54 protein-coding genes, 1 pseudogene and 2 riboswitches (2 of these 57 only partly in view) are annotated in these 57,509 nt (G+C 58.0%); of the genes and pseudogenes, 26 read left to right on the top strand and 29 right to left on the bottom strand.

The window, feature by feature from the left end:
* Together sdaAB and F1381_RS15080 are read right to left on the bottom strand one after the other, a co-directional pair.
* Positions 1–114, bottom strand: the start of a protein-coding gene (gene sdaAB, locus F1381_RS15085; protein WP_151735674.1) for an L-serine ammonia-lyase, iron-sulfur-dependent subunit beta. 597 nt of this gene lie to the left of the window's left edge; only the first 114 of its 711 coding nucleotides appear in the window; its start codon is at positions 112–114; its stop codon lies off the left edge, out of view.
* A gap of 87 nt (positions 115–201) precedes the next feature.
* Positions 202–807 carry a DUF4269 domain-containing protein gene (locus tag F1381_RS15080; RefSeq protein WP_246188044.1) on the bottom strand — a complete coding sequence of 202 codons (606 nt, stop codon included), beginning with the start codon at positions 805–807 and terminating at the stop codon, positions 202–204.
* 169 nt (positions 808–976) lie between these two features.
* Between F1381_RS15080 and F1381_RS15075 the strand changes: the two genes are divergently transcribed.
* Together F1381_RS15075 and F1381_RS15070 are read left to right on the top strand one after the other, a co-directional pair.
* Positions 977–1,882, top strand: coding sequence for an SDR family oxidoreductase (locus F1381_RS15075; RefSeq protein WP_151735672.1), 906 nt, complete (start codon positions 977–979; stop codon positions 1,880–1,882).
* Positions 1,883–1,906: 24 nt separating this feature from the next.
* Positions 1,907–2,362 carry a hypothetical protein gene (locus tag F1381_RS15070; RefSeq protein WP_151735671.1) on the top strand — a complete coding sequence of 152 codons (456 nt, stop codon included), beginning with the start codon at positions 1,907–1,909 and terminating at the stop codon, positions 2,360–2,362.
* Position 2,363: 1 nt separating this feature from the next.
* On the opposite strand, the gene F1381_RS15065 is transcribed toward F1381_RS15070, so the two are convergent.
* From F1381_RS15065 to F1381_RS15055, 3 genes are all read right to left on the bottom strand, one after another.
* Positions 2,364–4,097 carry an NAD(P)H-hydrate dehydratase gene (locus F1381_RS15065; protein WP_151735670.1) on the bottom strand — a complete coding sequence of 578 codons (1,734 nt, stop codon included), beginning with the start codon at positions 4,095–4,097 and terminating at the stop codon, positions 2,364–2,366.
* Between the two features lie 111 nt (positions 4,098–4,208).
* A complete protein-coding gene (locus tag F1381_RS15060; protein ID WP_151735669.1) occupies positions 4,209–4,841 on the bottom strand; it encodes an NAD(P)-dependent oxidoreductase in 633 nt (210 codons plus the stop codon).
* A 210-nt stretch (positions 4,842–5,051) separates the two neighbouring features.
* Entirely contained in the window at positions 5,052–5,465 is a 414-nt protein-coding gene (locus tag F1381_RS15055; protein WP_151735668.1) for a GNAT family N-acetyltransferase, read from the bottom strand.
* A gap of 305 nt (positions 5,466–5,770) precedes the next feature.
* Between F1381_RS15055 and F1381_RS15050 the strand changes: the two genes are divergently transcribed.
* Complete coding sequence (locus F1381_RS15050) at positions 5,771–6,025, top strand: hypothetical protein (protein WP_246188043.1); 255 nt, start codon at positions 5,771–5,773, stop codon at positions 6,023–6,025.
* Between the two features lie 89 nt (positions 6,026–6,114).
* Here the strand turns inward: F1381_RS15050 and F1381_RS15045 are convergent, their stop codons facing one another.
* From F1381_RS15045 to F1381_RS15030, 4 genes are all read right to left on the bottom strand, one after another.
* Positions 6,115–6,339 (bottom strand): YezD family protein, encoded by a 225-nt coding sequence (locus tag F1381_RS15045; protein ID WP_151735666.1) that lies wholly within the window; start codon positions 6,337–6,339, stop codon positions 6,115–6,117.
* Positions 6,340–6,439: 100 nt separating this feature from the next.
* Entirely contained in the window at positions 6,440–7,303 is an 864-nt protein-coding gene (gene cysW, locus F1381_RS15040) for a sulfate ABC transporter permease subunit CysW (RefSeq protein ID WP_151735665.1), read from the bottom strand.
* 39 nt (positions 7,304–7,342) lie between these two features.
* Complete coding sequence (gene cysT, locus F1381_RS15035) at positions 7,343–8,188, bottom strand: sulfate ABC transporter permease subunit CysT (protein ID WP_151735664.1); 846 nt, start codon at positions 8,186–8,188, stop codon at positions 7,343–7,345.
* Positions 8,189–8,306: 118 nt separating this feature from the next.
* A complete protein-coding gene (locus F1381_RS15030; RefSeq protein ID WP_151735663.1) occupies positions 8,307–9,422 on the bottom strand; it encodes a sulfate ABC transporter substrate-binding protein in 1,116 nt (371 codons plus the stop codon).
* Between the two features lie 426 nt (positions 9,423–9,848).
* On the opposite strand from F1381_RS15030, the gene F1381_RS15025 reads away from it, so the two are divergent.
* Positions 9,849–12,173 (top strand): alpha/beta hydrolase, encoded by a 2,325-nt coding sequence (locus F1381_RS15025; RefSeq protein ID WP_151735662.1) that lies wholly within the window; start codon positions 9,849–9,851, stop codon positions 12,171–12,173.
* Between the two features lie 101 nt (positions 12,174–12,274).
* Here F1381_RS15025 and F1381_RS15020 read toward each other — a convergent pair whose 3' ends face one another.
* Complete coding sequence (locus F1381_RS15020) at positions 12,275–13,324, bottom strand: lactonase family protein (protein ID WP_151735661.1); 1,050 nt, start codon at positions 13,322–13,324, stop codon at positions 12,275–12,277.
* A gap of 237 nt (positions 13,325–13,561) precedes the next feature.
* Here F1381_RS15020 and F1381_RS15015 point away from each other — a divergent pair, with 237 nt between their 5' ends.
* The 3 genes from F1381_RS15015 to F1381_RS15005 all read left to right on the top strand — a co-directional run bounded on the left by F1381_RS15015 (position 13,562) and on the right by F1381_RS15005 (position 15,742).
* Positions 13,562–13,822, top strand: a complete 261-nt coding sequence (locus tag F1381_RS15015; RefSeq protein ID WP_151735660.1) for a GlsB/YeaQ/YmgE family stress response membrane protein — start codon at positions 13,562–13,564, stop codon at positions 13,820–13,822.
* A 212-nt stretch (positions 13,823–14,034) separates the two neighbouring features.
* Entirely contained in the window at positions 14,035–14,541 is a 507-nt protein-coding gene (locus tag F1381_RS15010; RefSeq protein ID WP_151735659.1) for a CcdC family protein, read from the top strand.
* A gap of 250 nt (positions 14,542–14,791) precedes the next feature.
* Positions 14,792–15,742, top strand: a complete 951-nt coding sequence (locus F1381_RS15005) for an L-lactate dehydrogenase (RefSeq protein WP_151735658.1) — start codon at positions 14,792–14,794, stop codon at positions 15,740–15,742.
* Positions 15,743–15,825: 83 nt separating this feature from the next.
* Here the strand turns inward: F1381_RS15005 and F1381_RS15000 are convergent, their stop codons facing one another.
* A complete protein-coding gene (locus F1381_RS15000; RefSeq protein ID WP_246188042.1) occupies positions 15,826–17,877 on the bottom strand; it encodes a methyl-accepting chemotaxis protein in 2,052 nt (683 codons plus the stop codon).
* Positions 17,878–18,078: 201 nt separating this feature from the next.
* The gene (locus F1381_RS14995; protein ID WP_151735657.1) at positions 18,079–20,394 is read right to left on the bottom strand and encodes a heavy metal translocating P-type ATPase; all 2,316 of its coding nucleotides are present in this window, start codon (positions 20,392–20,394) and stop codon (positions 18,079–18,081) included.
* Between the two features lie 353 nt (positions 20,395–20,747).
* Here F1381_RS14995 and F1381_RS14990 point away from each other — a divergent pair, with 353 nt between their 5' ends.
* The gene (locus F1381_RS14990) at positions 20,748–21,680 is read left to right on the top strand and encodes a cation diffusion facilitator family transporter (protein WP_151735656.1); all 933 of its coding nucleotides are present in this window, start codon (positions 20,748–20,750) and stop codon (positions 21,678–21,680) included.
* A 124-nt stretch (positions 21,681–21,804) separates the two neighbouring features.
* On the opposite strand, the gene F1381_RS14985 is transcribed toward F1381_RS14990, so the two are convergent.
* The 7 genes from F1381_RS14985 to F1381_RS14955 all read right to left on the bottom strand — a co-directional run bounded on the left by F1381_RS14985 (position 21,805) and on the right by F1381_RS14955 (position 27,500).
* The gene (locus F1381_RS14985; protein WP_151735655.1) at positions 21,805–22,167 is read right to left on the bottom strand and encodes an ArsR/SmtB family transcription factor; all 363 of its coding nucleotides are present in this window, start codon (positions 22,165–22,167) and stop codon (positions 21,805–21,807) included.
* 136 nt (positions 22,168–22,303) lie between these two features.
* Positions 22,304–23,056, bottom strand: coding sequence for an ABC transporter permease (locus F1381_RS14980; protein WP_151735654.1), 753 nt, complete (start codon positions 23,054–23,056; stop codon positions 22,304–22,306).
* A gap of 1 nt (position 23,057) precedes the next feature.
* Entirely contained in the window at positions 23,058–23,774 is a 717-nt protein-coding gene (locus F1381_RS14975; RefSeq protein ID WP_151735653.1) for an ABC transporter permease, read from the bottom strand.
* Entirely contained in the window at positions 23,771–24,682 is a 912-nt protein-coding gene (locus F1381_RS14970) for an ABC transporter ATP-binding protein (RefSeq protein ID WP_151735652.1), read from the bottom strand. Before F1381_RS14970 ends, F1381_RS14975 begins: the two co-directional genes overlap by 4 nt.
* Positions 24,683–24,786: 104 nt before the next feature.
* Positions 24,787–26,193, bottom strand: coding sequence for a sensor histidine kinase (locus F1381_RS14965; RefSeq protein WP_151735651.1), 1,407 nt, complete (start codon positions 26,191–26,193; stop codon positions 24,787–24,789).
* Positions 26,190–26,861 (bottom strand): response regulator transcription factor, encoded by a 672-nt coding sequence (locus F1381_RS14960; RefSeq protein ID WP_151735650.1) that lies wholly within the window; start codon positions 26,859–26,861, stop codon positions 26,190–26,192. Before F1381_RS14960 ends, F1381_RS14965 begins: the two co-directional genes overlap by 4 nt.
* Positions 26,862–27,068: 207 nt before the next feature.
* Complete coding sequence (locus F1381_RS14955; protein ID WP_151735649.1) at positions 27,069–27,500, bottom strand: pyridoxamine 5'-phosphate oxidase family protein; 432 nt, start codon at positions 27,498–27,500, stop codon at positions 27,069–27,071.
* A 173-nt stretch (positions 27,501–27,673) separates the two neighbouring features.
* Here F1381_RS14955 and F1381_RS14950 point away from each other — a divergent pair, with 173 nt between their 5' ends.
* The 6 genes from F1381_RS14950 (at position 27,674) to F1381_RS14925 (ending at position 32,999) form a co-directional block, all read left to right on the top strand.
* A complete protein-coding gene (locus F1381_RS14950; protein ID WP_151735648.1) occupies positions 27,674–29,134 on the top strand; it encodes a hypothetical protein in 1,461 nt (486 codons plus the stop codon).
* A gap of 69 nt (positions 29,135–29,203) precedes the next feature.
* Positions 29,204–29,317: riboswitch (TPP riboswitch) on the top strand.
* A 132-nt stretch (positions 29,318–29,449) separates the two neighbouring features.
* A complete protein-coding gene (locus F1381_RS14945; protein WP_151735647.1) occupies positions 29,450–30,514 on the top strand; it encodes an ABC transporter substrate-binding protein in 1,065 nt (354 codons plus the stop codon).
* Positions 30,515–30,597: 83 nt separating this feature from the next.
* The gene (locus F1381_RS14940; RefSeq protein ID WP_151735646.1) at positions 30,598–30,891 is read left to right on the top strand and encodes a thiamine-binding protein; all 294 of its coding nucleotides are present in this window, start codon (positions 30,598–30,600) and stop codon (positions 30,889–30,891) included.
* Positions 30,888–31,649, top strand: a complete 762-nt coding sequence (locus tag F1381_RS14935) for an ABC transporter permease (RefSeq protein ID WP_151735645.1) — start codon at positions 30,888–30,890, stop codon at positions 31,647–31,649. Before F1381_RS14940 ends, F1381_RS14935 begins: the two co-directional genes overlap by 4 nt.
* 15 nt (positions 31,650–31,664) lie before the next feature.
* Positions 31,665–32,552, top strand: a complete 888-nt coding sequence (locus F1381_RS14930; protein ID WP_151735644.1) for an ABC transporter ATP-binding protein — start codon at positions 31,665–31,667, stop codon at positions 32,550–32,552.
* Positions 32,553–32,771: 219 nt separating this feature from the next.
* Positions 32,772–32,999 (top strand): hypothetical protein, encoded by a 228-nt coding sequence (locus tag F1381_RS14925; protein WP_151735643.1) that lies wholly within the window; start codon positions 32,772–32,774, stop codon positions 32,997–32,999.
* A 7-nt stretch (positions 33,000–33,006) separates the two neighbouring features.
* Here F1381_RS14925 and F1381_RS14920 read toward each other — a convergent pair.
* The 5 genes and pseudogenes from F1381_RS14920 to F1381_RS14900 all read right to left on the bottom strand — a co-directional run.
* Positions 33,007–33,274: pseudogene (locus F1381_RS14920) on the bottom strand (response regulator transcription factor); the annotation flags it as partial.
* 82 nt (positions 33,275–33,356) lie between these two features.
* The gene (gene nfsA / locus F1381_RS14915) at positions 33,357–34,127 is read right to left on the bottom strand and encodes an oxygen-insensitive NADPH nitroreductase (protein WP_151735642.1); all 771 of its coding nucleotides are present in this window, start codon (positions 34,125–34,127) and stop codon (positions 33,357–33,359) included.
* Positions 34,128–34,162: 35 nt separating this feature from the next.
* Positions 34,163–36,616, bottom strand: coding sequence for a heavy metal translocating P-type ATPase (locus tag F1381_RS14910; RefSeq protein ID WP_425495278.1), 2,454 nt, complete (start codon positions 36,614–36,616; stop codon positions 34,163–34,165).
* Between the two features lie 115 nt (positions 36,617–36,731).
* The gene (locus F1381_RS14905; RefSeq protein WP_151735640.1) at positions 36,732–36,935 is read right to left on the bottom strand and encodes a copper ion binding protein; all 204 of its coding nucleotides are present in this window, start codon (positions 36,933–36,935) and stop codon (positions 36,732–36,734) included.
* 34 nt (positions 36,936–36,969) lie between these two features.
* Positions 36,970–37,317: a metal-sensitive transcriptional regulator gene (locus F1381_RS14900; RefSeq protein WP_151735639.1), complete on the bottom strand. Its 348-nt coding sequence runs from the start codon at positions 37,315–37,317 to the stop codon at positions 36,970–36,972.
* 193 nt (positions 37,318–37,510) lie between these two features.
* Between F1381_RS14900 and F1381_RS14895 the strand changes: the two genes are divergently transcribed.
* The 9 genes from F1381_RS14895 (at position 37,511) to F1381_RS14855 (ending at position 46,412) form a co-directional block, all read left to right on the top strand.
* Entirely contained in the window at positions 37,511–39,358 is a 1,848-nt protein-coding gene (locus tag F1381_RS14895; protein ID WP_343043412.1) for a diguanylate cyclase domain-containing protein, read from the top strand.
* A 193-nt stretch (positions 39,359–39,551) separates the two neighbouring features.
* Entirely contained in the window at positions 39,552–41,075 is a 1,524-nt protein-coding gene (locus tag F1381_RS14890; protein WP_151735637.1) for an MDR family MFS transporter, read from the top strand.
* 3 nt (positions 41,076–41,078) lie between these two features.
* Positions 41,079–41,645, top strand: coding sequence for a PadR family transcriptional regulator (locus F1381_RS14885; protein ID WP_151735636.1), 567 nt, complete (start codon positions 41,079–41,081; stop codon positions 41,643–41,645).
* A 191-nt stretch (positions 41,646–41,836) separates the two neighbouring features.
* Positions 41,837–42,052, top strand: coding sequence for a hypothetical protein (locus tag F1381_RS14880; RefSeq protein ID WP_151735635.1), 216 nt, complete (start codon positions 41,837–41,839; stop codon positions 42,050–42,052).
* Between the two features lie 53 nt (positions 42,053–42,105).
* Positions 42,106–43,083, top strand: a complete 978-nt coding sequence (locus F1381_RS14875; RefSeq protein WP_246188041.1) for an aldo/keto reductase — start codon at positions 42,106–42,108, stop codon at positions 43,081–43,083.
* Between the two features lie 354 nt (positions 43,084–43,437).
* On the top strand, positions 43,438–44,583 hold the full coding sequence (locus F1381_RS14870) for a hypothetical protein (protein ID WP_151735634.1): 1,146 nt from the start codon (positions 43,438–43,440) through the stop codon (positions 44,581–44,583).
* A 21-nt stretch (positions 44,584–44,604) separates the two neighbouring features.
* The gene (gene sipW, locus F1381_RS14865) at positions 44,605–45,192 is read left to right on the top strand and encodes a signal peptidase I SipW (protein WP_151735633.1); all 588 of its coding nucleotides are present in this window, start codon (positions 44,605–44,607) and stop codon (positions 45,190–45,192) included.
* Between the two features lie 90 nt (positions 45,193–45,282).
* Positions 45,283–45,891, top strand: coding sequence for a TasA family protein (locus F1381_RS14860; protein ID WP_151735632.1), 609 nt, complete (start codon positions 45,283–45,285; stop codon positions 45,889–45,891).
* A 188-nt stretch (positions 45,892–46,079) separates the two neighbouring features.
* Positions 46,080–46,412 (top strand): helix-turn-helix domain-containing protein, encoded by a 333-nt coding sequence (locus F1381_RS14855; RefSeq protein WP_246188040.1) that lies wholly within the window; start codon positions 46,080–46,082, stop codon positions 46,410–46,412.
* Positions 46,413–46,517: 105 nt separating this feature from the next.
* On the opposite strand, the gene F1381_RS14850 is transcribed toward F1381_RS14855, so the two are convergent.
* Positions 46,518–46,670, bottom strand: a complete 153-nt coding sequence (locus F1381_RS14850) for an anti-repressor SinI family protein (protein WP_246188039.1) — start codon at positions 46,668–46,670, stop codon at positions 46,518–46,520.
* 28 nt (positions 46,671–46,698) lie between these two features.
* Positions 46,699–46,783: riboswitch (cyclic di-GMP riboswitch) on the bottom strand.
* A 518-nt stretch (positions 46,784–47,301) separates the two neighbouring features.
* Between F1381_RS14850 and F1381_RS14845 the strand changes: the two genes are divergently transcribed.
* Both F1381_RS14845 and odhB read left to right on the top strand, forming a co-directional pair.
* Positions 47,302–50,169 (top strand): 2-oxoglutarate dehydrogenase E1 component, encoded by a 2,868-nt coding sequence (locus F1381_RS14845; RefSeq protein WP_151735630.1) that lies wholly within the window; start codon positions 47,302–47,304, stop codon positions 50,167–50,169.
* A 53-nt stretch (positions 50,170–50,222) separates the two neighbouring features.
* Complete coding sequence (gene odhB, locus F1381_RS14840) at positions 50,223–51,599, top strand: 2-oxoglutarate dehydrogenase complex dihydrolipoyllysine-residue succinyltransferase (RefSeq protein WP_151735629.1); 1,377 nt, start codon at positions 50,223–50,225, stop codon at positions 51,597–51,599.
* A gap of 1,369 nt (positions 51,600–52,968) precedes the next feature.
* On the opposite strand, the gene F1381_RS29085 is transcribed toward odhB, so the two are convergent.
* From F1381_RS29085 to F1381_RS14825, 4 genes are all read right to left on the bottom strand, one after another.
* The gene (locus F1381_RS29085; RefSeq protein ID WP_281349919.1) at positions 52,969–53,094 is read right to left on the bottom strand and encodes a hypothetical protein; all 126 of its coding nucleotides are present in this window, start codon (positions 53,092–53,094) and stop codon (positions 52,969–52,971) included.
* Between the two features lie 242 nt (positions 53,095–53,336).
* Positions 53,337–54,578, bottom strand: a complete 1,242-nt coding sequence (locus F1381_RS14835; RefSeq protein ID WP_151735628.1) for an L-lactate MFS transporter — start codon at positions 54,576–54,578, stop codon at positions 53,337–53,339.
* A gap of 121 nt (positions 54,579–54,699) precedes the next feature.
* On the bottom strand, positions 54,700–55,425 hold the full coding sequence (locus F1381_RS14830; protein ID WP_151735627.1) for a LytR/AlgR family response regulator transcription factor: 726 nt from the start codon (positions 55,423–55,425) through the stop codon (positions 54,700–54,702).
* Positions 55,422–57,086 (bottom strand): sensor histidine kinase, encoded by a 1,665-nt coding sequence (locus tag F1381_RS14825; protein ID WP_187355367.1) that lies wholly within the window; start codon positions 57,084–57,086, stop codon positions 55,422–55,424. Before F1381_RS14825 ends, F1381_RS14830 begins: the two co-directional genes overlap by 4 nt.
* A gap of 275 nt (positions 57,087–57,361) precedes the next feature.
* Between F1381_RS14825 and F1381_RS14820 the strand changes: the two genes are divergently transcribed.
* Positions 57,362–57,509: the 5' portion of a nucleotidyltransferase family protein gene (locus F1381_RS14820; RefSeq protein WP_246188051.1), read on the top strand. Its footprint extends 392 nt past the window's final position; only the first 148 of its 540 coding nucleotides appear in the window; the start codon lies at positions 57,362–57,364; its stop codon lies beyond the right edge, outside the window.

The following is a 57,509-nucleotide window of genomic DNA, read 5'->3' as shown; positions in this document are numbered from 1 at the left end:
TTCACCGAGCACCTGCCTGGCCGCCCGGCCAATCCGCGCAGCCCCTGCGGTATGTGAGCTGGAAGGCCCGACCATGGCCGGACCGATAATTGAAAAAACATCCTTAAAGCGCATATATTCAATCTCCCGCTTTCAAAATTCGACAAAAAACTTTGCTGCCTATCCATTATACTGCACGAAAGCGGAAGCTTCATTATCACATCACATGTCATACTTTTCCGGTCTGTCCGCTGCTCTGTGCGGAAAGGCCTGTGTACAGAGCTTCTCGAACTCTGCCTGAGACAACTTCCCCAAGGCCAGTACCGCTTCGTAGGGATCGCCCGGCAGCTGCAGCTGACGGGCAAACGCCGGCTCCGTCTTCAGGCCGCCCCCTTTAAGTCTAATCACTGCCTCGCGGAAATCTCCACCCAGTAGGTGCAATATCCTCCACTCCACCAGCATATGCCGGAAGCCGTTCTGCTGCGCGGCCGGCAGCGGCTGTCCGAACAGCTCCACCGGCCAGCCGCCGGCTTCAAAGTTAATCTTGGCGCGCACAAGGCCGTCTACCGTTCGTGTCACGGCATTGAAGCCGGAAAATGTCCCGAAGGCCTGCCGGGCCTCATCCATAAACTGCTCGGGATCATACACCTCGCACAGGATGTCGAGGTCACTCCCCGGCAACTGAAGGTCCAGCGGCACGGTTCCCGCCAGTAGCGGGCGGTAGCCTGCCAGCACCTCCATCACCTGCAGCTCCCGCAGGACAGCGAAGGCTTCCCGTTGCCGGGGACTCCCCTCAGCCAAATAGGATATGTTCAGCCAATTCTCCAATTCCTTCGCTCCCCGCTGATTGATCTGAGACATAAATGATACCTTGACCTAAAATCCCGCTCAAAAGACCGGTTCAGCTAAACGTCCGCCGCAGCCAGCACAGCCGCACCCATTTCTGGGCGAATGCATAGACATATACCGAACCTACAGTGAGGCAAGGAGGAATAACGTGCATAGGAATCCGATTTACCCCTACTACGGGGAACAGACCGTCTGCAGCCGGCAGCCCATCGCTTTTCCACCGCAGCATCAGCCCCGCCAGCCGGGACTGGAGAGCCTGATGAACCCGCGCCCGATCAGCGAGAATCCGCAGCTCCGCGGCAGCGGCAAGCTGGAGGGCAGGGTTGCGCTCATTACCGGCGGGGACAGCGGCATCGGGAAGGCGGCGGCGATCGCTTTTGCCAAGGAAGGCGCGGATGTCGCTATTGCCTACTTATACGAAGTGAGCGATGCCGAAGTCACCGCAGCACGCATCGAAGCGCTGGGACGCCGCTGCCTGCAGATCAGGACGGATTTGCGCCACAAAGCCAATTGCTTCCGGGCTGTAGAAGAAACGCTCCGCACCTTTGGCCGGCTCGATATTCTTGTGAACAACCACGGCGTCCAATACCCGCAGAAGAGCATTCTGGATATTTCGGAAGAACAGCTGTACCAGACGTTTCATACGAATATTATCCCGTTCTTTTTCCTGACGCAGGCTGCCCTGCCGCATTTGCCAAGAGGCGCTTCCATCATCAATACCGCCTCCATCACCGCATATCAGGGCAACAAAGAGCTGATCGATTATTCCTCGACCAAAGGCGCCATCGTTACCTTCACCCGCTCCCTGGCCTTGTCGCTTGCCGACCAGGGCATCCGGGTCAACAGTGTCGCTCCCGGTCCGGTCTGGACACCGCTCATCCCCTCCAGCTACTCTGCCGCCGAGGTCAGCGTGTTCGGTACGGACACTCCGCTGAAGCGCGCAGCCCAGCCTTATGAGCTGGCCGGGGCTTACGTGTATCTGGCGGGTCCCGACTCCACTTATGTCACCGGCGCCACCATACATGTCAATGGAGGGGACATGGTGACCAGTTAATTCCAGCTGAAAGGATTAAGACCCATGACGAAATTCAAAGAGTACGACCATCCCTCCGTCCGGCTAAGCGCAGGCCTCTATGCCTTAGCCAAGCTCTCCGCCGCCGGTCTGACCTTCATGCTCCTGACCCTGGCCGTGCTGTGGCTTCCCGTCCAGGACGGCATACCCGAGGGCTGGCCGGTATCCGTGGCCTATGCCGTATATGCCTATGCCCTGCCGGCAGCGCTGCTGGCCGATGCGCTGCTGCATCTGCTACGCCTACCCGCCCTGCTGCCTGCACTCGTGGTCCATGCGGCCGCCGGATTCGGCGCCGGCCTGTGGCTGGCCGCAGAGCAGGGCGCGCCCTGGCTGGAAAGCAGTCTCGCCGGCATAGCTGCGCTCCTGGCGTTTCGCCTGGCCGAACTGGCGGGTGAGCGCTATCCGCTCCTGCTGCCCGTCTTCGCCCTCTTCGTCCCGCTGCTGTGCCTGATGCTGCTGTAGGCTACAGCGCCTCGATAATATCTCCGGCGATCAGCGCCGCCGGATGGTCCCGCTTCCCGGCCGCCCGTTCTCCGGCGAGCCCGTGCAAATACACGCCGAAGGCCGCCGCCTGTACGGCTTCCAGACCCTGGGCGAGCAGGCCGGCGATGATGCCTGTCAACACATCGCCCGCGCCGCCGGTGCCCATTCCCGGATGGCCGGTGGTGTTTACATAAGCCTGCCCGTCCGGAGAAGCAATGACGGTGTGGGCCCCTTTCAGCACAAGCACCACACCGCTGCGCTGCGCATATTCCAGCGCCAGTCCGATCCGGTCCCGCTGCACCTCAGCTGTGGAGACACCGGCCAGCCGGGCCATTTCGCCGGGATGAGGCGTCAGAATCACCGGATGCCGGCGCGGCTTCCAGGAGCCGTAATCGGCTTCGGCCAGGATGTTCAGGGCATCGGCATCCAGCAGAAGCGGTGTCTCCAGCCCTTCCCACAGCATCCGCAGCCAAGCCGTATCCTCCGCGAAGCGTCCGAGCCCCGGGCCTGCGGCCGTAACGTCACGCGACGCCGAGAGGCGCAGCACCTCCGCCGCCGTGCCCGCGTTCCAGCCGCCGTGCTCGGGGCCGCTGGCCGGCGCAAGCATGACCTCCGGCGCTGCGCCTATTACATGCGGCTGCAGCGCGCCGGGCAGCGCCCAGGTCACCAGCCCGCAGCCGGCGCGCAGTGCGGCCCGCGCGGATAACAACCCGGCGCCGCTCATGTTCAGGCTGCCCGCCGCAAGCAGGACGTGGCCATAAGTCCCCTTATGGCCTTCCGGCGAGCGGCGGCGCGACACGTCAACGCCCAGACGTGTCCGCAGCGTCTCCGGCGTCAGCAGCGCAGCCTGCACGCCGTGCTCCCGCGCCAGAGCGGCGGGGATGCCGATGGAGCGGACGACCACCTGCCCGGCGGCGCCTGCGCCGGGATATTGCGTCAACCCGCGCTTCAAGAGCGCCAGGCACACGGTCACCTCTGCACGGATGCACGGCTCATGCAGCTCACCCGTATCCGCGTTCAGCCCGCTCGGGATGTCCGCGGATACAATCGGCTTGCCGCTGGCGTTCGCGGCGGCAATCAGCTCCGCGTAGGCGCCGCGTGGCGCGCCTGCGCTGCCCGTGCCCAGCAGGGCATCGAGGATGCCGCTGCAGGCGGCAAAGTCCACGCGGTCCCGCCCGTACACGAGGGCGGGCAGCCCCAGCGCAGCGGCGGCGTCCCGCTGCCGCGCGGCTTCCCCGGCCAGCGTCTCCGGCGCGGCCGCATACACCAGCGTGACGGCGATGCCCGCCTCACGCAGGTGCCGGGCGGCGGCGAGGCCGTCGCCGCCGTTGTTACCCTTGCCGGCGAGGATGAGCCAGTGCTCATCGCCGGCCTGCTCCAGGGTCAGCGCGCGGTCGCCGCTGACCCTGAACCCCGGCGGCTGCGCAGCAGGGCCGCCGTCCGCACCGGCGGCTGCGCGCCCGCCGGAATCCCTTGCGGCGCTCCGGAACGCCGCTGCCTCCCGCGCGCCGCGCCAATCCGCTGGCGCCTGTACCGCGCCGCCTGCCCGTGCGCCGTCGCCCGGCATGATCCCGCGCCGCCTCCGGCACAGCGCGATGATCTCCTCGGCGATCGCCCGGCCCGCATTCTCCATCAGCGCAATCGCCGGAATGCCGAGCCGGTTGATCGTAACCTCGTCAAGCTTGCGCATTTCCTCTGCCGTCACCAGATCCATGTTCCGCTCCCCTTTCACTTTCGCAGATTTCCCCGTCATACCGCCGGAGGATGGGTCATGCACGGCTCGGTATTCAACCAATGGCCTGTCCCATCCACCGTCTAATTCGTCTCAATAAGCGACCGCAAACCGCTCCCGGATGAAGTTATCCTCCTCAAGCTCATCAAGGACGGCCACGGCCAGATCCTCCGCACTGATTGCGCTCTCGCCGTTCTCGTCCACCACCAGCCGGTCCAGTCCGATGCGGAACATGCCTGTCCGGCGGCCCGGAACGATGGAAGCTGCCGGACTGATGTAAGTGTAGTCCAGCTCCGAACCGGCGTAGACGGCATAGGCTTCGCTGTGGGCCTCAGCCAGCGGACGCAATTCCTGCGGGTAATTCACGCTGTCCATCAGCCGCTCGCCGGAATCCGTCTTCAGCGTTCCGGCATCCCCGACGATAACAAGCCGCACGACACCAGCCTGCTGCAGCCCCTCCAGCAGCGAACGTGCCGCTGCCGGCAGCTCCTCTGCGTTCTCCAGCCCGGGTGCGAAGGCGCTGACGGCAACCTCGTGGCCGTGTGCTGCAGCTGCCACTGATGCAGAACTCAGCAGATCACCGGCGGCAATCTGCAGGCGCTCATGAGTAAGAGGCAGCTCCTCCGGATGCCGGAAGACTGCCGTCACCTCATGTTTTCTTCGTAAAGCCTCTTCTATAATTTGCCGGCCAATCGTACCGGAGTCTCCAAATACAACCAATTTCATATATACTCCTCGCTTTCCTGCCCTTAGGGCGCTTACCACTAATTTATCCCAAGCCGGCCATCTGAAACCGCCCGGCAGAACTTCCCGGGTGCCGGAATCGATCCACCGCGAAAAGCCCCAGCGGCGCGGGGCGGTAGTTATGCCGGTATTGAATTATCATCCGGATGCCGATGTCTCCATGCAACATTCCCGGATATGGTGTACTGCAGCCTACCGCTTCAGAAACATCCCCTGCGACATCGGCATCACCGGCGCAAAACCATACTGCGCATACAGCCGCGCCGCCTCGCCATCGGCAATCAGGCTGACATAGGTCTCAGACGGCAGCGTATCCAGGTAGCCTTTAATCTCCCGCATAATCGTCTTGCCAAGCCCCCGCCCCTGGCAGGAAGGCTTAACCGCGATATCGGTAACCTGAAAGAAACAGCCGCCGTCCCCGACGACCCGCCCCATCCCTACAAGGTCCCCGTCCTCAACCAGCGTAACCGCAAAGCAGGAGCGCGGCAGCCCGGTTTCTGCACCCGCTGCACTCATTGGACTCAGCCCGGCTTCTCGCCGCAGGCTCAAATATTGTTCAACAGACGGACATTCATGGCGGATTTCCAGTCTGGACGTTGTCTCCATTTATTTTCCCCGTTTCTTATCGAGAATCAGCGCCGCAACCAGGCGCCTCATACGTTTCAACTATATACGACGCGCCCGTCCGGGGGCAAGCCTGCTGCGGCAGACGCGGAGAAGATGAAACATAATAACCCCCGCCGCGTATAGCAGTATATATCCACAGGCAAACCCGCAATTCATTCCCAGCTAAATGGCCGGATAACGAGCAATCATAAACAAAACTACACATGTACGGAAAGGATGGGTGGACTACTATGTCTTCACTCGGCAAACTGTTAAAATGGGTTACTTTTCTGGGAGAGGCTTTCATGGCACTGCCGATCATCGGCGGAACCTTCATCATCTCCTTTGGCTGGACACCGCTGGTACTCGCATTCATTGTGCATACCGTGGCCGTCATCGTGCTGTATAGAGAGCGCGGCCCTATTGCCGGCAATCTGCTCGGCATCCTCACTTCAATAGTGGGGTGGATCCCGTTCGTCGGCTGGTTCATGCATGCCGTCACCGCAGTCGTGCTGCTGTTCGAAGGGATTTCCCGGTCCCGCCGGACACCGCGCTACTAATATAAGCATGGCAAAAAGACCTTCAGCGATGAAGGTCTTTGTCATTTTCAGCCTGCTGTACAGGATAGGATGTATAATGGCCGGGGTTGTTACCCTCTTCCCACCGAACGGTTGCTGGCACGCCGGGTTCCGGCTTCGCTGCCACTTGGACGCGCATTCGCGGCGTTGTTCTCAAACCGCTTGCGTTCCGTACGCTCCATTTGTACGATCTGCCCTTCATGCACCACAATATGCAGGGAACCGAATTCCATGTCATCCAGAAGTCCGGCAATCCGTGCAAGCCATACCTCATCCACTTTCAGTGGTTTAGCCATTTTCCAGCCTCCCTTTCCCCGGATAGGTCATCCGCGCTCTAATCCCGTCATTACCAACTTGTATACTGTGGATTTAACTTAGCATGAACTTTTCTGGCTGTCAATGCGCATTTTTACGCAGCAGCCAGCCCTTAATCAGCATGGTCGCAAGCGCAAGCAGGAGCAGTAACGACGCAACGGCGAACGACGCCGAGAATTGGTATTCGTTGTATAAAATCTCGACATGCAGCGGCAAAGTATTGGTTTTTCCGCGAATATGCCCGGAGACGACCGATACCGCCCCGAACTCGCCCATCGCCCGCGCATTACACAAAATAATTCCGTACAGCAGACCCCACTTAATATTGGGCAGCGTGACTCTGAAGAAGATCTGCCAGCCGCGCGCACCAAGCGTAATCGCCGCCTCTTCCTCCTGCGTGCCCTGATCCTCCATCAGCGGAATCAGCTCACGGGCGACAAAGGGAAACGTGATGAACAGCGTCGCCAGGACAATCCCCGGCAGAGCGAATATAATCTTGATGTCATGCTCGCTGAGCCAAGGCCCGAACCAGCCGTGCGAGCCGAATACCAGCACAAAGATCAGCCCGCCGATGACCGGCGAGACTGCAAAGGGCAGATCAATCAGGGTCACCAGGAAGCCTTTGCCGCGGAAGCGGAACTTCGTCACGGCCCAGGCGGCAACCACACCGAACACGGTGTTCAGCGGTACGGTAATCGCCGCCACCAGCAAGGTAAGCCGCAGCGCCGCAGCGGCGTCAGGGTCGCTCAAGGCTGCCCAGTACACCTCCCAGCCCCGCTTCAGCGCTTCCGTCAGCACGACGATCAGCGGCAGGGCGATCAGCCACAGCAGCACCAGCCCGGCAGCGCATATCAGCACCCATTTCACCGCCGGCGATTCATTCGTTGCCGGCGAGGAGGCTGTTGTCTTCGGCCCGGAAGCATACATCGGGACAGTACCGGCCATTATTATTCCTCCTTCACGTATACTCGTGGCGAACCCAGCTTATTTCGCTGATTTATGGACCCAACGCTGCAGCGTATTGATCACCAGCAGCATCAGGAAGGAGAGCAGCAGCAGCAGCAATGCCACAGCCGTAGCTCCCGCGTAGTCATACTGCTCCAGCTTGGACATGATGAGCAGCGGCGCAATCTCCGTGCGCATCGGCATATTGCCGGAGATGAATACGACAGAGCCGTATTCGCCGATTCCACGCGCAAAGGCGAGGGCGAAGCCGGTCAGGAGCGGCGGGAACAGCTCCGGCAGCACAACTGTACGGAACGCCCGCCAGCGGCCGGCGCCCAGTGTGGCTGCAGCCTCCTCCATATCCCGGTCCAAATCCTCCAGCACCGGCTGGACGGTCCGGACGACAAAGGGAATCCCGATAAACATCAGCGCCAGCGTGATGCCCAGCGGCGTAAACGCCACCTTCAGGCCAAGCGGCTCCAGCAGCGAACCGATCCAGCCGTTCTGGGAATAGAGCGCCGTCAGCGAGACGCCGGCCACTGCAGTCGGCAGCGCAAACGGCAGATCGATCAAGGCGTCGAACAATCTTTTGCCCGGGAAGTCATAACGCACCAGAACCCAGGCCAGAAGCAGGCCCAGGAAACTGTCGACAAGGGCGGCCGCAGCGGCAGTGCCCAGACTGACACGGTAAGAGGCCAGGACACGCGGGTCTGTGGCCACACTCCAGAATTTGTCCCAGCTGAGCCCTGTCGAGTTGAACAGCAGAGCCGAGAGCGGTAGCAGCACAACCAGGCTCAAGTAAAGCACGCTGTAGCCCATGGTCAGCCCAAAGCCGGGCAGTACCCTGCGCCGGGACACGCGCGCAGCCGTAGTGGGAGCACTCATTTGCCAAATCTCCTTTCCTGCCTTCGGCTTATGCGCCGATCAGCGCCTTGCATGACAACCGTACCCGGCCGCCGGACCCTGAAATCCTCCGGTCCGGCGGCCGCAGTCTTAGGCAGGATCAGCTGCCTGGAACGTAAATCTGATCGAAGATGCCGCCGTCATTAAAATGCTTCTCCTGGGTTTCTTTCCAGGTGCCGAATTTATCGGCCAGCGTGAACAGCTTGATCTCCGGGAACTGGTCCTTAAACTGCTCTTTCACGCTTTCGAGTGTAGGGCGGTAATAGTTCTCGGCGGCGATCTTCTGGCCTTCCTCACTGTACAGATAGTTCAGATAGGCTTCAGCCACTTCCCGGGTATCGCGTTTGTCGACCGTCTTATCGACTACGGCTACCGGCGGTTCGGCCAGAATGCTCTCTGAAGGATTGATGATTTCGAATTTATCCGGGCCAAGCTCCTTGATGGAGAGGTACGCTTCATTCTCCCAGGCCAGCAGCACATCGCCGATTCCGCGCTCCACAAAGGTCGTTGTAGCGCCGCGGGCACCGGTATCCAGCACCGGAACATGCTTGAACAGCTCCTGGACGAATTCCTGCGCTTTGGCTTCGTCGTTGTTGTTATGGTCCAGGGCATAACCCCAGGCCGCCAGATAGTTCCAGCGCGCCCCGCCCGATGTCTTCGGATTCGGCGTAATGACTTCAACGCCTTCCTTGAGCAAATCCGGCCAGTCCTTGATCCCCTTCGGGTTGCCCTTGCGGACCAGGAACACGATGGTCGAGGTGTACGGCGAGCTGTTGAGGTCAAACTTACTTGCCCAGCCTTCGTTAATAAGGCCTTTCTCCTGCAGGGCGTCGATGTCATAGCCAAGCGCCAGCGTCACCACATCCGCCTCAAGGCCGTCCAGCACGGCGCGGCTTTGCGCACCCGAACCGCCGTGCGACTGCTTGATGGTCACTTCCTGGCCGGTCTCCTGCTTCCAGTAGGCCGAAAAGGCCTTGTTATAGCTCTCATACAGCTCGCGCGTCGGGTCATAGGATACATTAAGCAACTCTACCGGGTCCTTCGCCGCCGCCTTTGTCGGCTCCGCTGTAGCCGCTGCAGCATTGCCGCTTGCAGGAGTATTGGTAGCCCCACTTGCGTTGTTGCCCGCGTTATTACTATTGCCGCAAGCCGTAAGCCCTGCTGTCAAAATTAATGTCAGACCGGCAACAAGCCCCTTCTTGATCCCCTTCTTCATGTCCGCCACTCCCCCTGTTTTCTTTTAATTAGTTTGTAGTCTTCTGATAAATCGGAGAATCCCCTCGTTTAAATCTCTCGTTTTGAGCAAAAAAAGAACGGAGGAAGCCCACTTGTGGCAGGTCAAACCGGTCCCATTGACACGTGTCTGCGAGCCTGAAGCAGGCGTTCCTCCGTCTGTACGGTAAGAACAACTTATTCGATTATTCCTACCGACTTAGTAGGTTATGCAATCATAATACTGAACGCTTCCGCTCATGTCAAACCTTTTTTTTCAAGGAAACGGTAATTCCCTTCCGGCCCGGCTTCCGGCAGCAAGTGGAGCCTGTTCCTCCAAGAACCACTTGTTCTCCCTGTGATAAAGTAATATTATTGCTACATCTAATAGACTAATAGAAATTCTTAATTAGCAGGGTGACAATCAACTATGGGGATGGATTTAGAGCTGATACCCGAGCCGCGGCGTCCGCGGCTTCATATCCGTATATTTCACGGCGCGGTGAAGCGCCTCCTGGAAACATACCGGTACGATACACTGCTCTGGCGGACAGCGCTGGCCGGGCCGTGGATCATCTGCTTCCTCGCGTTCGCGGCCGCCGTTCTCGGCATTCCGACAGGGCTCGGCACCGCAGCCGATCTGCTGCTGGCCACTACAGCCGGAACACTGGTGCTGGCGCTCTCCGGCAATATCATCGCTCTGCTGCTGGCCCTAACCGGGCTGCGCATTCCGCGGCTGTTCACGGGCGCACTGCTGAGCGTATTCGGCTTTGTTACGCTCATTTTGTATTTTGCTGATTTCGAGCTGGAAGCGGCGGTTGCCGTCGCCGCCCTCACGGCGCTGCTCGGCGGACTCGGCGGGCTGGCCCTGGGGCTGCTCCGCACCGGGCGGTATGCCAGCGGGGTGCTGCTCGCGGCCGCCGCCCTGCTCATTCCGCTGGTCATCCCCGGCAGCGGACACAGCGGTGCCGCTCCGGCGCCGGTGCAGGCCTCGGCGGAGGAAGTCCCGCCTGTTGCCGCCGGCAGCCCCGCCGAGCCGGGAAGCTACAGCTATCATGATTTCACCTATGCCAGCGGCAAGGATTTGCACCGCAAGGAATATGGCGGGGACGCGGACCTGATCTCCCGGTCCGTCGACGCTTCCGGTTATATCTCGAACTGGCCCAAGCTCCGCACGCTGTTCTGGGGCTTCGACGCCGGCTCGCTGCCGCTGAATGCCCGCGTCTGGATGCCGGACGGCGAAGGCCCCTACCCGCTTGTGCTTATGGTCCACGGCAATCACATGATGGAGGATTACTCCGACGCCGGCTATGCGTACCTCGGTGAGCTGCTCGCCAGCCGCGGGTTCATTGCCGTTTCGCTCGATGAGAACTTCCTGAATTACTCAGCCTGGTCGGGAATTCCGGACAGTGATTTCGAGGTGCGCACCTGGATGATTCTGCAGCATCTGCAGCAGATCGCATCCTTTGCCGAGGAGCCGGGGACACCGTTCTATAACAAGGTTGATTACACGCGCACCGCACTGCTCGGGCACAGCCGGGGCGGCCAGGCCGTGGCGATGGCGGCCGATGCCGCACGCTGGTTCAAGGATGATCCTGTATTAGCGGCAGTGCAGCGCTTCAAGATCACCTCGGTCCTTGCGCTGGCTCCGACCGACAAGGTGATCGGCGAGCAGCAGGCCCGGCTGAAGGATGTCAATTATTTGACGCTGCAGGGCGCGCGCGACGGCGATGTGCACGACTTCTACGGAGACCGGCAATATATCCGCTCGTCCTATTCAGAAGAGTCGGATGCTTTCAAGAGCTCGCTGTATATCGCGGGCGCCAATCACAGCCAGTTCAACACCGACTGGGGCTTGTACGACCAGTCGCTGCCTGCCGGGCTGTTTCTCAGCCGGTCGCAGATTATGGACGGTGCTGAACAGCGGCAAATTGCCAAGGTATATGTGTCCGCATTCCTGGAGACGACACTGCACGGCCGCGAAGAATACCGCGAGCTGTTCCGCGATTACCGCAGCGGTGCACAGTGGCTGCCGGATACCGCCTATTATAGCCGTTACCAGAGCGGGTCCTTCATTCCGGTTGCAGCCTATGACGAAGACCGCACACGCAGCACCGTACCGGGCGGAAGTGCCGATGCGGCAGGCGTGACCTGGGTCGAGCAGACCGCCAAAGACCGGGAAGCCAAGAGCAAGGCGACCTACGGCATCCTGCTGGAGCGCACCGCTGCGCAAGGACAGGAGGCCTCCTACAGCATTGAGCTCAATGAACGGGTTACCGGCGAGATTGCGGAGCTGAATGCGGAAGGTCTGGCCTTCTCCATGGCCAACCACAATATAATTTCGGCAGATGATTCGCAGGCCGATCCGGGGCCACCCACGGAGGATGGCGCAGAGGGCGCTGCGGACGAAGATACGGAGATATCGCCTGCGCCGGAGATTGAGGTGGAATTGACCGATGCAGACAACCGATCCGCACGCCTGCCGCTGGAGGAAGTGATGGAGGTCCTGCCGCTCCCCAAGACCCGGTTCACAGTCCATCCGTGGCTGGAGGAGCGGATTGGCGGCGGCAAATACGGGGATCTTTCGGAGGCGGTCTTCCAGACCTATGAGCTGCCGTTTGAGCTCTTCCTTGAAGAGGAGCCGGAGCTCGACCCTGCCGAAATACGCGAGGTTTCCTTCTACCTGGAGGGAACCGGCGATAAAATCATGCTGGATGACATCGGCTTCTACCATGATGGCTTTGTCACAGATTGAGCGGATCATTCATACACTACCGAAAGGCCTTTCCCATAAGCTGCAGCAGCTACGGGAAAGGCCTCTTTTGTTCAGCACGGCACAGCCGCGGTTCGCTTATCTTAAAGCGCCGTCAAGCAGACCGGCGTGGATACCGCCAGCTCATTGCCGGTCGGAATCAGACGGCCGCTCTCGCCGTCAATGCGGAAGGAGACGACATTGCCGCTGTTCTGGTTCGCGGCGAGCAGCATGCCGCCGATGATGGCGAAATTACGCGGTGTGCGGCCGCCGGAAATTACCCAGTCCGCAGGCTCAATCAGGCCGCTCTTACTGTCAATATGGAACAGCCCGATACTGTCATGCCCGCGGTTGGAGACATAGAGGAACCGTCCGCAGGGGGAGACATGGATATCGGCCGCCGTATCGTCGCTGCCAGCGGCGTAATGGTCCGGCAAGGAGCTAACCGTCTGCAGGATCCGCAGGTCGCCCTGCTGTTCATCATTCGCGAAGACAGTCACCGTGCTGTTCAGCTCATTGATCAGATAGAGCCATTGGCCCGAAGGGTGGGGCGCCAAATGGCGCGGTCCCGAGCCCGGCGGCAAATTCACCTCGCGGTGGGTGACCAGCTTGCCGTCCTCTACCCGGTAAAGGATGACCTGGTCCAGGCCAAGGTCACATACCAGAACCCGGCTGCCGCTGCTGTCCGGCATGACCGAATGGGTATGCGGCGCTTCCTGGCGGTCTTCCCGGAAGCCGGTGCCCTCATGGCGGATTTGCGCCGACATTTCACCGATTGACCCATCCGGGAGGAGCGGGAAGGCATTGACGTTTCCTCCCATATAGTTGGCGACGAAGAGGAAGTCTCCCTGCGGGCTGACAGATACGTAACAGGGCGCTCCTCCGTCCGTACCTCTTGCGCCGAGCGGCTGCAGCGCCTTGCTTGAAGCATCGACGGCAAAGGCGTGAACCTCGCCTTCGTCCTGTTCGCTGACCGCATAGAGTATGCTCCCCGAAGGGCTCAGGGCCAGATAAGAAGGAGCTTCAATGCCGCGGGTACCGTCCAGCACCCTCATCTCCCCGGTGTCCTTGTTCAGGGCACCCAGCAGAATGGCTTCCTCCTCTTTACCGTTGTAAGTTCCAATATAGAATAATACTTCATTAGGCTGTTTCATGGCAGCGGCTCCTTTTCGCAAATTAGCGGCATTCTCAACCCTAAGCATTACATTGTTACCACTATAACATGATTATTTACCCGGCACAGCAGAAGCATTAAACAGCACAGGTAAGGGCAAACTTAGGGGGCGGATAAAGCATACAGCGGCAAAATTTTACACATGGTTTAAACGTTCAGCATGAGGTTAATAGTAACCATCGAAGTTAACTACTCACTAAAAAGGAGCTGAAGAAACATGAGTTTTCTGTGGATGTTGATTGTCGGCGGTGTCATTGGCTGGTTGGCAGGACTGATTATGGGCAGAGATATTCCGGGAGGAGTTATCGGTAACATTATCGCCGGTATTCTCGGCTCGTGGCTCGGCGGCCTGCTGCTGGGCGAGTGGGGACCTAGAATCAGTGACTACTATGTATTCCCGTCTCTGATCGGTGCCGTTGTGCTGATCTTTATCGTAAGCCTGATTCTCCGTTCCGTCGGCGGACGCAGCCGTTCTTAACCGGCTATGCACTTGAACGAACCGGATGGAGCAAGGCTTGTATATTCGCACCGACCCGCCAGGGTGGCCTGGCGGGTTTATTATGTGCAATAATGGCATACGCTAAAAGGCAGATACATACCTAATCGTCAAACTCCGTTCAATATATTGCCAATCCTTTTCTGATATAATGAAGGAATAAGTGATCTAAATCACAGAAAGGAACGTGAATTATGGGCAGCATTAACCCTTCATTTCTGCATATCGGTTCCACGCTGGGAGCTGTGTTCATGGCGCTGATGGTGATTTTTATCCGCATGAAAGCCAGTCACCGGCCGGTAACCCTCCGCAAAATCTGGATTCCCCCGCTGGGCATGGCCACAGGGTTCGCCATGTTCGTCGTGCCTGAAGTCCGTTTTCCCTGGTGGTGGGCGGTGCTGGCCTTTCTGGCCGGCTGGTTCATCTTTGCCTATCCCCTGATGCGCAGCACAGTATTTGAAGCCCGGGAGGGGGAGATTTATGCCAAGCGCTCCAAGAGCTTTGCCTTTATTCTGCTGGGACTGCTGCTGGTCCGCACCGTGCTGCATGAATTTATCAACCGGTATGTGTCCATTCCGCAATCCGGGGGATTGTTCTTCATTCTGGCCTTTGGCATGATTCTGCACTGGAGAGTGTTCATGTACAAGCGTTATACACTGATGGTTCCGCCGGAGGCGCATATTCCGCAGCCCCGGGGCTAAAATTGGCGCTACCCGGATTTCTATACTGCCGAAAGAGCATTTTCTGCGCCGTTTGGCGCATGGAATGCTCTTTGCTGTGCCGGCAAAATTCATAAGCGCCCAGCCCGCTCCGCGCATAGCATATTGTGTGGATATAACCTTATATAACCTGCAGCCGCAGCTGTTTTTATCCGATGTAAGGTAAGTTGCCGCAGGATCAGGTAAAATAGAAGCATCGTTTGTATCGCTAAAGAGAGTGAGGACTGGGCAATTGAAAACAAAATCAAGAAAAGTGGCGATCGTCGGTTCGGGAATGGTCGGCTCCAGCTGCGCCTATTCCATGGTCAATCAGGCCGTATGCGATGAGATTATGATGGTGGACCGGACCTACGACCGTGCTATGGCACAAGCGCTGGACCTTTCGCATTGCATGGATTTCACCGGCACACGTACCAAGGTCTATGCCGGAACCACCGCCGATTGCGGCGGCATGGACGTTGTTATCCTGACGGCGGGTGCCAATCCGAAGCCCGGGCAGACGAGACTGGATGTTCTGGACGCCGCCGCAGAGATTACGAAGCAGATTACAACGGAAATCATGGCCGGGGGCTTTGACGGAATCTTCGTGATCGCCGCCAATCCGGTCGATATCGTGACTTATATGGTATGGAAAATTTCCGGATTGCCCCGCCACCGCATCATCGGGACCGGTACCTCCATTGACTCCTCGCGGCTCAAGACGCTGCTGTCGGAGGTATTCTCGATTGATCCGCGCAGCGTGAACGGCTATGCCCTGGGCGAGCACGGCGAATCACAGTTTGTCGCCTGGTCCCATGTGACTATCGGCGGCAAACCGCTGGCACAGATTCTGCAGCAGCACCGCGAGCGGTTCAAGGACCTGGATCTGGAGGATATCGCCCGCAAGACCAAGGACGCAGGCTGGGAAATCTTTACCCGCAAGGGATCAACCCATTTCGGCATCGGCAGTGCACTGGCCTACATCACCCGTTCCATTCTGAATGATGAGCATAAGATTATCGCCGTCTCGGCGATACTGGACGGTGAATACGGCCAGCGGGAGGTGTGCTCCGGGGTACCGGCCATCATCAGCGGCAGCGGTATTCAAGAGCTGCTGGAACTGAATTTGAATGAGGAGGAGACCGCCAAATTTGAAGCTTCCTGCGGCATTATCCGCAGAGGCATCGAAGGTCTTCAGCTCTAATCTAACCCCAAACACCCCTTGCGTCTGATGTGCCGGCCGGCACGTTCGCAAGGGGTGTTTGCCTAAGCCGGGTTCCCGGTATATTAACGGAAACGCTCGACCTCGCTCTTCAGTTCATTCATCATCAGCGTCAACGATTTCGCCGAATCGACAACCTTGGACATCAATCCGGACTGTTCTGTGGAGGCTTCGGCCACCGCCTGGGCATTGACCGATGAGCTCTTGGCAATGGTCAGCATATCCGAGACGGAGGCGGTAATCTCCTCGGTTCCTGCGGACATCTGCTGATTGACAGCGGACACGTCCTGAATCTGCATGGACACTTCACGCATGGAGGAGCGGATATGCTCGAAGGCATCGCCGACATGCTTCATCCGGCCCATGCCTTCACCGATTTCCGCGATGCTCTTCTCCATAGACACCGCCGCATTGGCGGTCGAGGCCTGAATCTGCCGGACCAGCTCTACGATATGCACAATCGATTCATTCGTGCGCTCCGCCAGCTTCTTCACCTCACCGGCCACGACACCGAAGCCCCGGCCGTGCTCGCCGGCTCTGGCCGCTTCAATGGAAGCATTCAGGGAGAGAAGGCCGGTCTGATTGGAGATGTCGGAGATGACATCGACGATCTGGCCGATTTGCTCCGCCTGCCCGGTCAGCGTGTTGACCAGCTCCGCCGTTTGGGCCGCCGAGCTGCTGATTACGCTCATTTGCTCCAGTGTCGATTGGATCTCGACATAACCGCTCTCCACTTCGCCGCTGACACTTTCCGTCTGGTCGGATACCTGGGCCGAGGATTCGGCGATTTTTTGCAGACCGATTGCCATCTCTTCCGTCGCCCGCGCGGACTGCTCCGAGCCCCGGAATTGCTCCTCCATACCCTGCGCAACTTCCCGTACCACTTCGGTAATCTCAAAGGATGTATAGGAAGATTGGGTGGCATAATTGAGCAGATCGTCCGCAGAGACGGCAACCTCGGCCACCGTAGATTCTATTTTACCGACAATCATGGCCAGGGAAGCGATCATCTCATTGATGCTCTCGCCCATCTGTCCGATTTCATCGCTGCTGTTAACGGCTACACGTTCGCTCAGGCGGCCTTCGGCCACTTTTTTCATGACAACCGAAACAGCCTTGATCGGCTTCACCAGCATCTTCGTCAAATAGAGGGACAGGAGCACCACCAGCAGAACGACCACGATGATAAATATCGTAGCCAGTTGCTGCGCGGAATTCATTTTGGCGTAAATCTCACTCTGCGGAACGTCGACGACCAGCTTCCAGTCGGTGCCGGGAACAGTCTTGTAATACGATTGGATAACCGTCCCGCTCTCGCCCTTATACGTCTCCGTACCGCTTTCCCGGCTCAGCATTCTTTCGAGCGACTTCTTCATTTCCGGCCCGGCAGCGAAGTCAGTGATATTCTTCCCGATCCGCTCCATATCGGTGTAAGCGTAATAATCACCTTTGCCTGAAATCACGTAGCCGTACCCGGTTTTCCCTACCTGTATGCCCTTGGCCATCTCCAGCAGTACATCCGGCGTTACCGAGAAGGCGATAGCGCCGGCGAATTGACGTTCCTGGTCTGTAACGGGTACCAGTACCGTGATTATGTATTTGTTGAGCACTTCCAGAAATGACATATCGGCCACAACCGGAGCAAGCGTCTCCTTGGCCTCCAGGAAATAATCAGCCGTCGAGGAATCCGCCGTCATCCCCAGCATATTGGTCAGCAGGCCATCCTTATTAATGACGCTGTAGCCTTCAGAATCCTTGTCGCTGTCCTCCAATACTTTGATCGCCGGAAAGATTGTATCCGGATCAGCGGGGTTGAATTCGGGATGCTGAGCGATCAGATCCTGTACGTACATGGTCCGCGTCTTCAGCCATTCCTCAATTCGTGTCGAGTTCATATTCAGAATATTCTCGGTCAGCTCTTCACTGTCGGTTTTGGTGACATTACCGAAATACTGCATGAAAAAGACCATTACACCCAGCAACGGCACAATCGTCACCGCTAAAATGACCAGCGACCACTTGCGCTGCAGCGATCCGCGTATCCACGTTCTTCCGCCCTTTTTGGAGCCTGTTAAACTTTCAATCTTTGCTTTCATTTTCAATTTTGGTTGCTTCACATCGTTTTCCTCCAACTTAAGTCCCTCCAGCGTTGCAAAAATCAATTCCATATGCTGTAAACCCAACTGTTATATCGGCAAGAACAGACAATTCAGATTAGTTTTGGCACAAAAAATAAGCCTGTGGACCCATAAGCTGGAACCTGTCAGGCTTATTTTTTCGCATTTCTTTCACTAGATTGACTGTTTACTAATTAAAATTCACTTGGATTGTGGTACCTGCAATGCCCGGATGCTGTTCAGCACCGCAAGCACGGTGACGCCGACGTCGGAGAATACCGCCTCCCACATTGTCGCAATGCCAAACGCGCCTAGCAGCAGAAATAGAGCTTTAACGCCCAGTGCAAAAATGATGTTCTGCCATACGATCCGGCGCGTACGCCCTGCAATGGAGATGGCCGCAGCAAGCTTGGCGGGCTCATCGGTCATAATGACGATATCCGCCGCTTCGATGGCTGCATCCGAGCCCAAGCCGCCCATCGCGACCCCGACATCCGCTCTGGCCAGCACCGGCGTGTCGTTGATGCCGTCGCCGACAAATACAATTTTCTCCCGCCGTCCCTTCTCCTTCTCCAAAGCGGCGATGGCTTCGACTTTATGCTCGGGGAGAAGCCCGGCGCGGACTTCGTCAATCCCCAGCCGCCGTCCGACCTCCTGCGCCACGGCCTCCGAATCTCCGGTCAGCATTACCGTCTTGCGGATGCCGAGCGCCCTAAGCGCCTGCACAGCCTGCAGGGAATCAGGCTTAATCTCGTCGGCAATGATCAGATGCCCTGCATATGTCCTGCCGACGGCAACGTGCACGATCGTTCCGGCAGTCTCGGGAGAGGGCACGGCAATACCCTCGCGTTCCATCAGCCGGGCATTGCCGGCGAGCACTGCCCGGCCCCCGGCCACAGCGGATATTCCATGGCCGGAGATTTCATTGTAATCCGACACCGTCCCGGCGGGAATCTCCTGTCCGTAGGCTGCGCGGATCGATTCCGCAATCGGATGGCCGGAGTGACTCTCCGCATACGCCGCCATGCGCAGCAGCTCCGCTTCGGAGGTCCCCCCTGCAGGATAAATGCCGGTTACCTTAAACTCCCCTTTGGTCAATGTACCCGTCTTATCGAAAACAGCGATTCTCGCATCATTAAGCGCCTCCAGATAATTACTGCCCTTAACCAGTATGCCGCTGCGCGAGGCTGCACCGATTCCGCCGAAGAAGCCGAGCGGAATGGAGACCACCAGCGCGCAGGGACAGGAAATGACCAGGAATACCAGTGCCCGGTAAATCCAGTCCGAGAATTCGGCCCCCTCGAGCAGAAGGGGCGGCAGAACAGCCAGCAGCAGCGCTGCAATAACTACCGCAGGTGTATATTTCCGGGCAAACCGGGTAATGAAGGTCTCCGTCTTGGCCTTCTGGCTCGAGGCATTCTGCACCAGCTCCAGTATCCGCGATACGGCCGATTCGCCGAACACCTTGGTCACCCGGACGGTAAGGACGCCGTTGCGGTTAATGAACCCGCTCAGCACCCCGCTGCCGGGTCCGGCGGAACGCGGCACCGATTCGCCGGTCAGAGCGGAGGTATCCACCATGGCGGTTCCCTCCACGACCGTCCCGTCAAGCGGAACCTTCTCGCCCGGCTTTACAATAATCAGGTCGTCTACCCCCACCTCTTCCGGGGATACCCGTCTCGGTCCGTCCCCGTCCTTAAGCCAGGCGTATTCCGGACGGATATCCATCAGCGCCGTAATGGAGCGCCGCGAGCGGTTGACGGCCATTCCCTGGAACAGCTCGCCGACCTGGTAGAAGAGCATGACGGCGACGCCTTCAGGATATTCGCCGATCGCAAAGGCGCCGAGTGTCGCCAGCGCCATCAGAAAGTTCTCGTCGAAGATCTGGCCGCGGACGATATTGCGGCCTGCCGTAAGCAGCACATCGCTGCCGGCGGCCAGGTAAGCGGCGATGTAGAGCAGCAGCTCCGGCCAGCCGTCCAGCGGCAGGAGCAGCGCTGCAGCACCCAGCACTGCGCCGATGGCAAGGCGCAGCACAGTGCCGCGCATATTCTCCCCGCCATGGCTGTGGTCATGGGCGTAATCATGCGCGTGGCCGGAAGAATCAGCATGGCTGTGGCCATGTGCGTGAGCGTGGCCGTGTGCGTGAGCGTGGCCCTGTGCATGAGCGTGGCTGAGCGTGTGGCCTTCTGGCGGATTCCCGGCAGAAGAAGCTTCCGCAGCGGCCCCCTCCCGGGCGGCAGCCGGCTTAGCTTTAGACCTTTGGCCTCCGTTGCCAACTTCCTTAAGCTGGACATGAGGCTCCAGCGCATGCACGGTCTTCTGCGCTTCGGCTGCGGCATGCTCCGAATCAGCCACAGTGGTCTCCAGTGTCAATGTCTTCAGGGCAAAGTTAACGGAGCATGCCGAGACGCCTTCGATCCGCTTCACCCGGTCTTCAATCTTCATGGCGCAATTGGCGCAATGCAGCCCTTCCAGCAGCCATTGCCGTCTGATCTTCCCCTCCACCGCGTTCATTCTGGCTCATCTCCCCGGGATATTTATATATGAGTAAATGTTCATATGTTGAGTTACACATATTATATGCCCCTTAAACAGGCAGCGTCAATGCGCGGAGCGTATATTTCATTGCTGGATAGGCATGCTATACAATCATGAATTCCTCTTGTTTCTCCAGTCTTCCGGATGTATTATTAACATATGAGCAACTATTCATATGTTAATTTGTAAAGGGGCTGGAACCGATGATACTACGGAAGCCGAAAAACAAACAGAATACAAACACCGGACATGAACACCAAGCTAGTCATGAGCACGGAGACGAATTTGGGCAGGAAAATGAACGTGGGTATGGACACAAGCATGAGCTTATGCACACACACGATCATGACCACGGACACACTTCTGCTCGAGGTCACGGACATTCGCATTCTCATGCGCCGAATACCCGCGCGGGCCTGCTGACAGCTCTTATTATTACAGCCGGCATCATGCTGCTGGAATTCGCCGGCGGACTGATTACGAACAGCCTGGCCCTGCTGTCCGATTCCGGGCATATGCTCAGCGATACGGCCTCGCTTGCCCTGAGCCTCATTGCCGTAATGCTGGCTGCCAAGCCTGCCACCGCCAGAAATTCGTACGGCTTTTACCGGATTGAAATTCTGGCCGCCCTGTTTAACGGAGCTACGCTCTTTATTATCGCCGGCTTTATTATGTGGGAAGCCTGGCAGCGGTTCGCTGCGCCTCCGGAGGTCGCCGGCGGCTCCATGATGCTGATCGCCGCCGTCGGCCTGCTGGCGAATCTGGCCAGCGCCTGGGCGCTCACGCGCCGCAGCGGCACCGATAACATCAATGTCCGGAGCGCCTACCTGCATGTGCTGGGCGATGCCCTTGGCTCGGTCGGCGCACTGCTGGCCGGACTGCTGATGCAGCTCTTCTCCTGGTATATCGCCGACCCGCTCATCAGCGTGCTTGTAGCGCTGCTGATTCTGCGCAGCGCCTGGCACGTCATCAAGCAGGCCTTCCACATTCTAATGGAAGGCACCCCGCATACGGTGGATGCCGCCGCCGTGGAAGAGGCCCTGCTGTCCGTGGAAGGCGTGCTGGACGTGCATGATCTCCACATTTGGACGATCACGTCGGGAATGGATGCCCTCAGCGGTCATCTACGGGTGGAAGACGGCAGCGATTTCCGGCTCATTCTGCAGCAGGCCCTAGATCTGCTGGAGCAGCGGTTCGGGGTTGACCATGCCACCCTGCAGATTGAGGATTCTGCACTGCGGCACGGGAAGCTGAGGGTGTAGCTGCGGCGCTACGAAGCTCTTTCTTGGGCTTCTTCTCTTGCATTCCTTAACTCTACATGGCTAACCAAGACAACGTCCCTCCGCCGTATGGCGAAGGGACGTTGTCCATTAAAATGTTATAATTCTATTCATGCCGGATGTGCTCATGCGTCTGCAGAAAAATCTGCTCGACATGCGCGTCATTCAGCGAATAATATACGGTCTTGCCTTCCTTACGGCGCTTCACGATCCGCAGATTCCGCAAATAACGGAGCTGGTGCGATACCGCCGATTGCCCCATATCGAGGATGGCCGACAGATCATGCACGCACAGCTCCTGCTTCGATAAGGCATAAATGAGCCGCACCCTGGTCGGGTCGCCGAGCGCCTTGAACATCTCCGCCATCTTGTCCGTCGTGCTGCGGTCAGGCAGAATCAGCGCCGGATCCGGTCCCGGCTCAGAACCGCTGCATGTATTGTCGCAATCTTCAAGTGCCGCCGGCTCCATGCTTCCGTCCTCCTCCATAGGCTATCCCGGTACCGGGATGTTAATAGGAACTTCTACGATTATTATAAAAAAAATCGTATTCAATGTCCATGGAGGCATCATAGCATGGAGGGAGAGACAGCTTCTACCGCTTAAACTACACAGCCTTGCTCCGGAAAGACAGGAACCCCGCCGCCAGAAACAGCACCAAGCTTCCGGCAACGACGATCATAAGCGTCTCAAGCGGCAGATTGAAGGCGCCGAAGCTCTCATCCCCGTAATAAGACATCGGAGCCATCGCCAGCATCGGCTGCAGCCAGGGATAGTACGGCCCGTAATCGGCGGAATTGGCGATCAGCATATTGGGAATTGTAAAGCTTACATTCAGCGCCAGCGGAGCGCCGAAGCTGGTCCAGCGCTGGGATACGGCCAGCTGCAGCGCAGCCAGCGGCAGACAGGCGAACCATCCGCCGAAGATGCTGGAAGCAAGCGTCCCCCATGGAACCGGCCCTTCCGCTCCGCGGAACAATCCTACCCCAAGCAATGCTGCCAGGAACAGCAGCTGCACGGCCGCCAGCAGCAGCAGGATTGTGGCGAACTTCGCCAAATACACCGCCCCCCGCGTGACAGGCAGCGCGAGCAGCTGCTTCCAGCCTCCGTCGCTGTGCTCGCTGCGGCAGATCAGCGCCGCGAAGATGCCTGCCAGGACCGGGAGAAACAGCATGGAGTGCGCCATAGCCATGACCCCGAGCAGAATCTGCCAAGTGATGCCGCTTGTCGTCCCTTCCGTAACATCTGCCAGCGCACCGATGACCACGGATATCGCCGGACTGATCAGCAGAAGGATCCAAAGATAGGAACGCGACATCTTGAGCCGCTCCGCCGAGAGGATGCGCATAAAGGTCCGCATATCAGGCCACATCCTTTCTGGCAAAATGCCAGGCTCCCGGCAGCAGCACCAGAAGGCCCAGGAAGATGCCCGAGATGCTGAACAGCCAAGGCTTTGAACTGCTCCAGGCCAAGCCCGGCCAGTTCAGCGGAAACCATTCCGACAGCGAGTACGAGAAGAGGCTTAGCAGCGACAGGGTAATTCCGCAAGCGATGGGAAAGGTCTGATTGCGTGCGGCCAATGACAGCCACAGCTGCAGCAGGATCACCGGCAGCGCTGCCGCATAGCCCAGGAACCCGATCCGCAGAATATCTGTATAGGGAACCGGCTGGGACTGGAAGCCGAGCATCCAGCCCAGCGCCACCGTTCCCGCAGACAGCAGCAGGCAGGAAGCGGCCAGCAGCAGCAGGCACAGGAGCAGCTTGGCCAGGAAGACGGCGGCCCGCGAGACCGGCAGGGCCAACAGCTGCTTCCAGGAGCTTGTCTGGTGCTCCACATTCGCCATCATGGAGCAGATCAATGTGCCGCCGAGATAAAGGGCCACCGGCACGAAATTAGACAGATTGTCCAGCAGCCCGCCCCATAGGTCGGCTTGGTGTATGTTCTTTAAATAGTCGTAGCGGAGCCCGAAATTGAGTCCCTGCATCGCCAGAAGGCCCGCCGGCCCGAGAAAGACCAGAAACCACAGCCCCTTGCCGCGGATTTTCAGCCAGTCCGCCGACAGCGCACGCCACATCATGACGCCCCTCCTTCCACGACCTGCAGGAAGAATTCCTCCAGCGACTGTCTCCGTTCCTCCACGCGGTAAACGGCATGTCCGTTCTCTACCAGCTCTTTGACAAACAGCGCCACCCTGGCGTCGTTCATCCGGGGCAGGATCAGCCGCCCTTCCCGCAGCTCTCCGCCGCAGCCTCTGCGCTCCGCCAGCGCAAGAGCCGCCTCCGGCTCGGACAGGGCCAGGCGCAGATCGCCGGCCGCCTGCTGCTGCAGGTGGGCGATGCTGTCCTGATAGACCATCTGCCCCTGGCGGATGATCCCCACTGTATCGGCCATCTGCTCCACTTCGCTCAGCAGATGGCTGGATACCAGCACTGTAATCCCCTGTTCCGCCGGCAGACGCTTGATCAGCGAGCGGATCTCCTGAATACCCGACGGATCCAGACCGTTCGTCGGCTCATCCAGAATCAGCAGCTCCGGACCGCCCAGCAGGGCGGCAGCAATGCCGAGCCGCTGCTTCATCCCGAGCGAGAAGCCCTTCACCGGGCGCTTCTCTTCGCCGGTAAGCGATACAATGTCCAGCACTTCGGCAATCCGCTGCTTCGGCACCCCGAGAATCCGGCGGATGGCCTCCAGATTCTCGACGGCGCTCAGATGGCCGTAATATGAGGGGGACTCCACCAGCGAGCCCACTTTGCGGAGAATGTCCAGCTTGTGGCTCCGCAGCTCCCGGCCGAAGACCTCTATTCTTCCCGAGGTCGGCCTGATCAGGCCGAGCAGCATCCGGATCGTTGTCGTTTTGCCGGCGCCGTTCGGACCGAGGAAACCGTAGATCTCCCCTCTGCCGATGTTCAGGTTAAGCTGCTCCACCGCCGCCCGGCCGCGGTATACCTTGCGTAAATCCCTTGTTCTGATTACCGTTTCTGTCATTTCGTTCACCTCGGTAACCAGCATAACGCGGCAAGGTTAAAGGAGCGGCAGGGCCAAGTTTAAATTTTGTTTAAAAAGCAGCGGAAGTCCGCTCTTATGCCGAATTAAAGTGGCCGGTAGATCACGATTTCCGTCCCCTGCCCCGAGCTTTCAGCTTTCCAGTCCAGCTCCATCCGCTTCAGCAGGAGGTCTACGATCGCAAGCCCCAGGCCTGCTCCCTTTGCCTCCGTGGATTGGCCCATTCCTGCGCCGTGGTCCGAGATCACGAGCACCCGCCGCCCCTCCCGGACCTCTGCAGCTACGCCTACGTAGCGGCCGCTGCGCGCATGGCGGAGGATATTCTGGAACAGGTTGTCGAGAATGCGCCGGAACCAGCTCTCATCGACATTCCAATAGAGCGGCTCGCCCTCCAGGTCAATGTCGGCCGTGAAGCCTTCCTTCTCCCAGAGCGGATACCAGGCGGCCGCGCCAGCCCGGGCCAGCCGCAGCACATCCCTGCGTTCCAGGCTCAGCTGCATCTTGCCGCTGCTGAGCAGATTGTACGAGAGCAGATTCTCGATCAGCAGGCTTAAGCCTTCGATCCGCTCATCCATCAGCTGCAGCGATTCCTTGCCGCGCGGCGACACCTCCTCCTTGCCGAGCACATGCAGGTGGCTGCGGATGACGGTAAGCGGTGTGCGGAGGTCATGCGACAGATCGGCCACCAGCCGCCGGCGCAGCCCCTCTTCCTCCGCTTCCCGCTGCCTGCTGGCCGTAAGCTCGGCAATCATCGTGTTAAAGGCATCCTCCAGCCGTCCGATCTCATCGGGCTTGCCCGGTGCAATCGGCTGCGGCAGCCCGTCTTCTCCGCCGAAGGCCATTGCCGTCTGCAGCCGCAGCAGACGTCTGCGGATACCATTAAAGAACAGCAGCGAAATCAGGATGAACAGGACAAAGAACAGGAGCAGCATCACCATGTACCAGCTTTCAAGGCCGGAATACAGCTGCACATCATCCCGGAGATATTCGGGAATTTGCATGACCATAAACCCTTCTCCCGCATCCGCCCGGTCGCCGATGAAAGCGACGATCGCCAGCGGTTCAAGCTTCGCGCTGCTCTTCATGAAGGCAATCGCCTCCGCCGCACTCCAGCGCTGCGGGATGACTGGGATCTCACGCGCCTCCGGGCCCTCCCGCCAAGGCAGCACCAGCCGGGTCCCGCCTGCGCCGTCCACCCAGAACATGGCGGCGCGGTCATACTGCCCGCTCAATTCCTGCAGCCGCCGGCCGACGGCCTCGGCAGAAGCCCCGTCCAGCCCGAGCGCCTCCTGATGCCACATGGTTTCCAGCGCAGAAATACTGGTGTAGGGTTCATATTCCTTCGGCAGATCTTCATTGTTCATTGCCGAGAATACTCCATAGCCGATCAAGGTAAGCGGTATAATGACCGGAATAAACAGAACTGCTGTCGCTATAATCAGCAAATACCGCGAGAGCAGTGAACGGCTCCGCATCCATTCCTTGACCTTCATGCCCGTACCCGGTAGCCGATGCCCCGCACCGTCTCAATAATTTCCGGGGCTGCGGGATCAAGCTCCAGCTTCTCGCGCAGATACCGGATATGTACCATCAGTGTCTTATCGCCTTCAAGATAAGGCTCGCCCCAGACCGCTTCATAAATCTGTTCCTTGGTGAGAATCTGGCCCAGATGGCGCAGCAGATAGGAGAAAATCTGAAATTGCTTGCCGGTCAGGACGATCTCCCGGCCTCCGGCACCGGTGATTTGCTGCCCACCGTCAGAAACCAGCAGATGCTTAAGCTGCAGCTGCGCCGCAGCGGACGCTCCGCTGCGGCGCAGCAGAACCTCGATCCGCGCGGCCAGCTCATCGGGATGAAACGGCTTTGTGACATAATCGTCGGCGAAATCAAGCCCCTGCAGCTTGTCGTCAATGGAGGCGCGGGCGGTCAGCATCAGTACCGGCAGCTCCGGGAAGGCGCGCTTGAGCCGCTGGCCGACGGTGAAGCCGTCAAGCCCGGGCAGCATTACGTCGAGAATCGCCAGCTGGCAGCCTGCCGCCGCTTCTACCGCGCCTTCCCCGCTCTCCAGCCAGCGCACGGCGTATTCCCGTTCGCGCAGGTCGGCGGATACGGCGCTGCCGATCTCCCGGTCATCTTCCACATACAGCAGTGTAACACTCATCTCTGCTTCCTTCCTTTCTGGCACAGTCCGTTTTGTAATGCCCCATTATAGCACGGCCTGCCATACGCTACCATCCGGCTGCAACCATCGCAGAACAAGGGGTAGCCGTTTGCCTCAGCCCCCCTTGCACCATCATTAATGAAAGAATAAAAGCCGCCCTCCCGCCCTGCCTGGGCGATGAAGACGGCTTGTTCATAAGCTAATCACTTATACCGGAGACGGCGCCTGCCAGACGCCATGCTCCTTGTTCTGGCCCATATATTCCATCCGCGTTGGCGTCAGCTCCAGAATGACATAATCCGGGTCCTCCGGACCGCTGAACCACTTCTCCAGCGACTCATTCCAGACCTTCGCGCGCAGCCCGTCATCCTTGGTAACCGCAGCATTCGCTTCAATCTCCAGCACATCCTTACCGCCGCCCTGCTCATATCCCAGCAGCAGGAAGACATGCGGGTTATCCTGCAGTTCTTCCACTTTATGCGTCTTACGGTCGGTAGCGAGATAAATATTCAACCCCTCATGAAAAACAGCCATGTAACGCACCTTCGGTTTGTTGCCGGCCTCAATCGTGCCGAAGGACCCGAATTTGTTGTCACCCAGCGTCTTGATGATTGTCTGCTCCAGCGCTTTCTGATCCATTGACGAAATAGCTCCCTTCATATCCGGGCAGGATAAATCCATGTTCGCCCGCAGTTTAAAGTCCGGAAGTTTATTTACCCGGCCAACTGTGTTTATAATAGTGTACCCGCACCCTGCGGAATGAATCCGGGGCAAATTCATGACTTAAATCCTGTGTATAAGGTGGTAAGCCTATGACCGATTCTATAATTACCATAGAACAAGAACCCACATTACATACGGCACTGCTGCAGTTTATCTTTCCCTTCTCCATCAAAGACGGCGAGAACAAGGCGCTGATCGCCAAGCTCAAGCAGGACGGCTTCACCCCCTTTTTTCTCGACAACAAGGAACTGGAGGATGCTTATTACGGGGAAGGCTACTGTGTATCCCATGAGAAAATGGAACGCAGCTACCTGCCCTTTGCCGCCCATGTATTGTTCCCCCGCGAAAAGTCCGTCGACTCCTTCCGCCGCTTCTCCCGGGCCTATAATCTGGCCTGCAGCCTGGAGCTCGGCGAATGCGATGTCGCCTTTCGCGTGCACTCGACCGATGTATTCGTCTGCCCGTTCCAGCTCGGGTTCCTGACGATACGGGTACAGATCGAACAGGAGGACCTGCCGTTCAGCCTGGCCCTGGAATTCGCCGACCGCTTCCGCACCCTGGAGGATGTGTCGGTCCGGGACAAGCAGTCCAGCATCCGCTGCGGAGACAAATGCTATGAGCAGGTCGAGGATTTTATTTTCCGCGATCTGGCCGATGGTCTGGAGTCTTTTCTCGATGGCGAGGAACTGGGTGGGGCTTATTTCGAGACGCTGCCTTTCTTCGTCGATGAGCGGATGATGGTACAGGCCTTTTACGGCTTTAACCGCAGCGCCACGGATGAACTGACCCCGCTGCTGCGTTACCGCGCCTCCCAATTGGACGGGTTTAATGCAGAAGGCAGGCCGTATTCCAGCGCCAGCGATCCCGGCTACATCGAGAACTATTGCAGAGAGCATTCCTATAGCCGCTGGGGTCCCGATACCTACTATATGACCAACGAGCAGACTTTCTGCTGCATGAGCCGGGCCGGGCGGGAGGTTGCCACGGAGCTGGCCAACCAGATGTACGGCCAGTATTATTACGGGCTGCTGCTGAACCTTTTTCACAAAATCGTCCTGCTGAAGCTGGCCAACCTCCACTCCCGCCTGCGCATTGACCACGATTACGACGAGATTGAAGATCTGATCTTTCTGATCAATAAGTTTTCGGCCAAGTTTTATTTCTTGGAGCTGATTTCGCAGTCACAGGGCCGGGAGATCTTCCTCCAGTTGCGCAAAGTATACGGCAACGACGCCCTGTTCGATGAGGTTAAGATGACGCTGGACGATCTGTTTCAGTATCAGGAGAAATTCCAGGCAAGGCGCCGCGATACCCTCCTGATGATCCTGACTATTTTCACTGTAGTAAGCGGGATCTACGGGATGAACCAGGTCATCGAGGATCTGAAGAATCCTATCGACTGGAGCAAGCTGCTGGAATACTCCCCGTTTGAGTATCTGGCGCTGTCCGTAACCTTCACCGGGATTGCGGTCAGCCTGTTCATGACGGTTAAAGAGCTGTACGGCAGCATTCGCAGGCGCCGCAGAAAGCGGATGGAAAGCCCGGATTGAGCAGATTGCTCTTTGACAAATGACGGAAGCGGCGTCTATAATACACCGTAACAAGCAATACCCGAAACTTCATAGAACCAGGGGTGCTGGAATAGGCCGGCTGAGATTGTATCCCTTAAAGATACTGACCCTTACACCTGATCTGGATAATGCCAGCGTAGGAATTCGTTCAGCGCCCGCAGCCTTAAGTTTAAGGCCGCAGCGACCAGCCTTGTGCGACTACGTAGCGTCCCGATGAACCGGGGCGCTTTTTTGTGTATGGTATATTCGGAACTTGGAAGACTAGGGGTTGCCAAGAAGGAGAGAAGAGAACCTATGGGAGTCAAAAAAGCATTCACCTTCTGCCTCGTCCTGCTGCTGGCAGCCGTAATGGCCGGCTGCGGAAACAACGGGGGCGGAAGCAACACGGCAAATGCGCCGGCAGAGAGCAGCGCCTCACCTGCGGCGGATGCGGGGGAAGCTACTGCCGCCCCGCAGGAGCTGACCAAGATCAAGGTGGCGCTCGACTGGACGCCGAACACGAACCACACCGGGCTGTACGCGGCCAAGGAGCTGGGCTACTATGAAGAGGAAGGACTGGACGTGGAAATCGTGCAGCCCGGTGCAGCCGGCGCCGACACGATGGTCGCCTCCGGCGAAGCCGCCTTCGGCGTAAGCGCCCAGGAGGCGCTCACCCTGGCCCGCCTGCAGAATGTGCCGCTGGTCTCCATCGCGGCAGTCATTCAGCATAACACCTCCGGCTTCGCCGGACCGAAGGACCGCAATCTGAAGACGCCGAAGGATTTCGAAGGCAAGACCTACGGCGGCTGGGGTTCACCCGCCGAAGAGGCGGCCATGAAGGCGATCATGGACCCTGTGGGCGGAGATGTCTCCAAGGTCAAGATCGTCAATATCGGGGAGGCGGACTACTTCACCGCCGTGAAACGCGACATCGATTTCGCCTGGGTGTTCTACGCCTGGACCGGCATTGAAGCCGAGCTGCGCGGCGAGCCGCTCGACATGCTGTACCTGAAGGATTACGCGCCGCAGCTGGATTACTATACGCCGGTGCTGACCACCAGCGAGAAGGAAATCGCCGAGCGGCCGGAGCTGGTGAAGGCCTTCCTCGCGGCAACCTCAAGAGGCTATGAGTATGCCATCGCCAATCCGGCGGAGGCCGCGGATATTCTGATCAAAGCCGTGCCGGATCTTGATCCGGAGCTGGTCAAGGCCAGCCAGGAATGGCTCAGCCCGAAATACAAGGACGATGCCGCCCGCTGGGGCGAGCAGAAGGCCGAAGTATGGCAGAACTACGGCGACTGGATGTATGAGCTGAAGCTCCTGGAGCAGCCGCTCGATGCAGAGGCCGCGTTTACCAATGAGTTTTTGCCGGAAAGCTGACGGTACGGCCGGTCTTTTGATGAAGTAAGCAGCGGGGCTCGTGTTCTATAGAGCTCACTATGTAAATGAGAGGATGGATTATTATGGCCAACACTTTGCTGAGCATTCAAGTTATTCCCAAGACACCGAACAACGAGGACTCCATTCCCTATGTCGATAAAGCGATTGAGGTCATTCAGAATTCCGGCGTGAAGCATCAGGTTAACCCGCTGGAAACGACGATGGAAGGCGATATTACGGAGCTGCTGGAAGTGGTGCGGCAAATGAACGAAGCGCTGATCGAAGCCGGCAGCCCCAGCGTCATCTCCCAGATCAAAATCGCCCACAATCCAAATGGCATCAGCATGGAGAAGCTGACGGAGAAATACCGGCCGTGAGATCGTACTGGAGTCAAGTCTGGCCGCCCTTAGTGGCGGTCGTTCTTGTTCTGGGCGGGTGGCAGCTGGCGGTGTCCCTGTTTCACATCGAAGCCTGGATTCTGCCCGGACCCGCCGCCATCGCCCGTGAAGCCGCCGGCAACTCCTCCGGTCTGCGGGAGCATACGGCGGCTACACTGCGCCTGACATTGATCGGCTTCCCCATCGGGACGGGGGTGGGGCTGATTGTCGCGCTCCTGCTGCATCTGCTGCCCGGTCTGAAGCGGGCGGTGTATCCGCTGCTGATTCTCAGCCAGAACATTCCGACGATCGCGCTCGGGCCGCTGCTGATTATCTGGTTCGGCTTCGGGCTCCTGCCGAAGATCGTGCTGATTACGCTCGTCTGTTTCTTCCCCGTGGCCGTGGCCGCCATGGGCGGGTTGGCCCAGACCGACAGGGTCATGCTGAATTATATGAAGATGGCCGGGGCAAGCAAATGGCAGATCTTCAGCAAGCTGGAGCTGCCCGGCTCCCTGCCTTCCCTGTTCTCCGGCGTACGGATTTCTGCTACATACGCCGTCATGGGCGCCGTCGTTGCCGAATGGATCGGCTCGGACAAAGGCATCGGCTACTACATGCTGCTGCAGAAGGCCGCCTACCGCACCGACCGCGTGTTCGTGGCGATTGTCATTGTCGTGCTGCTCAGCCTCACTCTCTTCGCGGTTATCGCCCTGCTGGAGAGATGGCTTGTGCGCTGGAAGCCGGGCAAACCAACCTAAGGAGGTGTCCATGTTATGACACAATTCACCGATGCTCTGACATCCGCCTCCAAGACAGGCGCTTTCCCGGACGCGCAGGAGAAGCCGTTCCTCTCCGGAGCTGCCGAACCGCGTAATCCGCAGACTCTGCCGCCTGCCCTGGAGGTCAAGGGCGTCTCTAAGAGCTTCACCCGCCGCCGCCGCACGACGCCTGTGCTGGACGGGGTGAACCTTACGGTAGGCCGCGGGGAATTCGTCTCCCTCGTCGGTCCCTCGGGCTGCGGCAAGAGCACGCTGTTCCACATTATCGGCGGGCTGACGCTGCCCGACAAGGGCAGCATCTGCATGAACGGCAAGGAAGTAACCGGTCAACGCGGCGAGATCAGCTATATGCCGCAGCAACCCGCGCTCTTCCCCTGGCGCACCATTGAGGACAACGTCCTGCTCGCCGGGGAGATCAGGGGCCTGCCGCGCGCCGGAGCGCGCGAGACCGCCCGCCGCTGGCTGCAGAGAATCGGGCTCGGCGGCTTCGAGCAGGCCTATCCGCACATGCTCTCCGGCGGCATGCAGCAACGGGCCGCCTTCCTGCGGGCGCTCCTGGCGCCGCAGGAGCTGATGCTGCTCGACGAGCCGTTCAGCGCGCTTGACGCGCTGACGCGCGGCGAGATGCAGCGCTGGCTGCTGGAGCTGTGGGAGGAGAACCGCCGCTCCGTGCTGTTCATCACCCACAGCATCGAAGAAGCGCTGCTGCTCTCCAGCCGCATCTATGTATTCTCCGGCCGGCCCGGCTCGGTTCTTCATACCGTGGATGTTCCGTTCCCCCGGCCGCGCCGGGATGAAATCACGGATGATCCGGAATTTCTGCGGCTGCGCCGCCGGCTGACGGATTGGATGCGGGAGGAGCAGGCGAAGAGCAGAAAGTGATGGGAAGACGCTCATCATTCAGCCATTCAGCCATCGCCAGACTGCTGTCACCCTGTGCCCAATCTCTTTAACCCTCAAGCTCTGCTCCGGTTAAATACCGGGAGCGGAGCTTTTTTTGCCGTCCGGACCCAGGCCGTCAGCAGCAGCAGGAAGAGCGCAATAAATATCAAAAATCCGCAAAGCGATTCTGATAATCTTTTAGGCAGAGGGGGTGAGAGCATGATTTACAGTGAGATGATTCAAAGAACGATTGAGCACATTTCCGCTCATCAATACGTTGTCTTTATCGGCCTGCTGCCGTTAACGGATACACTATTTGAGGTCCCCACTGCATTTATGGTGACACAGATTGTCGCCGTTTCCCTGCTCATGCTGGTCCTGATTCACTTCGAAGACAAGGCAGAGCCCGCCGTTCCTTCCGGGAAGAGTGCCGCAGAACCCAAGTGATCCCGGCCTAAATCCAGCCCTTCTCCTCCGCCAGCCGCACCGCTTCGATCCGGCTCTTCACTTCCAGCTTGCCGAGAATCTCGGAGATGTAGTTGCGGACGGTGCCGTAGGAGAGATGCAGGCCGGAGGCAATCTCCCCGGCGGAAAGGCCCTCTCCGGCCAGCCTCAGAATATTCCGCTCGCGCCCGGTGAGCGGATTCTCCTCGCGCAGGCTGCCGAAGGCCAGTCGGCGACACTTCCCACCGCCCGTCCATGACCCGGCGGATCGCCTCCGCCGCTTTCCTGGGCGGACAGCGCAAAGAGCCTGCACCGGCATTCTCATGCCGGGTACAGGCTCTCTTGCCGATCCATTTGCGGTTAACGCTTCATAAAGCCTTTGCTGAGCAGAAAATCCTTCATCTGCATCCGCGACGGCTCGGCAAAACGCTTAGCCATCATCGCCGACCACGGCGTATCCATCTTCCCGCCGCTGCGCTTCAGCATGTACTCCCGCGAGACTTCGTCGTAGATCGCCACCTGCGCGGCCGTCTTCTCCTGGTCGTAACGGCCCCGGTGCAGCACGCCTTCCAGCGGCAGGCGCGGCCGGATACCGGATTCCCCTTCCGGATAGCCGAGGCACATCCCGAAGACCGGATAGACCCGCTCGGGCAGGCCGAGCAGCTCCGACAGCTCGGCGATGTTGTTGCGGACGCCGCCGATGTACACTATGCCGAGGCCGAGCGATTCGGCGGCAACGGCGGCATTCTGCGCGGCCAGCGCGGCATCGACAGTGGCGACGATGAAGTTCTCCGTCGTATCGAAGGTGCCGCCATCTTCCAGCTGCGGGCCGGCTGTCTCCTGCAGCCGGTACAGATCGGCGCACCAGATCAGGAAGACCGGGCACTCCTCGATGTAGGCCTGGTTGCCCGAGAGGGCGGACAGCTGCGCCTTCTGTTTCGGATCGTCCACGGCAATGACGCTGTAGGCCTGGACGTTGCTGGAGGTGGACGCCATTTGCGCCGCGCCGATAATGGCGGCGAGCGTCTCCTCGGCAACCGGCCGGTCCTGATATTTGCGGACAGAAGCGTGTCGCATCAGCAGGTCAAGGGTATCGTTCGTTGTTTCATTCGAATGGTTCTCATTGCTCATCGTTCATTCACTCCTTACTTGGTATGCCGCTTGCCTTACAGCTTCACCCGCTGCAGCCGCAGCGCATTCAGCACCACCGAGACGGAGCTGAAGGCCATGGCTGCACCGGCGAGCCATGGGGCGAGAAAGCCCAGGGCAGCTATCGGTATACCAATTGTATTGTAAGCGAGCGCCCAGAACAAATTCTGCTTGATATTGGCCATGGTCTTGCGGCTCATCAGGATGGCATCGGGGATGCTCATCAGGTCTCCCCGCATCAGCGTAATATCCGCCGCCTCCATCGCCACATCGGTCCCGGTGCCGATGGCCATGCCGGTATCGGCCGTGGCCAGGGCCGGAGCGTCGTTGATGCCGTCGCCGACCATCGCCACCTTGTTCCCGCCCTGCTGCAGCCGGCGGATCTCGGCGGCCTTGCCTTCGGGCAGCACCTCCGCCAGCACAGTGCGGATGCCGGCCTGATCGGCTATTGCCTTGGCCGTAAGCTTGTTGTCGCCCGTAATCATTACGACGTCGATCCCCATCTCATGCAGTCTGGCAACAGCTGCTTTGGAAGTTTCTTTAATGGTATCGGCGACCGCTACAATCCCGGCAATCCCGCCGTCTACGGCCACCAGCATCGCCGTCTTGCCTTCCTGCTCCAGCTTCTGCATCAATCCGCCCCATGGAGCAGTGTCTGCGCCAAGCTCCTCCATCATCCGCCGCGTACCGACGCGGACCTCCTGCCCGTCGACCACGGCCGATATTCCGCGGCCGGGCACGGCTTCGAACTGACCGGCCTCCGGCAGGTCCAGCCGCCGCTCATTCGCACCGGAGACAATGGCCTCGGCCAGCGGATGCTCGGACAGCCTCTCGGCGGCGGCCACTATGGCCAGCAGCCGGTTCTCCGCAAGCACCTTTCCGTGCGCCGCAATACCGGTGGTGGTGACGATATCGGTCAGGACCGGCTTGCCGCTGGTTACAGTGCCGGTCTTATCGAGCACCACGGTCCGGATCGCCTGGGCCGCCTCCAGATGCTCGCCGCCCTTAAAGAGAATGCCGAACTCCGCAGCACGGCCCGAGCCGGCCATAATCGAGGTCGGCGTCGCCAGCCCCAAAGCGCACGGGCAGGCGATAACCAGCACGGCGATCGCTTTCTCCAGCGCGTCCGCGAACTGCCCCGGTGCGCCCCAGATATACCAGACGGCGAAGGTAAGCGCCGCAATGCCGACGACGATCGGCACGAAGATGCCGGAAATACGGTCGGCAATCCGCTGGATCGGCGCCTTCGAGCCCTGGGCTTCTTCCACGACGCGGATGATCTGCGCCAGCGCCGTATCGCGGCCCACCTTGCGGGCCTTGATCTTCAGCATGCCGTTCTTGTTGAGCGTAGCGCCGATAACCGAGTCGCCCGGCTTCTTCTCCACCGGAATGCTCTCCCCGGTCAGCATCGATTCGTCCACCGAGGACAAGCCCTCGACCACCTCGCCGTCGACGGGCACCTTCGTTCCCGGCTTCACCAGCACGATATCGCCGGGGATGACTTCTTCAACCGGAACAGTAAGCTCGGCGCCGTCCCGCACAACCAGTGCAGTCTTGGCCTGCAGGCCCATCAGACTGCGGATCGCCTCGGAGGAGCGCCCCTTGGCCAGCGCCTCGAACCATTTGCCGACCAGAATCAGCGTAATGAGGATGGCGCTGGTCTCATAATACATCTCTACCGTATGGTCCATCCCGCTCATCGACAGGGAATCAATGGTAAGATACAGGCTGTAGAAATACGCCGCCGAGGTACCGAGCGCCACCAGCACATCCATATTAGCGCTGCCGTTCTTCAGCGCTTTATAGGCGCTGACATAGAACTGCCAGCCGATAAGGAACTGAACCGGGGTCGCCAGCGCCAGCTGGAACCAGGGATTCATGAGCAGCTCCGGGAGCGGAATCCAGGAGGTGAACGAGAAGTGGGCAACCATCGCCCAGAGCAGCGGGAAGGACAGCACTGCGGAGACAATCCACTTGTTCCGCTTGCGCACAATCTCCTTGCTCCGGCTGTCCGCCGCCTCTTCGCGGTCCCGTTTCAGCGCTGCCCGGTAACCCAGGCTGGCAACCTTGTCGATAATATCCGCCGTGCCGACCTGGCCCGGACTGTATTCGACATGAGCCGTTTCCAGCGCCAGATTGACATTGACCGCCGCGATGCCGGGCATCCGGCCCAGCGTCTTCTCGATCCGCGCCGAGCAGGCGGCACAGGTCATGCCGGAAATATCGAAATCCGCCGCTTCCTTAACCGTATCGTAACCGAGTGAACGGATCTTCTCTTCAATCTGCGGAACGCCGGCCACCGCGGGATCATACCCTACGGTCGCCTGCTCCAGCGCCAGGTTGACGTTGACCCGCGAGATGCCCTCCATGCGGGACAAGCCCTTCTCAATCCGCGCAGCGCAGGCGGAGCAGGTCATACCGGTGACCTGCAGCGTCGTTTGCCGTTCACCCGCTGCTGACATTTGATTCATACCACTCGCCTCCATACCCCCTTAGGGTATATTTTATGAAAAAAGAAAAGGCGTTGGCGCCTCCGGAACCAGAGAACCGTTCCCGCTCCAAGCCTTAGTCTGTACAGTTACGGCCTTACTTAACGACGTCGTAGCCCTGATCTTCAATGGCGGCCTCGATGTCGCCCAGGCTTACCTTGCTCTCGTCATATTCCACCGCTACTGTCTTCGCGGCAAGATCCACCTTCGCCGATGCGCCTACCCCGCTGACGGCTTTCTCCACGGCGCTGACACAATGTCCACAGGACATTCCTTCGACAGTTAATGTTGCGTTTGACATATTAAACCCCTCCTGAGATTGAATAGATATCTTATTATTTCATCAGCTTGTTGACCGTTATAAGCAGCTCATCGATGACCTCATGCTCTCCCGCCTCAATCCGCTCGATAATACAGCTCTTCATATGGCCTTCCAGCAGCAGCTTGCCTACGCCGTTCAGCGCAGCCTGGACCGCCGCCAGCTGATTGAGCACATCGTCGCAATACGTATCGCGTTCAATCATTCCCTTAATCCCGCGGATTTGGCCTTCAATCCGGTTCAGCCGGGTGGTCAGCCCGTTCTTGAACTCCGGCGAATGATGGCTCTTGCGGACACCGGGAGCTGCCGGCGGGCAACCGTTGCCGCAGGATTCTCCGCTGTGGGCCTGTTCATTTCCAGCCAAAGCAATCAGCCTCCTTATCAACACTATATTATACCCCCCATGGGTATGTCAAGACATGCTTTTGTCTCTATCACACTGGTCCGGGCAGGAGATTTACCGGTTTAAAGCGAAATATACCCCCTACCTCCGGAGTCCTAATGTTAATTCCTCCGGCCTGCATAAATCACTCACTTATTTGAAAGGAGCGGCAACAGTGCATCTACGGATCATAAGCAGTCTGGGGAAGAACATCAGACATTTATACTCCCTGGGCCTATGCCTGCTTGGCTTGACCTTGTTCGCCGCGTATGGCGGCAGGGGGCTCACCACTCTTCCTGCATCAACCTGGGGCTGGATTGCTGCCATGTCAGCGGCCGCGCTCATTCTGATTGTCTTCGCGTTCCAGCTTCCCCCGCAGGGCAACGGGCTAACGCTGGATTCGGCGGCTTACCTGGCGGCAATCTTTGTCTTCGGGACCTCTTTCACGCTTCTGGCCCTCTTATGCAGCTCTGTGCTTTCCTTGTTTGTCGAACGGCGCGGCGCGCCATGGCGGCATATCATTAATTTTTCTGTGTACAGTATTATGATCACTGCGTCCTCGTTCCTCTTCACCGCGCTCGGCGGCCGGCAGGGACCGCTGCTGGGCAGCCACCTTGGCGCCTACGTCGCTGCGATGGGTGTCTATTTTCTGCTGAACCTGCTGCTGGTCGGGCTCTACCATTATATTGTCCACCGCGAGAAACTCTTTGATACCCTCAAGGGCATGCTGACCGACGCCGTTCTCGCTTACTTATGCACATTGGTGCTTTCGCTTGTGCTGACAACACTGCTGTACTACAACCATATGCTGGGGCTTCTGTTGTTCCTGTGCCTCAGCATCTTCATCTCCTATTCGTTCAAACGGCTGTTCAGCATGTACCGCGGCATCGAAGACCGGGCCAACCGCGACCAGCGGACCGGGCTGTTCAATCACAGCTATTTCGAAACCGCGCTGGAAGAAGAAATGCGTAAATCGCAGCAGGGCGCCGGCTATCCGCTGTCGCTGGCAATGATCGATATCGATAATTTCAAGCGGTATAACGATCATTTCGGCCACTTAAAAGGTGACGGCCTGATCGTCTTCCTGGCCGACCTGCTGAGAAGAGCGACCGAAGACACCGGGATGGTTCTATCCCGTTACGGCGGGGAGGAATTTACGCTGCTCATGCCGGGTTATGATACGGCCGCCGCCGGGCAATTCATGGAGAACCTGCGCCGCACGCTCAACAACTCTCCCTTTGAGGGCGTGGAGATTCTCCCCCAGGGCTGTCTTTCGTTCTCAGCGGGAATCGCCGGCTACCGGCCGGATATCCACTCCAAGTCCGAGCTGGTGGAGCATGCCGATCAGGCGCTCTATTATGCCAAAAGGCAGGGCAAGAACATGGTGCATATCTACGGCAACCAGTCGCAGCTTGAACGTGAGCTTGACTTCAGCCAGGATGTGCGCGATATCGAGCAGCAGCTGAGCCTGTTTATGTACAAGGATATGGATACCTTCAAGCACTCCAAACGCGTCTACCGCTACGCCCTTGATATGAGCGAACGGCTGGGGCTGGACAATTTGTCCAAACGGCAATTTTCGCTGGGCGCCCTGATACACGACATCGGCAAGCTGGAGATCCCCTGGGGAATCCTCAATAAAAAAGACAAGCTGACCCCTGACGAATGGGACATGGTCAAGTGGCATGTCACCTGGGGCAAGGAGATGGCGCTGACCGGTGAAAAATTCAAGGAGCTGGCCCCCTTTATCGAGCTGCATCATGAACGTTATGACGGCAAAGGATATCCTTACGGCTTCAAAGGGGAGGAAATCCCCCGCCTGTGCCGGATGCTGACGATTATCGACTCCTTCGACGCCATGACTTCCGAGCGGCCTTACCAGAGGACCAAATCGGTTGCCGAGGCCATCTCCGAGCTGCGCTCCTGCGCCGGAAGCCAGTTTGACCCGCAGCTGACCGAGCTGTTCATCCGTTACATCGAGGAGCGGGAGCTGTTCAGAACCGCCGCCGAACGGATATCCTGACAGAAAGCCCCGTCACTGCACTATACATAACCTTTATTTTGTCCAGCCGTTCCCTTACCGGAGCGGCTGTTTCATTGCGTATACGCCTTTGACATTTTGGCCAGGTTGAAAAGTGAAATAGTTCTTGCTCTCCCTATTCAAATTTGAATATAATCTTTCCATAATGATTTCATGCAAAGGAGCCTCGTGAACCATGCAAACCAAACAAAGCAATCTCAAGCTCGTGGTCGTCGGCCTGCTGCTTGGTATTCTCATGTCCGCCATGGACAATACCATCGTAGCGGCGGCCATGGGCACCATTGTGTCCGATCTGGGCGGTATGGACAAAATCGTCTGGGTGACCTCCGCCTACATGGTTATGGTCATGGCGGGAACGCCGATCTTCGGCAAGCTCTCGGACATGTACGGGCGCAAGCGGTTCTTCATCTTCGGACTGATTCTGTTCCTGGCCGGCTCGGCGCTGTGCGGAACCGCCGGCAGCATCACACAGCTCAGCATCTACCGGGCTATTCAGGGCGTGGGCGGCGGCGCGCTGATGCCGATCGCCTTCACGATTGTGTTCGACATCTTCCCGGCGGAGAAACGCGGCAAGCTGACCGGGCTGTTCGGCGCCGTATTCGGCATCTCCAGCGTCATCGGGCCGCTCCTCGGCGCCTATATTACGGACTATGTCGGCTGGCAATGGATTTTCTACATTAATCTGCCGCTGGGCATTATCGCTTTCTTCCTGATCGCCTTCTTTTATAAGGAATCCATCGCCCACGCCGAGCAGAAGATCGACTGGGGCGGCGCCTTTACGCTGGTGGGGGCAATCATTTGCCTGATGTTCGCCCTGGAGCTGGGCGGCAATCAATATGCCTGGGATTCGTCCATTATTCTCGGCCTGTTCGCCGGATTTGCCGTATTGCTCATCGCCTTCCTCTTCATTGAGCGCTATGCCAGGGAACCGGTCATCTCCTTTGCCATGTTCCGCGACCGGCTGTTTGCGACCAGCAGCCTGATCGCGCTATTTTACGGCTCGGCTTTCATTGTAGCGACGATTTACATTCCCATCTTCGTTCAGGGCGTCTTCGGCGGCTCCGCCACCAATTCGGGGCTGATTCTGATGCCGATGATGATCGGCTCGGTCATCGGCAGCCAGATGGGCGGCCTGCTGACCACGAAGGTAAGCTTCCGCAATATCATGGTGCTGTCGGCCGTCTGCTTCGTAGCCGGTATCTTCACCTTAAGTACGATTCAACCGGATACGTCCCGGCTCGTGCTGAACAGCTTCATGGCACTGACAGGCTTTGGCGTCGGCTTCTCCTTCTCGGTGCTCGGCATGTCAGCCATTCACCATTTCGATATCCGCCAGCGGGGTTCGGCGACATCGACCAGCACCTTTATGCGCTCTCTCGGCATGACACTGGGCATCACCATCTTCGGGATCGTCCAGCGCAACCATTTCACGAGCAGCCTGAGCAGCGCCTTCGGCAGCGGAGCCGACGTCTCGGCTTACGGCGACTCGCGCGCCGCCCTGACACCGGAGGCCAGAGCGCAGATACCGGCTCCTGTACTGGAGAAGATTACGGGCGCACTGTCCGATTCCGTAGCCTACACCTTTCTGTGGGCGATCGTTCCTGCGGTGCTGGGGCTTGTCTTCGTCCTCCTGATGCCAGGCAAGGACCGGCTGACGGTGAAGCGTCCGGCGGCAGCGCCAGGCAGCGAACAGAGGTAAAGCATGTCCATGAAGCTGGTAATCCTCGGCCTCCTGCTGGAGCGGGATATGCACCCTTACGAGATTATGCTGGTCATGAAGGAGCGCTCCTACAACCAGATGATGAAGCTCCAGATGGGCTCGCTATACTACGCCGTAGACAAACTCGCCGACGAGGGACAGATTGAAGCGACCGAAACCATCTCCAGCAGCGACCGGCCGGATAAGACGATCTACCGTATTACCGGATCGGGAAAGGCGCTGTTCGAGCAGCTGGTCCTGCAGCAGATCAAGAAATACGAGCAGGTCTACCATCCGCTGTATATGGCCCTCGCCCTCTCCCGCCACATTGACCAGAGCAAGGTAGAGAAGGTGCTGGAGGAGCGCATCCGTGAGACCGAGCATCAGGTTAACTTCTACTATCAGGTGTACGAGGAGCATGTCATGGCGGTGCCCCGCTCGGCGCTGCATCTGATGTACGGCCGGTATGAGCACAGCCTGACCGAGCTGAAATGGCTGAAGCGCCTGTATGCCGATGTCGCCGCGCGCAGGCTGAACGATATCGGTTCCCCGCTGTTTGAGGAGATTTAAGCCGGGCAGCGATTCTCTTATCATTGGAGGATCGCTGCCCGGCGTTTTTGGTTTACTGCAGCCCCCGCAGTTACGAACCAATCCCATTTGAATTTTAAAAGTTCAACATATATAGCTAATGGCACAGCCCCCGTTTATAAGGACCAAAAAAGGTTTATAAACGAGCAAATACGAAAAGTGAGGTGCCAACGATGAACAAGGACGACAAGAAGCCGCTGCGCGACCGCCGCGATCACCCAGAGCAGTATCCCACGGAGAATCCGAGCCTGTTCGAGCTGCACGAGAGTGAACAGAACGTCGACCCCATTCCGGTGGAGGATCTGAAGCTGGAACAGCAGGAAGAGAAGGACAAAGAAGGCACGAAGCACCGCTCCTCCAGCGACGAAAAATACCATACCGGCTTCTAAAGGTGTACAATAGTTTCCGTAGAAGCCATTATTCGTTGACGGAGGGATAGCATTTGCTGAAAACGCTGCCACTGAACAAACGCGGCATTCCTGCCAGCCGCATCGCTTTAGGCTGCATGGGGCTGGGCGGAGGCTGGGACCATGAGCCGCTGACTGCAGAGAATATCAGGCAGGGCCATGAAGCGGTGGAAGCCGCCTTGTCCATCGGCATTAATTTCTTTGACCATGCGGACATCTACACCAGAGGCAAAGCCGAGAAGGTGTTCGGACAGATCTTCAAGGACCGCCCCGGCCTGCGCGAGGAGATGATTCTGCAGTCCAAATGCGGGATCAGGCTGATGGAGCCGGGCGATGCCTCCAACACGTTCGATATCTCGGGAGCCCACATTCTGAAGAGCGTCGACGGAACGCTGGAGCGCCTGGGCACGGATTATATCGACATCCTTCTGCTGCATCGCCCCGATCCGCTGATGGACCCCGAGGACATTGCCGATGCGCTGCGGAAACTGAAGGAAGCCGGTAAAGTCCGCCATTTCGGGGTCTCCAATATGAGCGCGGCCCAGATCCGGCTGCTGCAGCATTATTGCGACGAGCCGTTCATCGTGAATCAGCTGCATATGAGCCTGGCCAAAATCAGCTGGCTGGACGCCATGGTCAGCGTCAACCGCGACCCTTGGAAGGACGTCACCTTCCCCGAGGGAACGGTGGAATACTGCCGCACGGAGAATATCCAGCTGCAGGCCTGGGGGCCGCTGGCCCAGGGCATGTTCAGCGGCCGTCCGCTGGAAGGCCAGCCGGAGCGGGTCGTACAGACTGCGGCGCTGGTCCGGCGTCTCGCCGGGGAGAAGAACACGACGCCGGAGGCTATTGTGCTGGCCTGGCTGACAAGTCACCCGGCCGCCATCCAGCCCGTCATCGGCACGGTGAACCCCGGGCGCATCACGGCCTGCGCCGACGCGAACTCCCTGGAGCTGTCCCGGCAGGAATGGTACGAACTGTACATCAGCTCGCGCGGCGAGAAGCTGCCTTAAGAGCGGCCCGCTTCGGAGCAGGCCTGCATTCATTGGAAAGCACTTTTAACCGGCTCGCGCCTGCGCAGGCCGGTTTTTTCTGCCTACTGACACATAATTCTTAATAAAGAACGATATATTAAATGATATTCAGAGATAAAGTGCGATATCACACGATAATGTTCTTTATAACGCACAAAACCGCCGAAATTGGCGGTTTTCTTTTTGCCTGAATCCGGTTATGATTTCACTACAGAAACGTTCTTAATAACGAACTAATCTAACGAACGATTGTGAGGGACATTGAGGGGAGGTATTCCTCTGCTACCAAGATCGGCAAGAAAAAGAAGTACCCGCAAACGGGATAAAGTAACCGTGCGCAAGCTGCGTTCAGGCGTTGCCTGCTCCATTCTGTTTCTCCTGGCTTCGCAGCAGGTGGGCAGTACATATGCCGGCTTCACCGATCAAGCAGAGCTTGAGAACAGCATTACCTTCTGCGCAGTATTCCCCGACACCGTGAAGCAGCGGCTGCTCGCTTTCCGGGATCATGTCCTGAAAGCGGCTGCCTTGCAGGCATCCTTGAAGGGCTTCACGCCTTCAGCCGGCTCATCCGGCTTAAAGGGGATTGAATCGATGTCACTGGAGGAGCTGGATGCCGCAGAGCAGGAGCTCTCCGGAAGGATTACTTCGCTGCAGGCCGAGATTAGCTCAGCCGATAGCCAGTTAATTGCCAATAACCAAATTTGGAGCGACATTGCTGCGGAATTAAACGCTGCTTCCGCCGCATTGGCAGCGCTTGGAGGAGATATGCAGAAGCTGGACTCCGGTTGTCTTGATTTGGGCGATCCTCATTTCTTTAACGAGCTTCAGAGCAGCATCAGCCAGAGCGGCGTGCTCTCCGAGTCACTGAGTGAATCCATTGAAGGTATTATACGTTACCTGCGCTCCGTGCAGAATCAGGGCAATCTGTTCACCACCGGTGTAGCCGATATCGTGTACGGAGGTCCTGAATTCAGCCAGCCGGAGCCGCTGCAGACTCTGCCCTTCCTGATTACGCTGCAGGACGGCAATATATCAGGCGGACTGACCGCAATGTATGACAGCTATACTGCCGAACTGACGCAGGCCAAAGACCATGCGGCAGCGGGAATCTCCACGCTGGAAAGCCAGCGGGCGTTGATCGGCGAGATTCGTGCCAGACGTCTGGAAGAGATCCGGCTGGCCGAACTGGAGAAGGCGCGGCTTGCAGAAGAAGAGAAGCTGGCCGAAGAGCAACAACAGGAGGAAGCCGGCGGCGGGGAAAAAGCGGAAGAGAACGAAACTGCGCCTGAGGCGGCACCGGAGGTTCCGCCCGAAGCTGTCCCTTCTCCTGAACCGATAGAAGAAGCCTCCCCGGCAGAAACCCCTGCTCCGGAGACACCGCCTGCGGCAGCAGAACAGCAGGACGACCCGGAAGAAACAGCGGTCCCGGAGCCGTCTGATGCTCCCATACCTTCACCCGGTCCGTCAGCAGGCCAGTAATTTAGAAAGGTGTGTATCCCTATGAGTGTTAAACGTCTGCTTAACCATATAGCCTCGGCAGCCATGCTCCTGGTCTTCATCGTACTCCTGGCCGCGGTGATCATATCCAAAGCCTCCGGCGGTGAGCCTTCGTTCTTCGGCTACCAGATCAAAACCGTGCTCTCCGGATCCATGGAGCCGGGCATCAAGACCGGCTCCATTGTCGCACTGAAGCCCGGCGGCGATATGACCCGCTTCCAGGCGGGCGATGTGATCAGCTTCCTCAATGAGGAGAACATGCTGATTACCCACCGCGTTCTGGAGGCAGACCTGAACAGCGCCACCGGTGAAGCACAATACCGGACCAAGGGCGACAACAATGATGCAGCCGACTTGAATCCCGTCAGCTCTGCCAATGTCACCGCTGAGTATACCGGCATCACAGTTCCCTATGTGGGTTACGTCCTGAACTTTGCGGTATCGAAAGCCGGCAGCGTTGTGCTGATGATTGTTCCCGGCCTGCTGCTTCTGCTCTATGCACTCTACAGCTCCTGGAAGGCCCTGGCTGCGCTCGAACGCAAAAATGCCGCCCTTCCCCCCGCGCCTCCGGTCACCGAGACGCAGCAATAACGATTGTCGGCTTCCGTTTACGCACCGGAAGATACAATACAAGGCTTTGGCCACCAAACAACCACAACCATTTTGAGGAGGAATTAAATTATGGGTATCAAGAAAACACTGGGTCTTGGCGTAGCATCGGCAGCACTGGGATTGTCTTTAATCGGCGGAGGCACCTTCGCATACTTCAGCGACACGGCTCAAAGCACGGCCACTTTCGCTGCAGGTACCCTCGATCTGAATTCCGATCCTTCCGTTATCGTTGATATCACCAACCTGAAGCCTGGCGACACTGTCCTGAAGAGCTTCGATCTCAAGAATGACGGCACCCTGGATATCGGCTCCATTCTGCTGAAAACAACGACAGAGGTTACCGATACACTCGGCGACAACAACGGCGTGGACCTGAACAAGTTCATCAAGGTCAAATTCCTTAAAAATGTGGATAAGGGAACCATCATCACTCCCGAGCTCGTCGTCTATGAGACCACCCTGGCCGATCTGAAGAACCAAACCAAGGAACTGGTGGACAACACCGGCCTGGATCAGCTCTTCACCGAGGCAGACGGCATTAAAGCAGGCACCAAGGACACCTTTGCTGTTCAATTCGAATTCGTAGACTCCGGTGAGGCGCAGAACTACTTCCAGAAAGACAAACTGAAATTGACCTGGACATTCGAAGCCAAACAAGGTCCTAAAAAAGCCTATTAAACCAGCGGCATCCGCATAGATAAGCAGCATATTCTGATTCCGCCAGTCGGGTCAGAACGTGCTGCTTTTTCTCTCTCTCCCGATAACCTTTTCCGTTCAGATGATATTTGCTATACTAGCAAGCAGAAAGTGTTTCTTGGATTTTCAAAGAATATTTGCAGAGGGGCGTCGTAATCGTGCCACAGAATATGGGAAGTCGCATCCACCAGCTTCGCCAGGAGAAGGGTCTGTCCCTGTCCGAATTGGCGGATAAGGCCGATGTGGCCAAATCATACCTAAGCAATGTGGAAAGAAATATTCAGTCCAACCCCTCTATTCAATTTATTGAAAAAATCGCGGACGCACTGCAGGTATCCATACATGCTCTGCTGTATGGGGAAGCCGAGGAAGCGGATGAATCGGCTTTGGACGGAGAATGGTTTCGGCTGGTGCAGGAAGCAATGGCCTCGGGCGTCAGCAAGCGTGAGTTTAAGGAATTTCTGGATTATCAAAAATGGCGGCTTGAGCAAAAGGACGAATAACCCTTTACTTGTCCGCATGCCGGGTCATACAGAAAAGGACACAGCGGAGCCCGCTGTGTCCTTTTCTGTATGTAACCAAGCCTTTTCCCCAAGAGTCCAAGTAAACTACATCGCCTGCAACGCCTTGCCGTTTAAGAATTCGCGGATATCCTCGGCCTTGATGCCCATCTTCTTGGCCGCCATAAGCAGATACACCCATTCCCGGTCCAAATCTGCTAACCGCAATTCTCCGTTATTCCCCTGGTTGGACTGTTTCAAGAAATCTCCTCCTAAGATTTTTGCGTCCCCAGGCAGTCCGGCCGTCGTAGTATTGCTACATTAGACCCGAGACTTTGTGCCCCTGCCTTTCGGCAGGTTTACCCTTTACTGGATCCTTCACATGAAAGGATCTGGCTAAAACCGTTGTAACCGTTATCGCAAGTACATTGTATAGCATTTTGACTGAGAAGTGTGTCGTTTTATGGAATTATATTATAATAAGTATAAGAGAACAATCTCTTATTTTGACGCCCGTTTGTATTTATTGGACGAATCTTGTGAAGCACAGGTCTTTAACATCAGGAGTATGTATGAAACAGGGCTTAATACCTGAAAGTATAGAAATTATTACCCATTTTTTTAACTAAATAATCAAGCTTTCCGAAATTGGACCTTATAAAAAAGTTTTAAACGGACTAGACTTTGCAATAAATAAAAATTATGGTGTTTATGCATGAATTAAGCCCTGAATCATACCGTTTTGCGAACGGATTGCACGAAAGTATGAATTGATTACGCTCCCCGAAAGTTGCACAATAGATGTGAAATGAAACCGTAACCATTATAGCTCCACCAAACGCCGGCAGCCTGGCCTGCGATTGTGGAGACCATCCGTTGGGAGGATGCATTCATGGCAGCCAAAGAGCCCTATCACGACTCTGTCTGGAGCAAGTATTACGGCCCCAATCTGGGCTATATTCAGGAACAATACGAGCAATTCATTGAAGATTCTTCATCCGTTGAAGAGCACTTTCGCGACCTGTTCACACGCTACGGCCCTCCGCCGCTTACCGCAGAGAGTGAACCGGTGTCCCGCCCGGCGGTTCCCGTCAGTGCTGACCTGCTGAAGAAAGCTGTCCGCGCCTCCAAGCTGATCGCCAACATCCGCATACACGGCCACCGGGCGGCGAATATCGATCCGCTGCGCCGCGCGGAGAACCCGATGGCCAAATGGCTGGAATACGAAACCTATGACCTGACCCGCGAGGATCTCATGGCAATGCCGGCCTCGCTCATTTGGGAGAACGCCCCGGAAGGCGTCCTTACAGCCTGGGATGCCGTTCACCGGATGCGTCAAGCGTATACACAAAGCATTGCCTACGAATTCGGACATGTTCACGACGAACAGGAGCTGGTGTGGCTGAACAAGCAGGCGGAATCGAATACCTTCCCTGCTGCGCTGACCGCCTCCGAGCGCAAGGAGCTGCTGAACCGCCTGATCCAGGTCGAGCAGTTCGAGACCTTCCTGCACAAGACCTTCGTCGGCCAGAAGCGCTTCAGCCTCGAAGGAAACGATGCGCTCGTTCCGATGCTGGATGAAATCGTCCGCAATGCCGCACATGACGGCGCCGAGCATATTCTCATGGGCATGGCCCACCGCGGCCGCCTGAACGTGCTGGCCCACATTCTCGGCAAGCCTTATGATATTATTTTCTCAGAATTCCACCATTCTCCGAACAAGGAGCTGTTCCCGTCCGAAGGCTCGATGGGTGTTACTTACGGCTGGAGCGGAGATGTAAAATACCATCTGGGCGCCGACCGCGCGGTGCGCGAAGGCGAGACGGTGCGTACCCGCATTACACTGGCCAACAATCCGAGCCACCTGGAGTTCGTCAATCCTGTAGTCGAGGGCTTCGCCCGCGCTGCCCAGGAGGACCGGAGTAGTCCGGGTCTGCCGAAGCTGGATACCAGCAAAGCCATGGCTGTGCTGATGCACGGCGATGCGGCCTTCCCGGGTGAAGGCATTGTTGCCGAAACGCTGAATATCAGTAAACTGAAGGGCTACCAGAACGGCGGCACGGTGCACATTATCGTCAACAACCGGATCGGCTTCACGACGGAAAGCGAAGATTCCCGCTCGACCCACTATGCCAGCGACCTGGCCAAGGGCTACGAAATTCCGATCGTGCACGTCAACGCAGATGATCCTGAGGCCTGCATCGCCGCCGTCCGCCTGGCCAGCGCCTACCGCAGCCTGTTCAAGAAGGATTTTCTGATTGACCTTATCGGCTACCGCCGGCACGGGCATAACGAGATGGACGATCCGGAAACAACCCAGCCGTTGATATACAGCAAGGTGCGGAACCATCCTACCGTCTACCGGATCTACGCCGAGCGCCTGCAGCGCGAGAGACTGGTCACAGCCGAAGAGGTTCAGCGCATGTACGCCGATGCGGAGCGCGTGCTTCAGGAGGCCTATGATGCCATGAAATCAGGCAAGAAGAAGAACGGCGAATCGAAGACCGCTGTCGCCCTGGAACAGGAATCGTCTGCCGGCTATTCCACTGCTGTTCCCCTGGCGGCGCTGCAGGAAATCAACCGCGAGCTGCTGACAGTGCCGGAGGACTTCAAGGTATATCCGAAGCTGGAGCGGATTCTGCAGCGGCGCAAGGATGCGCTGCAGGACGGCGAGCGTGTGGACTGGGCCTTGGCCGAGACACTGGCCTTCGCTACGATTCTGAGGGACGGCACACCGATACGGCTCAGCGGCCAGGATTCACAGCGCGGCACCTTTGCCCACCGCCACCTCGTTCTGCATGACAGCGAGAACGGAAAGCTGTTCTCGCCGCTGCATCAGCTGAGCTCCTCCCGCGCATCCTTCGGCGTATACAACAGCCCGCTGTCCGAAGCCTCTGTGCTCGGTTACGAGTACGGCTATAACGTGTTTGCACCGGAGACGCTGGTGCTCTGGGAAGCGCAATACGGCGACTTCGCTAACGCCGCCCAGGTCATCTTCGACCAGTTCATCTCGGCCGGACGGGCGAAGTGGACACAACGCAGCAATCTGGTTGTCCTTCTGCCGCATGGTTACGAAGGCCAGGGGCCGGAGCACTCCAGCGGCAGACTGGAGCGTTATCTGCAGCTGTCCGCCGAAGAGAACTGGACGGTTGCGAACCTGTCTACCGCAGCGCAGTACTTCCATCTGCTCCGCCGCCAGGCGGCGCTGTGCGGCAGCGCCGAGGCCCGGCCGCTGGTGATCATGGCGCCTAAGAGCCTGATCCGTAACCCGCGCAGCACCTCCACCGGCGCCGAGCTGGCCGCCGGAAGCTTCCAGCCGGTGCTGCCGGAGCCGCTGCTGGGAAGCAAGCCCGGCGAAGTGAAGCGGCTGATTATCTGCAGCGGCAAGGTCGCCGTCGATCTGCAGGCAGAGCTTGAAGGCGCAAAGGGCCAGGATTTCTCATGGCTGCATATTCTCCGCCTGGAGCAGCTGTATCCGTTCCCGGAACGCGAGCTGGCGGCGCAGCTGAACATGCTGCGCTCCCTGCAGGAGATCGTCTGGGTCCAGGAGGAACCGAAGAATATGGGCGGCTGGAGCTATGCCGAGCCCCGGCTGCGCGCCATCGCCCCGCAGAACGCCAAAGTGCAATATATCGGCCGTCCGGAGCGTTCCAGTCCGGCCAGCGGATATGCCGACGTGCACAGCTTTGAGCAGCGGCGCATTGTTACGGAAGCCCTGAAGATGAACTCGCAAGTACAAGCGGCTGTACCGTCCTCTTGACGGGGACGGTGTCATGATAACGTAAACCATTATGTTTGGGGAGGTAACGGCCTGTGTCCGAAATTAAAGTACCCGACTTGGGCGAATCGATTTCCGAAGGAACGATCTACAAATGGCTGGTGCAGGAGGGCGACACGGTCGGCCAGGGCGATGTGCTTGCCGAGCTTGAGACCGACAAAGTGAACCTGGAGATCAGCGCGGAGGAGGACGGCGTCATCTCCTCCATTCTGCGCCAGGCCGGGGAGAATGTGGCCGTCGGCGAGACGATCGGCATTATCGGCGCGGCCGACGGCAGCGCTGCTGCTGGTGCAGGCAGCAGCGCCGGAGCCGCTGGCGGAGCTGCGGGTGCTGGCAGCAGCGCCGGGGCCGGTGGCGCAGCTGCCGGGGCTGGCAGCAATGCCGGAGCCGCTGGCGCAGCTGCCGGGGCTGGCAGTAATGCCGGAGCCGCTGGCGCTGCCGCTGCCAGCAATGCTGGGGCCGCCGCGCCGGAGGCGGCGGCTGCAGGCAATGCGGCCCTGGCTTCGCCGGGGGCGCGCAAGCTGGCGCGGGAGCGGGGCATTGACCTCGCCGAGGTCAGCCCCCGCGACCCCATCGGCCGGATTGCCCAGGCCGATGTGACGGGCCACGGCGCGGCGGCTCCGCAAGCCGCGCCATCAGCGCCGGCGGCGAGCGCAGCGCCGGCGCCGCCGAAGCCTGCGGCGGCGTCTGCGCCGCAGGGCGGGGACGGCAAGGCCGTGGAGCGCAAGCGCATGTCGCGCCGACGGCTGACGATCGCCAGCCGGCTCGTCGAAGCGCAGCAGACCGCGGCCATGCTGACCACCTTCAACGAGGTGGACATGACCGCCATCCTCGACATCCGCAAGCGCCGCAAGGATGGCTTCAAGGAGAAGCACGACGTCAGCCTCGGCTTCATGTCCTTCTTCACCAAGGCCGTCATCGGCGCGCTCAAGGCCTACCCGCTGCTGAACGCCGAGATCGACGGCGAAGACCTCGTCATCAAGAAATACTATGACATCGGCATCGCCGTGGCCGCCAGGGAAGGTCTGGTCGTGCCGGTCGTCCGCGACGCCGACCGGCTCAGCTTCCCGGAGATCGAGCGGCAGATCGGCGAACTGGCTGGCAAGGCCCGCGCCAACACGCTCAGCCTGCAGGAGCTGCAGGGCGGCACTTTCACAATCACCAACGGCGGCGTGTTCGGCTCCCTGCTCTCCACACCGATCCTGAATACACCGCAAGTCGGCATTCTCGGCATGCACAAGATCCAGCTTCGCCCGATCGCCCTCGACGAAGAACGGACCGTCAACCGGCCGATGATGTACATCGCGCTGTCTTACGACCACCGCATTGTCGACGGCTCGGAAGCGGTCAGCTTCCTGGTCAAGGTCAAGGAGCTGCTGGAAGACCCGGAAGCGCTGCTGCTGGAAGGCTAAGCTTTTTATCTCCAGCGCTGCCCTTGAATGGTCAGCCCCTCATATATATAACGTTAGCTCTCCGGGCAACTGCAGCGGAGAGCTTTTTTTGCCCGTTGCCTGTTCGTTGCCTGTTCGTTGCCTGTTCGTTGCCTGTTCGCTGCCTGTTCGTTGCCTGTTCGCTGCCCGGTTGGTTGTTCAGACGCCGTGTTGTGCGGTTACCCTTTCACGCACTTGTCCACCCCCGCTATTGTTCTCGCAACCACGTTCAAGCACCCATTACTACAGCCTCCTCTGCTCCGGTACCCCATTGCTCTGGTACCCTCCGCTCCCGTACCAGCTACTCCGGCAACCACTCCTCCAGTACCCTCTGCTCCGGTACCCCATTGCTCTGGTACCCTCCGCTCCCGTACCAGCTACTCCGGCAACCACTCCTCCAGTACCCGATTGTCCGCAGTCCAATGGTACGTTTGTGCTGTTGCCCGCTTGTCCCACCGGATGCAGCCAGATTGCATTTTATACAACAGAATGGAGAGTTGCAGCCCCGATTGAGGATTCTATTGCAGTTTGTACAGCAGAAACCGCAGGCCAGGCCGAGAAATGACCTGTTTCCAAGATTCTGTTGTACGGAATACAATAGATTGGCCTGTTGATCCGATAATCAGCCATTCTATTGCACAAAGTACATTAGATGTACATTCCGCATGCCGTATACCGCCTCCAGATCAGATGGCGCAAGGCAGCATCAACTTTTTCGAAACTCCCTGAGCTTCAGAAATATTTCATTCCCCATGCACCCAAACGCATCCATCCATCCATCCATCTATCCATCCTTCCTGCATGAATGATCGCCTAGTCTTCCACCAACCTTCTGCAGGAGACCCAGCTACATGCTTCAAAATAAATTAGATCGATTATTGCACACTAATTTTGCCATTTTTACGGATTTTAGCAATCTAATTCGATTATCGCCACTTAATCAAGTAAATCCTAGCATTGCATTACACTTTCGCCCATATTAAGTGGCGATTATCCATTTAGTTTGGTGATTATCTTCACACAGTCAAAATTAGATGGCGATTTTCCAATTAGATAGAGTTGATTACCTCCTGCTGCGTCCTGTTTCCTACCGCACTGCCGTTAATCATCAAGAAATCCGGGGGCACCAACGGCCGGAAGTCCAGAACATCACCGGAGGCACTTCCCGGCCCTCCCCCGGATATTCGCTGCCACCCGCCAGTAGCACTTCCCGGCCCTCCCTCGGATATTCGCTGCCACCCGCAGAATCCACCCTCCAGCCTTACCCAAGGTATTCGCTGTCACCCGCCAGTAGCGCTTCCCGGCCCTCCCTCGGATATTCGCTGCCACCCGCAGAATCCACCCTCCAGCCTTACCCCAGGTATTCGCTGCCACCCGCCAGTAGCACTTCCCGGCCCTCCCCCGGGTATTCGCTGTCACCCGCCGAAGCCACCCTCCAGCCCTCCCCCAGGTATTCGCTGCCACCCGCCAGTAGCACTTCCCGGCCCTCCCCCGGGTATTCGCTGTCACCCGCCAGTAGCACTTTCCCGGCCCCGCCCCGGAATTGGCTGCCACTGGCAGCAGACAACTTCCGGCCTTACCCGGAAAGCCCGGCAACTCCCCCGACACAATCCGCAGGTTGGTTTCCACGCAAAAGCGGTTACCGCCTCTTGAAAGGCCGGTAACCGCTTCTGCTTCTCTGTAGTCTTCAGCTTACTTTTAAGCCGACAAATATATTGGTTAAGCCGTGCCGCCATAAGGCTTCAGGCTCATTCCCTTGGCTGCGGCGTCCTTGCCGCTGACATGCGGCTTCAACGATACCGCTATGATGCCGGACAGGATGCACAGGGCCCCGATGACGATAAACGTAGGCTTGAAGCCGCCCAGCATCGCGGCGATGAAGGAGGCGGACAGCGCTCCGAGGCCGAAGCCCTGATAGACCACGCCGTAATTCTTGCTGTGATGCTTCAGTCCGAAGTAGTCCCCGACAATCGCCGGGAAGACCGTGATATTGCCCCCGAAGCAAAACGCGATGACGGCGACACACGTGAAGAACAGCCCGTAGCTCAAGGTGGCAAAGCTGAGCGTCAGCGTAGCAATGGCGGTCACCATAAGCGTCGTACCGACCAGCTTTATCCGGCTGACCTTGTCGGACAATGCCCCGAGTACCAGCCGGCCCGCTGTGTTAAAGATGGCAATCATCGCGACGGCATTGGCGGCTGCGGCGGCATCCAGTCCGGCCAGCTGCATGCCGATATCCTTGACGATGCCGATCAGATACAGTCCGCTCATGCAGGCGGCGAAGAAGATGACGAACAGCAGGTAGGCTTCCTTGGTGCGGAGCATTTCTTTTACTGTAAAGTCACGGACGGCGGCAGGAGCTTTACCGGCGGTGGCCATCTGCTGCGGCTGCGGAGCCTCGCGGACAAGCAGCGAGCCGAGCACAATCATCACGGTCACGATCAAGCCCCAGTAGAGGAAGGCGGCCGAGACGCCAGCGTTTTCAATCAGGCTGCCGTTGATGTAGCGGAAAACCAGGCTTCCCGTACCGTAAGCGCCGACCGACACGCCCGAGATGAGACCTTTATGCCGCGGAAACCACTTGATCAGATTGGACAAGGACGTAATGTACGCCGTACCGTCGGCATAACCCACGACCAGCCCGGCCAGCAGATAGAACATGGGGAGGGAACCGGCCTGGGAGCTGAGAATAAGTCCGAGTCCGAGCAGGACGCCTGCCGATGCGGTCAGCCTGCGGAGTCCGAACCGTTCCTGCAGCCTCCCGGCGAACAAGGTGGCGAAGGCCAAAGCGAAGCTGGTAATGGAAAAAGTAATGGAGACGGAGCTCAGCTCCCAGCCGAATTTGCTGACCAGCGGGGCGTTGAACAGGCTCCATGTATAAATTGTACCGAGGCCCATTTGCATCAGGACCGTGCCAAGCACGATCATCCAGCGCTTATTGCCGGGTGTAGTCGTTTTCATTGTACAACCCTTCTTTCTCTCAGGTAGGTCTGCAAGCATCTTTGCAACCCCAGTATAGCGAAAAAGCGTTTTCCTGAGAGAAATCCGGCACGAGATGATATTTTCAGGGAATGAAATGCCTTTATAGCTGCATGATCTGCCTGAATTCCTTCACCTTGCTGCGGCTGACCGGCACCTCATCATCCACATCGCTGAGGCGCAGCAGATACGTATTGTTGAACCAGGGGATGATCTCCTTGACCTTCGACAGGTTGACGATATAAGAGCGGTGACAGCGAAAAAAACGCTCCGGCGTCAGACGGGCATGGAATTCGCTGATGCTTGCCGCCACACTGTACTCCCCATCCTTGGTAATTACGCTGGTCGTCTTTTCCTGGGCTGATGCATAGCGGATATCGTCCGCATCCACAACAATGATCTTCTCGTCCTTCCACAAATTCACTTTGTTGCTGACCCGGGCCTGCCCCTCCTCCAGCCGCCCGCGCTGGGCGAAGGCAGCCTCAAGCTTTTGCAGCATCGCTTTGATCCGCGATTCACTGTAAGGCTTCAGAATATAATCGAACGCCTCAATCTCGAACGCTTCGGCTGCATGCTCCTTGTAAGCCGTTGTGAAGATAATGTAAGGCTTCACCGAGAAGCGGCTTATATTTTGCGCCAGTAGCACCCCATCAATGGATGGAATGTTAATGTCCAGAAAAATCGCATCGACCTCCTCCGCCTGCAGGAACTTCAGCGCATCCAGACCGTCCTCAAACTCGGCCACAATATTCACGGAGCTGTGTTCTCCGATCAGAAAGGCAAGCTCCTGCCGCGCCAGCACTTCATCTTCCACTATAATTGCTCTCATCGCTGCTCCTTTGTCACGTCAAAGTAAATGTCCGTCCCCGGATCAAGCCGGGTGATCACCAGCCCTGTGCCATAGATCAGCTTCACCCGCTGATGCACATTGAACAGTCCGATCTTATTTTCCGGCATGCCGCCGCTGTATACCCGGGTAATCATCTCCTCCCGGATGCCCGTGCCGGTGTCGGTAATGCCGATGCGCACTTGGTCCCCGAGGTCCTTGACCGAGATCGTTACCGTTCCTTTGCCCTTCACCTTCAGGATGCCATGGACAATGGCATTCTCTACCAGAGGCTGAATGATCAGGCTCGGGATACGCACCTCCACCTCGTCGATATCATAGAGTACCTCCAGCCGCCCGCCGAAGCGCGCTTTTTCAATCTCGACATATTGCTGCACCTGCTGCAGCTCGCGCCGGAGGTCAATGAAGTCGTCCGTCAGCTCCAGATTGTAGCGCATATAGCCGGACAGGTTGACGATCAGCTCGCGCGCTTTGCCCGGGTCAATACGGATCGAGGAAGCAATGGCATTCAGCGCATTGAACAGAAAATGGGGATTGATGCTCGTCTGCAGTGCCTTCAGCTCCGCCTTGTTGGCCATCTCCTTCATATCCTCCACCCGGGAGATTTCCATCAAGGTCGAGATCATCTGCGACAGCCCGAGCGCAAGCGCCTGCAGGGAATCGGTAATTTTGTGCGCCTTGGTGTAATAAATTTTCAGCGAGCCGGTCACCTCCCCCTTTTCCTTAAACGGGATAATGATCAGGGAGCGGATGCCCCGGTTCATATATTCGGTATCGTTGTCCCGGATCGTGATTTCACCGCTGCGGATCGTCTTCTTGGTCTCCTCGCTGATGATTTCGCTGGCAGGCTCTGTATAGTATTCCGCACCCACGCCGACATAAGCACGGATATAGCGCGTGTCCGTAATCGCTACGGCATCCGCCCCGATCTCCTCCTTGATAATGCGGCAGATCGTCTGCAGCGCACCCGGATTGATATGCCGGAAGTAAGGCAGCGTTTTATTCGCGATGTCGAGTGCCAGCTTGGACTGCACCGCCGCAATCCGTTCCTTCTCCCCTTCCACGCTCTGGATGAGCAGTACAATCAGACCGACACAGACCTGGCCGACGATCATCGGAAAAGCAATCTTCGTTACGATATCCACGCCCAGAACGGGCGGATCAGCCATTACGAGAATCAGCAGCATCGTCAGCGCCTCACAGCCCATCCCCGCCAGAATACCGTTGATCCAGCGCCGCTCCGGCTGCGCCTTGCGGTAAATGATGGACGAGACGATGCCTGCGGCGATGCTGGTAATCAGGCAGGGCACCGAGGTGACCCCGCCGATATCGATCAGGAAGCGGTGAATGCCGGAGATGACTCCGGTTACCAGTCCAACCCACGGGCCGAACAGAATACCGCCCGCCATAATGGCGATAATGCGCACATTGACCAGGGAGCCTTCCACGTTAATACCGGTGTACGTTCCGAAGATCGCGAACAGGCTGAAAATTCCTGACAGCAACACGCGCTCCTGCACCGTATAGCTGCTTTTGTTAAACGTCTCCCGGAACCGCGGCAGCCGCGTCAGCACGAACAGGCTCATGAACAGCAGCGCCGCCCGCTCCAGCAGCTGCAGCAGGATCGTTAAATTCATTTGCATTGCCTTCCAAGCCTCCTCTGTGCATCCATTATAGTTCCGGCGGCTTTCCGGAAGCAACGGATGCGGCGCTGCCCGACCGGACAGGATGCCAAGTCGTTGCCGCAAGGAGCATGGGACATCCGCCACCAAAAAGTTATCCCCGGATCAAGCCGGCTGTGCGATAATGGACAGGTGATTATTGGTAAATTGTTATGGAAACGGAGCTGAGATGGTTGACTATACATCGGATACATAATGAAGAAGACCTGCTGCAGGCCGTGCGGGAGGATGCGTGGATGATGGAGATTCTGGCAGCGGCCGGGGCGCTGCAATTGCCGGACTGGTGGGTATGTGCCGGGTTTGTACGGGCCAAGGTGTGGGATGTGCAGCACGGCTTTTCAGAACGCACCCCTCTGCCTGATATCGATGTCATTTACTTCGACC

It is taken from the genome of Paenibacillus tengchongensis, from assembly GCF_008973665.1.
GTDB classification, from domain to species: Bacteria; Bacillota; Bacilli; order Paenibacillales; family Paenibacillaceae; genus Paenibacillus_AQ; species Paenibacillus_AQ tengchongensis.
This window is presented reverse-complemented; position numbering and strand designations above follow the sequence as displayed.

Excerpts from the sequence above, each read along its gene's own strand:
- F1381_RS15070 (WP_151735671.1), top strand. The coding sequence starts at position 1,907 with ATGACGAAATTCAAAGAGTACGACCATCCCTCCGTCCGGCTAAGCGCA.
- F1381_RS15065 (WP_151735670.1), bottom strand. The coding sequence starts at position 4,097 with ATGGATCTGGTGACGGCAGAGGAAATGCGCAAGCTTGACGAGGTTACG.
- F1381_RS15060 (WP_151735669.1), bottom strand. The coding sequence starts at position 4,841 with ATGAAATTGGTTGTATTTGGAGACTCCGGTACGATTGGCCGGCAAATT.
- F1381_RS15055 (WP_151735668.1), bottom strand. The coding sequence starts at position 5,465 with ATGGAGACAACGTCCAGACTGGAAATCCGCCATGAATGTCCGTCTGTT.
- F1381_RS15050 (WP_246188043.1), top strand. The coding sequence starts at position 5,771 with ATGGCACTGCCGATCATCGGCGGAACCTTCATCATCTCCTTTGGCTGG.
- F1381_RS15045 (WP_151735666.1), bottom strand. The coding sequence starts at position 6,339 with ATGGCTAAACCACTGAAAGTGGATGAGGTATGGCTTGCACGGATTGCC.
- cysW (WP_151735665.1), bottom strand. The coding sequence starts at position 7,303 with ATGGCCGGTACTGTCCCGATGTATGCTTCCGGGCCGAAGACAACAGCC.
- cysT (WP_151735664.1), bottom strand. The coding sequence starts at position 8,188 with ATGAGTGCTCCCACTACGGCTGCGCGCGTGTCCCGGCGCAGGGTACTG.
- F1381_RS15030 (WP_151735663.1), bottom strand. The coding sequence starts at position 9,422 with ATGAAGAAGGGGATCAAGAAGGGGCTTGTTGCCGGTCTGACATTAATT.
- F1381_RS15025 (WP_151735662.1), top strand. The coding sequence starts at position 9,849 with ATGGGGATGGATTTAGAGCTGATACCCGAGCCGCGGCGTCCGCGGCTT.
- F1381_RS15020 (WP_151735661.1), bottom strand. The coding sequence starts at position 13,324 with ATGAAACAGCCTAATGAAGTATTATTCTATATTGGAACTTACAACGGT.
- F1381_RS15015 (WP_151735660.1), top strand. The coding sequence starts at position 13,562 with ATGAGTTTTCTGTGGATGTTGATTGTCGGCGGTGTCATTGGCTGGTTG.
- F1381_RS15010 (WP_151735659.1), top strand. The coding sequence starts at position 14,035 with ATGGGCAGCATTAACCCTTCATTTCTGCATATCGGTTCCACGCTGGGA.
- F1381_RS14995 (WP_151735657.1), bottom strand. The coding sequence starts at position 20,394 with ATGAACGCGGTGGAGGGGAAGATCAGACGGCAATGGCTGCTGGAAGGG.
- F1381_RS14990 (WP_151735656.1), top strand. The coding sequence starts at position 20,748 with ATGCACACACACGATCATGACCACGGACACACTTCTGCTCGAGGTCAC.
- F1381_RS14985 (WP_151735655.1), bottom strand. The coding sequence starts at position 22,167 with ATGGAGCCGGCGGCACTTGAAGATTGCGACAATACATGCAGCGGTTCT.
- F1381_RS14980 (WP_151735654.1), bottom strand. The coding sequence starts at position 23,056 with ATGCGGACCTTTATGCGCATCCTCTCGGCGGAGCGGCTCAAGATGTCG.
- F1381_RS14975 (WP_151735653.1), bottom strand. The coding sequence starts at position 23,774 with ATGATGTGGCGTGCGCTGTCGGCGGACTGGCTGAAAATCCGCGGCAAG.
- F1381_RS14970 (WP_151735652.1), bottom strand. The coding sequence starts at position 24,682 with ATGACAGAAACGGTAATCAGAACAAGGGATTTACGCAAGGTATACCGC.
- F1381_RS14965 (WP_151735651.1), bottom strand. The coding sequence starts at position 26,193 with ATGAAGGTCAAGGAATGGATGCGGAGCCGTTCACTGCTCTCGCGGTAT.
- F1381_RS14960 (WP_151735650.1), bottom strand. The coding sequence starts at position 26,861 with ATGAGTGTTACACTGCTGTATGTGGAAGATGACCGGGAGATCGGCAGC.
- F1381_RS14955 (WP_151735649.1), bottom strand. The coding sequence starts at position 27,500 with ATGGATCAGAAAGCGCTGGAGCAGACAATCATCAAGACGCTGGGTGAC.
- F1381_RS14950 (WP_151735648.1), top strand. The coding sequence starts at position 27,674 with ATGACCGATTCTATAATTACCATAGAACAAGAACCCACATTACATACG.
- F1381_RS14945 (WP_151735647.1), top strand. The coding sequence starts at position 29,450 with ATGGGAGTCAAAAAAGCATTCACCTTCTGCCTCGTCCTGCTGCTGGCA.
- F1381_RS14940 (WP_151735646.1), top strand. The coding sequence starts at position 30,598 with ATGGCCAACACTTTGCTGAGCATTCAAGTTATTCCCAAGACACCGAAC.
- F1381_RS14930 (WP_151735644.1), top strand. The coding sequence starts at position 31,665 with ATGACACAATTCACCGATGCTCTGACATCCGCCTCCAAGACAGGCGCT.
- F1381_RS14925 (WP_151735643.1), top strand. The coding sequence starts at position 32,772 with ATGATTTACAGTGAGATGATTCAAAGAACGATTGAGCACATTTCCGCT.
- nfsA (WP_151735642.1), bottom strand. The coding sequence starts at position 34,127 with ATGAGCAATGAGAACCATTCGAATGAAACAACGAACGATACCCTTGAC.
- F1381_RS14910 (WP_425495278.1), bottom strand. The coding sequence starts at position 36,616 with ATGAATCAAATGTCAGCAGCGGGTGAACGGCAAACGACGCTGCAGGTC.
- F1381_RS14905 (WP_151735640.1), bottom strand. The coding sequence starts at position 36,935 with ATGTCAAACGCAACATTAACTGTCGAAGGAATGTCCTGTGGACATTGT.
- F1381_RS14890 (WP_151735637.1), top strand. The coding sequence starts at position 39,552 with ATGCAAACCAAACAAAGCAATCTCAAGCTCGTGGTCGTCGGCCTGCTG.
- F1381_RS14885 (WP_151735636.1), top strand. The coding sequence starts at position 41,079 with ATGTCCATGAAGCTGGTAATCCTCGGCCTCCTGCTGGAGCGGGATATG.
- F1381_RS14880 (WP_151735635.1), top strand. The coding sequence starts at position 41,837 with ATGAACAAGGACGACAAGAAGCCGCTGCGCGACCGCCGCGATCACCCA.
- sipW (WP_151735633.1), top strand. The coding sequence starts at position 44,605 with ATGAGTGTTAAACGTCTGCTTAACCATATAGCCTCGGCAGCCATGCTC.
- F1381_RS14860 (WP_151735632.1), top strand. The coding sequence starts at position 45,283 with ATGGGTATCAAGAAAACACTGGGTCTTGGCGTAGCATCGGCAGCACTG.
- F1381_RS14855 (WP_246188040.1), top strand. The coding sequence starts at position 46,080 with ATGGGAAGTCGCATCCACCAGCTTCGCCAGGAGAAGGGTCTGTCCCTG.
- F1381_RS14845 (WP_151735630.1), top strand. The coding sequence starts at position 47,302 with ATGGCAGCCAAAGAGCCCTATCACGACTCTGTCTGGAGCAAGTATTAC.
- F1381_RS14835 (WP_151735628.1), bottom strand. The coding sequence starts at position 54,578 with ATGAAAACGACTACACCCGGCAATAAGCGCTGGATGATCGTGCTTGGC.
- F1381_RS14830 (WP_151735627.1), bottom strand. The coding sequence starts at position 55,425 with ATGAGAGCAATTATAGTGGAAGATGAAGTGCTGGCGCGGCAGGAGCTT.
- F1381_RS14825 (WP_187355367.1), bottom strand. The coding sequence starts at position 57,086 with ATGCAAATGAATTTAACGATCCTGCTGCAGCTGCTGGAGCGGGCGGCG.